The following is a 52,812-nucleotide window of genomic DNA, read 5'->3' on the forward strand; positions in this document are numbered from 1 at the left end:
AAGACACTATCGGCCTGCCTCTGCTAACGGAATCGCATGCGGCCGTGCTGCGCTGCTATCTAGCTGTCAGTGACCTCGCGGCCTATGCATTGCATCAGGACTGGTTGAGTACCGAACACCTAGTGGAGTCTGCTCGCATATGGCTAGTTCGAAACGCGTGTGCGGCGACATGGCTGGAACGCGTCAAGATTGTCGCGGAGGCGCGCGATATTGCATGGGCAGTTGTTGCGCTCGAGCTAACCAACAGTGAAGAGCCCCTCGCAGACCGGTTATTCACAGCGGACCTAGCTGTCAACTTTGCCTCGCCGGTCGTAGCTGCCGTATGGAGAAGATGTAACGGCGAAGGTGCGACCTGAGGGACTGCAAATCGGGCGAGACGTGTTAGTGACGCGTAGCATCGAACCCACGTGAGAACAGCGCAGAAACCGGGATTTCCTCCTCTATCTCTGGCCACAGCAAATGCCTACGGTCCATCGAAATCGCAAAATGTTCACGCTCTGCCGCCGTCGCTGACTGCAAAGCTGGGAATCGGCCCAACGGGAACCGAACCGCACGTCCATCTGAGAGGTCGAGAAACAAACTCCTGCTGTCAAAGTGCACGTCAATCACAGCGCAAGCCATGGCAGTCTCCATCCAGTGAGCGATTAAAAGATAGACCGTCGTGCAGTACTGTACAAGAAAAATACGAGACAACCATCCTTGGGAACTCCCCGAATCCGGGCTTTACTTTTGACAGGAGATTTGCCGGCCGACCCCAACGCCGTTTTCCTGGCCGTTTAATCCGGACCAACGAGGGTGCCGTGAAAAAGGTAGCGGGCGAGCCGGGTCCTGAAGACATTGCCGCCCGTGAAGTAATCTTCAAGTCGTATCGAATCGAAATTGACAAGCACCATCTTTCGCTTCGAAGGACAGAAATCGCCTCACAATGGATATGCTGGACTACGATAAATTCCCTGATGGCGCAAGCCGTAAAGAAGTTGCGCACAGGCGCCTTTCGGAACACCCGCCGCTATGGGGACAGGCCAAGAGGCTTATAGAAGCTCGATTTTTGAACCCCTATAACCTCCCGTTCTGTTTCATGATTGCGTGGCTTACGATAATCGCTATCATGATTCGTTTCGGCAGACCCTGAGTGTGGAACGCCGATTCTGCGCCTCAGCCAAGCGTCAAGCTGCCTGGCCCCCTGAGCCATTTCAAGCCCGATTCGCATTCACAGACGATAGACGCGTTCGGCGTTGTCATGAAACAATGCGCGCCGTTCATTCTCGGAAAAGTCCTTCGTGATGAGCTTGAAAGCGTTGAAGACATCGTCATAGCTGCTGAAGAGTTTGTCCACGGGAAAATTGCTCGCGAACATGCACCGCTCTGCCCCAAACGCCTCAATCGCGTGTAAGACGAACGGACGAATGCTGTCGACGGTCCACTTCCAGTCACCCATCCCAAGCCCGGATATCTTGCACGAAATGTTGGGCGCCGAAGCCAGAAGCTTCATGCTCTTCTTCCACGCTTCAATTTCATCCGGGAGTCGGTCCACCGGCATGCCCGTGTGATTCAGAACGATAGCCGTATCGGGAAATGCACGAGCGAGCGCAGTCGCCTCCTCCATCTGCGTGTAATACAACTGCAGGTCGAATGACAAGTCGTACCGCTTCAGCAAAGCGTATCCGCTGCGCCATTGTCTGTCGCTCATGAGGTTCGGGCTATCAATGAAAGTCTTCACCGGGTCGCGGTGAAAATTCAGGCACTGACGAATTCCGCGCACGTTCGGAAACTCGAGATGTGCTTCAAGAATCGATTGCAGATTCGGAGATGAAAGGTCTGCAAACGCCACAATGCCATGTGGGTAACCGTGCTTATCCGCGACGCTTTGCAACCAGCGTGTCTCTGCGACGGGATTATTGTGGTCATACTCGACCTGGAGATGCACCGTCTTGACCACATTCTGGTTCTTGATATCGGCGAGAAAGTTGTCAATCAGATAGTCCGTGCGAATAGCTGAATAGTCACCGAATACTCGCTCAAGCATTGGCCCTTGCAGCCACGGATAGTCGCCCGTTTTCAGGTCGTACAGGTGATGGTGAGGGTCGATGATTGGAAAATTTTCCACGATGTCTCCTGAGGGCCTTGAGTTCGCTGATGAGATGGCGTGCGTTGTCGCACGCCCCCCCGTTATTTTCTCGTCTAGAAGCTACCGGCTGAGGGCGGATACACACGCTTCACTGTCGCTTGCGCGCCTGGCTCGTCGATGCTCTCTTTGGTGACAAGTGGCTCCTTGAGCGCAAGTTCCTGCGTAGTCGGCTTCTTGTTCAGCGCGTTGCTCACTTGCGTCGTGGCGTCAATCCCCTGCCCAACGGCCTCCTGGAGGAAGATACCCTGGATAGAACCGTCGCGAAGCAGCTTGATTGTCGTCGGGCTTCCGTCGGCTGTCACGACTGCAATCTTGCCGGTCAGTCCGCGTGTTTGCAGCGCTTTTGCGGCCCCTGTGGCTGCCTCGTCATACATGCCGTAAATTGCCTTTACATCTGGGTGAGCAGTCAGGATGTCATTGGCCTGCGATACCGCCTCATTCACCGTCAGGCCGTGCGTTTCAAGTACCTGCACGAGTTCGCATCCATCCGCCGCGAACGACTCCTTCGCGCCCTTCATGTACTTCTGGGCGTTTTCGCGGTCCTGCGGCAATGACAGCATGGCGATTTTGTTGCCACCCCGCTCCTTGGCAAGCTTGCACACATATGAGCCTTCCGCCTTACCCGTCTCGTAGTTGTTCGCGGTGACCGCCGACGTGTAGTCTGTCTGCCCGGCCCCTGGTCCGATTCCGGCAAATGCGATGGGCACCGACTTTTCCTTCAGTAATCGCAGAACGGGAGGCGTGCTCGTCGAGCTAACTGGTCCCATGACAATTGCTGAAACGCCTTTGGTTAGCGCTGTGCGCACATTGTCCATCTGTTTCGCGGGGGAATTCTCGGAGGTATATTCGACGTAGTCCATCCCCAGTTCCTTTGCCCGCTGCTTAACCCCGTAGGCCACCCACTGCCAGTACGAAATATCGAGCGACGGTGCAATGTACGCGACCGTCTGCTTCGCCTGTGCGAATGCTGACTGCGATGTAACTGCCACGAGCACCAGCGCAGTGGATGCTATCACCGTCGCCAACGGCTTTTTGACGTTACGGAAATTGTTTGACACGAACTTAATCATCACTGTCTCCTTGATAAGTACTGTAAGGCCGGCTTATCGCCGTGCTTTGGTTATGCGGTCGACAAGTACCGCGATGAGAATGACGACACCCGTCACGGTGCCCTGCCAGAAGCTGTTCACGCCAATGAGATTCGCGCCGTTCTGGATTATCGTTATCATCAGCGCCCCCAGAAGCGCGCCGATTGCAGAGCCTGTGCCGCCAAAGAGGCTAGCTCCACCAATGACGACCGCTGCGATTGCCTGGAGCATGAGACTCGAACCTGCAGTCGCTTCGGCGTTACTGATATAAGAAATGCTCAAGATGCCGGCGAACGAGGCAAGCAATCCAGAGAGGACGTAGGCAGCAAGTCGGACACGATTCACCGGAATGCCGATAACGCGCGCTGACGAGCTACTGCTCCCAACCGCGTAGAGCCAGCGTCCCGCAACCATCTTCCGCAGACCAAATTCAATCGCGATGAGCAAGAGCCCACACCACAGCACGTAATTAACGACGCCTGGAATGAGCGTTCCTGAGTTAAGTAGCCAGTAGCTCGGGTCGGAGATTGGAAGTGAGTGACCGTCTGTAACGATGAACGAGAGGCTCCCCGCAATAGCGTAGGTACTCAGCGTCACTACAAAAGGTGCCAGGCCTACGAACGTCACCAAAGCCCCATTGATAGACCCGATGAGAACGCCGACAGCAAGTCCGGCAACGCTGCTGCCAATTGCTCCAAAACCATGTGACATCGCGAGGCCAGTGACCATGCCCGTCAATGAAAATACCGACCCGACCGACAGGTCGATGCCACCAGTGATAATGACGAGAAGAACACCAAAGGCCATAATGACGAGTGGCGCAGCTGCTTGAGATACGTTCGCGATATTTCCCGCAGAGAGCGCAGCCGGCACCACCATTCCCACAGCAAGTTCAATGACAATAATTGCGATAGCAATCGCAATTTCGGTACGGTAAGTCGACAGCACCCTCCGAAGTCCTTCGCCGGTGTGCTTCCTGGATTCGCTTTCGATTGAGTGAGTAACGGTTTTCATAATCGTCTCCTGGTTCAGATTCGTTTTCTCGCCTGCACGCATTGGCTCATGCGGCCATGCCTGTCGCATTGGCAAGGTTTGTTTCGTTCAGGTCGGCTCGTTGAAGCACACCGGTGGGACGACCGGAGAGGTCGAAAGCAAGCACGGTGTCGCACAATTCCACTAACTCGACATATTCAGTTGACCACCAAACTACAGCTGTGCCCTGAGCCGCGAGCTTTCTGATGAGCGCGTAAATCTCGCGTTTCGTCCGGATGTCGACACCACGTGTGGGTTCCTCAAGCACGAGTAGTTTTGGCTTGAGTGTCAGCCAGCGAGCCACCAGAAGCTTCTGCTGCGTGCCGCCACTCAACGTTGAGGGCAAGTCCCAGAGAGACCCAGCGCGAATCTTTAACGCGCGGAGCAGGCTCGCGCTTCGTTCGATTTCTTCGCTGCGTGCAACGGCTCTGCGTTCAACGATGCGGCGTGACGCCATGAGGTTGTCGACGATGGGCAACGTTGCGAGGATTCCCCTGTTCGCACGGTCGCCGGATATGTATCCGACGCCAGCGCGTGCCGCAGCAGACGGACTGCGATATTTAACGGGTGCACCTTTACGGACGATATTCCAAGGTGTTTTCTTTGCAATCCCCGTCAGTGCCTCGATGAGAGCGGAGGGGCCGGTCGGCGCTCCAGCAAGACCGATGATGGCACCGGGCCCGATGGGTAATTCAATGTCTTCGAAGCGAACAAGGATGGGCTCGCTAGTAAACGAACCGTCATGTGCTTCTTGCAGGCTATCTGTCTGTACCTGAATAATCTCTTCAGCCTGACTGTCTGTCCGCTGGTCGGGCTCAGCGCTTTGACCCATGAAGTCGACAATTTCACGGTCTGTTATATCGTCAAGCGCAACACGGTCTACAGCTGTTTTGCCATCGCGGATGATGGTGCACACATCCGCAATCTGCCGGATTTCGCGCATCCGGTGTGACACGAAGAGGACAGCGAGATTGGACTCAGTTTTCAACCGACGCAAGACGGCAAAGAGTCGGGCCGTTTCCGATGCGGTAAGGTTTGCCGTAGGTTCGTCGAGCAAAAGCAACCTTGCGCCTGAGCCAAGTGAGCGGGCAATTTCGACGAGCTGTCGTTCGTGCAGCGTCAAGTCACCTACCAGGCGTCCGACCGACGTCTTCGCGAAGTGTGGGTCAATCAGCGAAAGCGCCTCGACCGCGATTGCTTTTGAAGTTCGCTCACTGTAGGTGCGCATTGCGCGATGCAGGCGAGGCATCGCGATGTTTTCGGCGACCGAAAGGTGCGGCAGCAGTGCCAACTCCTGATTGACGACCGCAATCGCACCAGAGTCAACAGGCGACACTGATGAACCACCAAGTTCCTGGCCATTGAATTCCAGTGTGCCGCCATCGCGTTCGTGCTGGCCAGAAATTATCTTGATAAACGTGGATTTCCCTGCGCCATTACCACCAAGGAAAGCATGCACCTCGCCGGCTCTAATGGATAAATCGAATCCCTTCAAAACGCTCGTCGGTCCGAAGCTTTTAACAATTGAGCGTGCGTGCAGCAAAGCTTGCTGTTGTGCCATCGCCATCTCCATCGCAACAGAATTGTGGGCGAACATCCCCCCGCCATGCGCAGGAATATCTGCGGACAGTTGGTTGGAGCTGCCGACTACGTGTCGGCCTGGGCCCGGATAGACTTCTAGGTTGTGCGTTCCTGCGCGTGGACAGTCAGGACAATGTCGAACACGTGCGGGCGCCTCGTTGTCGGGCTACCGACAGGCAACGTTGCTATCGAGGGAAGGTCGCAAACCAGGATGGAAAAACGGATAATGCATTTGTCGTCTCCTGCGCGGTTGCTGCACCGCGCAATGTTTGAATGGGGCGACAGCTTGGCGCTGTTCAACCTGGCGGGCGCGAAGTTTTGGTATTGGGATTCGAATCTGCGCCGCTTGTTGTCAGAATGGCAGCGATGCGCTCATAGCGGCAATGCAGTTTTGCTCAACTGCGACTGAAAAAAATTCACTATGCGTATTCCACCGCTGAAGGCCATCATCGCCTTCGAATGCATTGCCCGAACAAAGAGCGTGAACCGCGCGGCCGACGAACTCGACCTGACCGCCTCCGCCGTCAGCCATCAGTTGAGCAATCTTGAATCGATGATAGGACAGCCCCTGTTTCAACGAACGGGGCGTGGGCTGGTCTTGACGCCAACTGGCGAGCGCTATTTGACTGACGTAACCGGCTCATTGGCCGACCTCAGCCGGGCGACTGAGCGTGCGTCGAGCCGCAAGGAAGTTGACATCCTGCGCGTGCATTCGAGTCCAAGCTTCGGCCTGATGTGGTTGCTACCAAGGCTTCCAGCTTTTCAGGAGGCGAACGGAGACATACAGCTCAATCTCGCATGCTCCTATGAGAACGTCTCCTTCTCCAACGGTTACTACGACGTTGATATCCGGCACGGATACGGCGAATGGACCAATCTGGAGGTCAAGACCGTGCGAGGCGAGTACATTGCCCCGCTTGCGTCTCCAAAGTATCTCGAAAGCCATCCCGTCAAAACCCCGGAAGACCTCCTCGCCCATCGCCTCATCTATTCTGAGACGCCGCTAGTTCAGTGGCGACAATGGTTTGGGCGATTCGGAGTTGCAGGAGCCCAGAAGACCTTCGACTTTTCGTTCGACCGCTCATACATGTCAATCGAAACGGCCGCCATGGGTCTTGGCATTGCTCTGGAAAGCCTCACGGTCGCGTCCACAAAGATAAGTGAAGGCTTGCTAGTGCCCGTTTTCGGCAGTAGTCAGGCTGTAGAAGTTGGCGCTCATCATCTGGTTTACCCGAGCCAGAACATCGAATTGCCGCGGGTTTCCAGGTTCCTTGCGTGGATTGAGCAGGAAATTGAGCGGGGCAGACCTGATTCATCAGGGAAACCCCCAGGCACCTGAAAATTTCTCAGCATCAGTTGAAGCAAACTGCGTTGATGGCCAGGTCGTAGGCAGAGAAACTTCGCCTACACCTAGTTCATCAACGGAGACACTGACATGCTGCTCGAGAATCAAGTCGTCATCATCACAGGCGCTGCGTCCGCACGCGGTATCGGAAAAGCGACCGCGAAGTCCATGGCCGCCCAAGGCGCGCGCATCGTTATTCTGGACCTCAAACAGGAGGACGCTGAGAGCGCGGCAAGCGACTTGGGCGAAGGCCATCTCGGCCTGGCTTGTGACGTCACCAATAAGGACGCCTGCGTTGCCGCAGCCAACGCGGTTGTTGAGAAATACGGTCGCATCGACACGCTGGTGAACAACGCCGGTATTACCCAGCCCATCAAGACCCTGGAAATTGCTCGAGAAAACTTCGACGCTGTCATCGGGGTCAGTTTGCTCGGCACGCTCTACATGTCACAAGCGGTTATCCCGCAAATGAAGAAGCAGCAAGCCGGTAGCATCGTTTGCATGTCTTCAGTTTCGGCACAGCGTGGTGGCGGAATCTTCGGTGGACCTCACTACAGCGCAGCAAAAGCAGGCGTACTGGGGCTTGCCAAAGCGATGGCGCGCGAGCTCGGACCTGACCATATTCGCGTCAATTCAATCACACCGGGTCTAATTCAGACTGACATCACCGGCGGCAAGCTCACCCCTGAGATGCGCGCCGACATCATCAAGGGCATTCCGCTCGGCCGTCTTGGCGAAGCTAACGATATTGCCAACGCTTGCCTGTTCCTCGCCAGCGGCCTCTCGACCTATCTGACGGGCATAACGCTTGATGTCAACGGTGGGATGCTGATTCATTGACCTTGCGCTCCCGCGTTTGCGTGTGCCTCAACACAACGCCAACGCAAACGGCACACTCGGAGTAGCCGAGGCGCCGCGCCACTCAAAAGGCACCCGAGGTTGACGCTGGACTCACCACTCCGTGCTGAGTCCAGCTGACAGGAGACAACACATGAAATCCAAACTTGCCGCGCCGGCATTCGGCGCCGAGTTATCTGCATCTAGCATCGAGACCTTCGAAGCGAGGACCTACGCTAAAGTCGCTCGTCGCATTATTCCGTTCCTGATGTTGTGCTATCTCGGCGCATACCTTGACCGCGTCAACGTAGGATTTGCCAAGCTGCAAATGCTTAGCGACCTGCGTTTTTCCGAAACGGTATACGGAATCGGCGCAGGAATCTTCTTCCTGGGATATTTCCTTTTTGAAGTGCCGAGTAACCTCCTGCTGCATAAAGTCGGAGCACGCAGTTGGCTCGCACGAATCATGCTCACATGGGCAGTCATCTCGGCCTGCTTTGTTTTCGTCAAGTCACCGACGACGTTCTACGTCCTACGCTTCCTGCTTGGTGTTGCAGAAGCCGGCTTTGCGCCGGGCGTGATTCTCTATTTGACATACTGGTTTCCTGCCGCCCGGCGGGCGAAAGCACTGTCGATGTTCTTCATGGCGATTCCGCTAGCGGGGATTCTCGGCGGTCCGCTATCGGGTGGCATTATGCATACGTTCCAGGGCCTGCATGGCCTCGAGGGGTGGAAGTGGCTTTTCATGCTCGAAGCACTTCCCTCGCTGGTCCTTGGCTTCGCAATCATCCTCTATCTCGATAACGGAATCGCGAGCGCAAAGTGGCTTAACGATGACGAGAAAACGCTGCTTAAGCGTAATGTTGAGAAGGACCGCACACAAACCACTGAGCACATCTCAATTCGCGCGTTCATCGGCGACCGCCGCCTGTGGTTGATGGCTGGGATTTACTTTTGTGTGGTACTTGGACAATACGGGCTTACGTTCTGGCTGCCTACTATCATCCGTCGCGCTGGGGTAGCAGACCCGCTCTGGATTGGCGTCTTTACCGCAATTCCCTACACCTGCGCAATCATCGCCCTGCCATTGCTCGGCGCTAGCGCCGACAAACACCGCGAGCGCCGCCTGCATCTCGCAATACCCATGCTCGTGTCAGCTGCTGGCTTTGCCACCTTGCCAATGCTGGGGAGCGTCGGTGCGTCGATTGTCTGCGTAAGCGTCGCCGCCGCGGGCATCCTCGCCTCCTCGTCGCTCTTCTGGGCACTGCCGACGGCAGTTCTGGGCGGAATGTCAGCAGCGGCAGGAATCGCTGCGGTCAACTGTGTTGCAAATCTCGCCGGCTTTTTCTCGCCTGCCATCGTGGGCTGGCTGAATGACCTCACCGGCAAGTCGACTGCGGGCCTCATCTTTATCTCGACCGCCGTCGTGGTTGGAGCGGTGCTGGTTTTCTTTGTTCCGGCCAAAACCGTCAATCGTTGAATCTAACTCTTTCATGGAGATATCCAAATGAGTACTCCCATCACCGAGGATGTGACGCTCGCCGAGCGTGCCTATCGCATCCGGCGCAACGCCCTGCTCATGGGCGAAGTGCAAGGCCAGGGCTACATTGGGCAAGCCCTCGACATCGCGGATGTATTGGCCGTTTCCTACTTCGGCGCGATGAATTACCAACCCGCCGACCCTGATTGGGAAGACCGTGACCGCTTTCTGCTTTCGAATGGTCACTATGCCATTGCGCTGTATGCCGCGCTCTTCGAAGCGGGCATTCTGCCGCAGGAAGAACTCGAGACGTACGGAAGCGATGATAGCCGCCTGCCGATGTCTGGCATGGCAAGCTACACGCCCGGGATGGAGATGTCAGGCGGCTCCCTCGGCCAAGGTCTCGCTATCGCTGTGGGTCGGTGCCTCGGCTTAAAGCGCAAGGGGTCGAAGTCGTTCGTCTACACGCTTTTTTCTGATGGCGAACTCGACGAAGGCTCGGTCTGGGAGGGGCTCATGTCGGCCGCTCACTGGAAGCTCGACAACATGATTGCAATGATTGACGTGAACAACCAGCAGGCCGATGGCCCGTCCACGCAAATCATGGCCTTCGAGCCGCTCGTCCCTAAACTCGAAGCGTTTGGATGGTATGTGCAGCGCGTGCAAGGCAACGACATCGACGCGGTAAAGCAGGCATTCGATAACGCCCGAAATCTGAAGGAAGCAAAGCCGCGAATCATCGTCTGCGACACGAAGATGGGATGCGGTGTTCCGTTCCTGGAAGAACGTGAGAAGAATCACTTCATTCGCGTTGACGCGCATGAGTGGCAACTCGCACTCGAAGCACTTGATGAGACTTTCGCAGGGAGAAAAGCATGAACTCGGTCGTCGACAAGAAGCCCCGCCTCAAAACCTCAGCAATGATTGCGTCCATCGCGAGCGAAGGACAGCTTACCCGGTCCGCGCCGTTTGGCCACGCGCTCGCTGAACTGGCTCGTACAAAAACTGACGTCATCGGCATGACCGCGGACCTCGGCAAGTACACCGACCTTCACATCTTCGCAAAGCAGTACCCGGAGCGCTTCTACCAGATGGGCATGGCGGAGCAACTTTTGATGGGCGCGGCTGCAGGCTTCGCCCACGAAGGTGCGCAGCCCTTCGTGACGACATATGCAGTGTTTGCAACGCGCCGGGCATACGACTTCATTCACCAGACCATCGCTGAAGACGACCTTGATGTCAAAATCGTTTGTGCCCTGCCTGGCTTGACGACCGGCTATGGTCCGAGTCACCAGGCCGCAGAAGACCTTGCGCTGATGCGCGCAATGCCGAACATGACCGTCATCGACCCATGCGATGCGCTTGACATCGAACAGATGGTGCCCGCCATTGCTGCACATAAGGGTCCGGTCTACGCGCGCCTGCTGCGCGGGAATGTACCGGCAGTACTCGATGAGTATGACTACAAGTTCGAACTAGGCAAGGCAAAAGTTCTCCGCGACGGCGCAGATGTGCTGATTATCTCGTCTGGCATCATGACAATGCGTGCGCTTGAAACAGCGAAGGCCCTCGAGGCCGATAAAGTCGACGTGGCCGTGCTTCATGTCCCGACCATCAAGCCGCTAGATACCGAGACAATCATCCGTGAGGCGAAGCGTACGGGGCGTATGGTCGTGGTTGCAGAAAACCACACTGTTATCGGTGGACTGGGCGAGGCAGTCGCGACAACGCTGCTGTGCGCGGGTGTGTCATGCACCTACAAGCAGATTGCGCTGCCCGACGCATTCCTCGATGCGGGTGCGTTGCCCACGCTGCATGACCGCTATGGCATCTCTACAAATGCGATGGCTAGCAACATCAAAAAGTGGCTGGCATAGCTGAACACAGCTTGAAAACGTATTGTTGCGGTCCGGACCAGGCCGCCTGAAGCGAAGCGTCGTTTCGCAAATACGCGAGCTTCTGGCGGCCTCCGCGGCAATACTGCGACCCGTCGGCATGGAAAACGCCGCCTTCGTCCGCTCATGGCGTATAAGTTCGTTCGCTAAAAGATTTCTTTGGCTTCTTCTTCGAATGAGAGGCCCTCTTTGACATCGAACCATCGTTTCGGACGGAGGTCTTTTTGTTTCGAAAACAGCGGACCTACAGTTCGCGAAAAAGGAGCCCATTCATATTCGAGAACCAATCTCTCCGCCACCGATTTCAGTTTTTGTCTGAGGAAGCGCACTTGCCTGTTGATTTCCACGGAGTCTTAACCCACCGTTTTCATCTAAATCTGACCCACCCCGAGACAGCGTAGTACATCTATTCCGGTGTGGATAACTCTTCGTTACCAGACGGTTTTGCTGCTCTCTTTCTCGTTGCCTTTGCCTTGGCAGAACTGGTCCTGAAGCGCCACGATTCATTGCCTGTCTCGACGATATGGCAGTGATGCGTAACCCGGTCCAGCAGTGCTGTCGTCATCTTTGCATCCCCGAACACGTTCGCCCACTCGCCGAAGCTGAGATTGGTCGTGATCGCGACGCTTGTGTGCTCCTCATCTTGACGAATCACATTCGCGCGGTGCCCGAAACGCCGGCAGGCGCCAGCCGAAATAAAGCGAAGCGAGCCGAATCCCGACGCAAATGAATGTGGCGAACCACGGCGTCCACCATTGCGTCCAGTGCGCGTAGGAGAACAGAACCTGTGTGCCTGCGCCGGCGAGCGCGGCTGATGCGTAAATCTCGCGATCCAGGATCGCAGGCACCCGCGAAAGCAGGACGTCGCGCATGACGCCGCCGCCGACCGCACTCACGATGCCCAACACGATAGCGACTTCCGCGCTGTGCCCGAAGCTCAGGGCCTTTTGCGCACCTGCCACGGCGAACAGGCCAAGCCCGATTGCATCAAAGAAAAGGACAGGCTGTCGCAGACGGCGGACCGGTGCATACCCGAGAATCGCGACCGCCGATGCGATCAACGATGCCGCCAGATAGCGCCAGTCCGAGAGACCCACCGGCGGAATTACGCCAATGCAAACGTCGCGCACGATCCCGCCGCCGCACGCCACCATGAAAGCGATGGATACGATGCCAAACAAGTCGAGCCGTCTTTGGCGCGCTGCGACGGCTCCGCTGATGGCGAATACGAACGTCCCGATCAGGTCGAGAACGACATAAATCGCGTGCAAATTCACGCCGATACGTCTCGCGGCTCGAGCCACTCGCCCGCTGCGCAAAGCATGGCCTCCAGGCCCGTGCGCAGCGTAGGGTCAAGCACCGGAGCAAACTTTGGCGAATGGTTGCTCGGAATCTCGTTGAGCTTTTTCTCCTTCAACGCCTTGCTGAACGTGTCCGGATCGGTTCCGCCGACAAACCAGAACGTGTAGGGCACGGCCCATTCCCGGCCAAAAACACTGAAGTCCTCGCTTGCCGCTGCCGGGGCAGTTTCGTAGGCGCGCTCGCCAAAGTGGGATTCGAATGCTTTGCCCACGCGTTCGCTCGTCTCCAGGTCGTTGATCGTGAGCGGGTAGCTTGAGAGGGTCGTGAACTCTGGCTCGCGTGGCGCATTGGAGGCCGCACATTCCGCGCAGCAGATGCGACGGACCGCACCTAGCATGTACTCGCGCACGTCTTCGTCAAATGTGCGCATATTGAGCTTGAGCGTCGCATCGTCAGGGATTATGTTCTCTTTTGTTCCCGCTTGCAGCGCGCCAATCGTCAGTACGGCGCTGTCGCGTGGCGAGATTTCGCGCGATACGATGGTCTGTAGACGAAGCGTTGTCGACGCCGCCATGATGACCGGGTCGATCGAGGTCTGCGGCTGCGAACCGTGCGAGCCGCGCCCGAATAGCTTCACCTTCAGACTGTCGCCCGCCGAAAGAATGGTGCCGCTTCGATGACCGATCGTGCCAGCCTCACCAACCATGACGTGCTGGCCGAAAATCACATCAGGCTTCGGGAACCGCTGAGCCATACCGTCGTCAAGCATGCTGCGGGCGCCACGCGCTACTTCCTCGCCTGGTTGAAAAACCGCCATCAGCGTGCCGCGCCATGCGTCCCGATGCGCAGCCATCAAGTGCGTCACACCCATGAGCCAGGTTACATGCATGTCGTGGCCGCACGAATGCGCGACGCCCACGTCGACGCCCTCTTCGTCCTTCGATCTCACCGTGCTGGCATACGGCAGTCCGGTCGCTTCCATCATTGGCAGCGCATCCATGTCGGCGCGTAGCATCACGGTTGGACCCTCGCCGTTGCGCAACACGGCCACGACTCCCGTCCCGCCGACGTTGCGAGTAACGTCATACCCGAGCTTTTCCACATAGTCCGCGGCGATGCCTGCGGTGCGCACTTCCTGCATCGACAGTTCGGGATGCTGGTGCAGATCCTTATAGATTGCCTCGAGTTCGGGTAAAAGACTTTCGATGGTATCCGTCGTCGTTTCCATCAATTTCGGCATGATCGATCCCCTTGAGACATTACATGGCGGTGATTGATGTGACTTCCCCAAAAGCCCGGCATCACTGAAGCTTCGGTTGACCGCGTAGCACCAGGAGCGCAGCCAGGAATTCAACAACCAGTGTATCCCTGATGCGCATGCGACCAGGCGAAACATAGAATCTGGCGTCAGCCGGCCGTCCGCCCAGACGCTTCCCATTACTTTTCCTATCAAAGCCAATTCCAGTCAGGCTTTGCTTGCCCGTTTCCATTGCAGATACGAGTTCACTGTCTTCTCCCCCGACTGGACGGGGCCCGCAGTACTGAGGTTGAGCAAGCCGCCGTTGATGCGGACTACGCGTGGTTGCGTCTGCCCAGTCCAGTCAGGAAACAGCGAGATGAACATCGAGTGCGTCAAGGTCTGCTTCTCTTCGTCCACCTTGAAAGGTCCGGTGTAGGCGATATCCGGCACGAGCGAAGGCCAGACGAACAATGTGGCCAATCGCCGCCGGCCCCGCCAGGCCAACGCGCGGCGCCCACATGCGAAGGAAGACCCGTCGCGATACGCTCGCTCCACGAGCGTCACGCAGGTACATTGCGATCGCCTCTCCAACCTCGGATGGCAGTGGGACATGCTCCACCATTTGCCCCTTGCCATGAACGACGAGCTCCCCCGAACGCCAGTGGATGTCGCCCAGCTCAAGCGCCACGACCATCCAGCCGACTCCGCCGCTGGCTCAGCAGGAAGTCGCATTCGGACTCAGGAAGAAAGGTGGCCCCAGCAGAAAGGAGAGGTGTAACAACATGTAAATTGCGAGGAGTTTTATTAAACCAATTAACTTCCAGACGGAAGATTTATGGTTACCTCTACACAATCCGACTCGCACAAACCCCTATGAACACAGGGCGGAAGGCAGCCGGAGTCGAACCGACCAGGGAGTGTCTGACACCCCCTACTGGGTTTGAAGCCCAGCCACATCACCGGATGCGAATGCCTTCCTACGCGGGACACAGCAATACAACAAAGCCGACCTCACAGCACATCGAGCAAACGGCTATCGGCACGTACAAAGCGCCTTTCGCGCTGGAAGCGAGTATAGCCAACGCGATCGAAGAACTCCAAAATCTGGATGGCGCGTTTGCGGCCGAGGCCGCTTGCATCGCGAAACGCCGATGCCCCTAGCGCACCGCCCTGCTCCTGTGTCAATGATGCAACGAGGCGCGCCAGATCGCGCACCGCATCGGGATGATAGAAGAGGTCCCGCACAACCTGATACACATCGCCTTGACGCGCAAGCTTGCGCAAGAGATGCCGCACCTGGTCTTCAGGTGTTTGCGTGGCGTTTGCCAGATCGCGTACCCACGGCGGGTCAAAGCGGCCTTGCGCAATCAACGGCAGCAGCTGCTCGGCGAGTGCCTCTTCGCTCGCATTGAGCAATACCGTATGCTCCGGCAGATGCAGCCACGGACCACTGCGCTTCACCACGCCTTCGGTCACCAGCGAATCAGTTAGCGCACGCCAAAGCACCTCTTCGACGAGCGGCGCCGCCATCCGGCGCAATCGTGCGATGTCCGGCCCTTGCTCATCTGGCATGCGTGCGTGAAAACTCTCCAAGGCATTCAGGACCTGTTCGTGCAGGTGCTGCCAATGATCCCGTAGCACAATCAACGCATCGTCCGCAGTCCTACCGTGCAACGGGATCGTCAGCACCGACTCCGGCAAGCTCAGCTGCGCAGCAGGCAGCCCCGTTAGATGCATCAGTGTCGAGCGCGGCATGCCGCGCGGCGCCTGTTCGAGCAACGGCTCAATCGAGTGCTCGTCGAGCCACCTGCGCAGCGCGTCGAGCCACGCACGCCGTTCAGGAGTACGGCGCTTGCGGGCCGGTCCGAAAGGATCGAGCACGCGGCCACCGCCTACCGTGCGAGTGGCCTGCGCGTTGCGGACAATGAAGCGATCCCCAGGCAACGCGCAAACCGGTGCATCGAACACCAGTTGCACACGCGCCGACTCGCCAGCAGTGAGCGTATCGCCATCCAGCAACGCCACATGGACCACGCGATGCATCGTGCCGAGATGCACATGCAGCGGCGTCCAATGATGCAAGGTCAGACCGGCATCGGCCAGCAACGTCAGTTCGACATCGAGCCGCTCTGAAGGCTCGGCAAGCCGAGCATCGACGATCCAGTCGCCGCGCGCAATCTCATCCTTGTCGATGCCAGCGAGATTCAGCGCGCAGCGCTGCCCCGCGTGTCCCGTTTCGGCGACGCGGTTTTGCGCATGGATGCTGCGCACGCGCACCGGCATCGCAGCGGGCGCAAGCATCAGCGTCTCGGCGGTCGTCACCCGGCCAGCGAATACGGTGCCGGTCACTATCGTGCCTTGTCCAGCGAGCGTAAACACGCGATCAATGGCGAGGCGAAACAGCCCGTCGTCGCGGCGCGTATGCCAGTTCATCGCTGCGTCGCGCAGATAAGCGTTCAGTTGCGCGACACCGGGATCACCCGGTTGAGTTGCGTTGGTTTCAAAGAGGGGCACGTTTGCCAGCGGCGTCGATGCAAGCCATGTGCTGATTTCGTCGCGCACCTGAACGAGCCTCGCCGCATCGACGCGATCGGCCTTGGTGAGCGCCACCGCGCCATGCGTCACGCCGAGCAGTTGCAAAATGGCCAGATGTTCGCGCGTTTGCGGCATGATGCCGTCGTCGGCGGCGATCACCAGCAACGCGAAGTCGATGCCGCAGGCTCCGGCGGCCATCGTATGCACGAGCTTTTCGTGCCCAGGGACATCGATCAGGCCAAGCACATCGCCGTTTGCAAGTGGCGTATAGGCGTAACCGAGTTCGATCGAAATGCCACGTGCCTTCTCTTCCTTGAGCCGGTCGGTATCGACGCCAGTCAGCGCACGCACCAGGGTGGTCTTGCCATGATCGATATGACCGGCAGTGCCGACGATCATGCCCGCCTCTCCCATCCGGCAAGCGACTCTATAACCGCCGCCGGCACGCGCAACAGCCCACGCAAATCGTTGTTTGATACGTCGGTCACACCACCTGTCTCCTGTTGACCGCACTTAGCGCTTTGGCGCGATTCCATGCATGATAGTTGCTGCTTACCCATCCGAAGGCACTTCCGGCCACAGGAGTGGGTTGGCGCTACTGCGTTGATAGCCTGCTTCGTTCATCAACAGGTCGAGCGTGAGGCTCGCGAGATCATCGGCGAGCGGTTCGAACTCGTAGTCCTTCTCCTGATAGCCAATCTTGCGATACGTATGGCATTCATCGCACGACTCGGCCTTGAGTGCTTCGCTGCCTCCGTCGATGCCGTGATACGCGATGCCTTTAGTCGAATCGCAATTCGAGCATTTGACGCGGACCATATGCCATTCCGTGGTGCACAGACCGCACTGCAGGAAGCGATACCCCTGATACTGGCCGCCGACGCGCACGATACTGGCAACTGGCAGGCTACCGCAAACGGGGCAGACGCCAGGCGTGTCGAGATACGGAATATCGCGTGGATCGAGCCTGCTTGCCAGATCGGTCCACACCACCTGCAGCGCCGCCATGATAAACGGCGCAGTGGCGGGACTGATCTCGTTGTAGCGCTGGGCGAGCACCGCATCCGCCTGCGCGTCGAGTTCGGTGGGCGTGTTCAGGCGCAACTTGTCGAGCACCTTGCCGAGCGCGGGCGTGACGGCGCCGCCGGCTTCGATCTTGTCCAGCAGGCGGTAGAGGATGTCACGCCAGGCGGGGTCACGGTCGGCTGAGAGGGACGACAGGAGCGGCATGGAGTGTTGTTGAGCCTGGGCGAGGGCGTCGTTCGATGGTTGCCTGGACTCAAAGGTGGCTTGCAGGTGATGCTGCGCATCGGCTACGGAGGCCATTAGCCTGATGTATCCGCCGATTGGGTTTGAGTCGGCGAGTTTGCGCATTCTCGCTGCGCGCTCGGCGAATGTTGTGGCCCGTTCGGGCAGGCGGATGCGAGGGATCGCTGAGTGGTCCAGTGATTCGATCTCTGACGCGGGTAGGAGTTTGCTTTGGACCATGGTTTGTTTGGGGCTTTTTTACTGCGTAGGCGGTTTCGGATCTTCCTGCTGTCTTGTTGCTGTCTTGCTGTTTGCTTGCCGGTTGCCTGCTGTTTGCTTGCTTTGGGTCGCTTGCCCGTTTAGGGTGTTAGTTCGGGTTCTTTTGGCCAAGAAAATCAGCGCAACCAGCAGCCCATCACAAAACAGAAACAAAAGCACGATAAGGACCCCAAACCAAAGCCACCTGCAAGGTAAAAACCCAAATCACTTAACACTCTCCCGAAACCACTTAGGATGATGCTTTCTGGCCCATCCAAAAGTAACGGTCCCCCGCACCATAGCCCCAACGGACCCCTTGATCCAGATAGCCGCATAAATATGCACAACAATCCCAACAATAAGAACAAACGCAGCGGCAGCATGCACAACAGCCGCCAACCGGATCATCTCAATCGGAAAGTAAAAGGAAAAATACCGCCGCCAGATCACCACCCCGCTACAAAGCAAAAGCAGCAAACACATCACCATCGTAAAGAATAGCAGCTTCTGCCCAGCGTTATACCGCCCGATCTCCGGCAAGTTCTCCTCGCGATTAGCGAGCACATCATCAATCTGCCGCAGCCACTGCACATCATCGCGATCCAGATAGTTGTGATGCCAGAACCGCACCGCAAGAATGAAAAACGACACGAACATCACCACACCCACAAATGGATGCAAGATGCGCGTCCACTGTCCGCCGCCAAACAGCGCTGTCATCCAGAACATCGACGGATGAAACAGCGCCAGTCCCGACAACGCCAGCAGCACAAACGTAATCGCCGTGATCCAGTGGTTCGTGCGCTCGTTCGCCGTATATCGCACGATCAGGTTCGGGTCATCTTGCTTCATCTCGATGCTCCTCGCGTTCGCTCCGGATGCGCTGCGCCTCTTCCTGCGCGGCCAGTTCGTCGTCTTCCGTCACCTCGTTCGGGCCGATCCGCGTGTAATGGAAGAAGCCCGATAGCGCCGCCAGCGCAATGCCCGCCACGGCTAGCGGCTTTGCAATCCCTTTCCACAACCGCACCATCGGACTGATGCGCGGATTGTCCGGCAAGCCGTGATACAGCGACGGCTGATCCGCATGGTGCAACACGTACATCACGTGCGTGCCGCCCACGCCGGGCGGATCGTACAGCCCCGCATGCTCGAAGCCGCGCTCCTTCAGATCCACAATGCGCTCTGCCGCGTGCTGCTTCATGTCCTCTTTGGTGCCGAACACAATCGCGCCGGTCGGGCAGGTCTTCACGCAGGCAGGCTCCTGCCCCACCGCCACACGGTCCGAACACAGCGTGCATTTGTAAACCCGATGGTCCTTCTTCGAAAGACGCGGGATGTTAAATGGGCAACCTGTCACGCAGTAACCGCACCCAATGCAGTTCTCCTCATGAAAATCGACGATGCCGTTCGTGTACTGCACGATCGCACCCGGCGAAGGACACGCCTTCAGGCAACCCGGATCCTCACAGTGCATGCAGCCATCCTTGCGGATCAGCCATTCCAGGTTGCCGTTCGGATTCTCGTACTCGGAAAAACGCATCACCGTCCAGGAATGCTCGGTGAGATCCATCGGGTTATCGTAGACGCCGTGGTTGATCCCGACCTCGTCGCGCAGATCGTTCCACTCCATGCAGGCCGTCTGACACGCCTTGCAACCAATGCACTTGCTGACGTCGATCAGCTTCGCGACGGTGCCAGTTACCGGCTCCCGTACTCCTGGGGGCGGCGTAGTGGTGGCCGACAGGCGCTTGATATCTAACGATTGCAATGCCATTGAGCCCCCTATGCCTTTTCGACCTTCACCAAGAACGACTTGAATTCCGGTGTCTGCGTATTGCCATCGCCCACCACAGGCGTCAGCGTATTGCTTAGATAACCCGGTTTCGTCTGCCCCTTGAAACCCCAATGCAGCGGAACCCCGACCGTCTGCACCTTCTTGCCGTCAATCATCAACGGCTTGATGCGCTTGGTCACTACCGCCACCGCGTACAGATAGCCGCGGTTGGACGACACCTTCACGCGGTCACCCGCTACCACGCCTACCTCTTTGGCCAGATCCTCACCAATCTCGACAAACTGCTGCGGCTGAATGATCGAATTCAGCCGCGCATGCTTGGTCCAGAAGTGGAAGTGCTCGGTCAGCCGGTACGTCGTTGCCGTATGCGGGAACTCCGGCGCCTTGCCGAACGCGGCACGGTCGTCAGGGAACACGCGCGCAGCCGGATTGCTGGTTGCCAGCGGGTTGTTGGGATGCAACGGGTTATAGCCAAGCGGATTCTCGAACGGCTCGTAGTGCTCAGGGAACGGCCCTTCGTTCATCTGATCGCGGGCGAAGAAACGCGCCACGCCCTCCGGGTTCATGATGAACGGCCCCATGCCGGCTTGTGGCGGCTCGTCGATCTTGTAGTCGGGAACGTCGGCTCCGGTCCAGGCCGAACCGTTCCACGCGATCAGCTCGCGGGTCGGATCGAATGGCTTGCCACTCAAGTCGCACGAGGCCCGGTTGTACAGAATGCGCCGGTTGGCGGGCCATGCCCACGCCCAGTTCAACGTCTGACCAATGCCGGTGGGGTCGGAATTGTCGCGCCGTCCCATCTGGTTGCCGTCCTCGGTCCATGCGCCGCAGAAAATCCAGCAGCCGCTCGCAGTCGAGCCGTCGTCTTTCAACTGCGCAAAACCGGATAGTTGCTCACCCTTCTTCACCAGCACCTTGGCGGGGTCTTTCGCGTCCGTCTGATCCGCGAGAGCACGGCCGCTGTACTCCATGGCGAGCTCTTCAGGCGTCGGACTTTCCGGATTCGCATAGGGCCAGTCCAGCTTGACGATCGGGTCTGGGTACTTGCCGCCCTGCGTCTCGTAGGCCTTGCGCATACGCAAGAACAGACCCGACATGATCTCCAGGTCGCTCTTTGCTTCATCCGGGCCCTGCGCACCCTGCCAGTGCCACTGCAGTACCCGGCTCGAACTGACCAGCGAGCCACGTTCCTCGGCAAAACAGGTGGTCGGCAAGCGAAACACTTCAGTCTGGATTTTCGACGCGTCGACGTCGTTGTAGTCGCCGTGATTTTTCCAGAACTCCGCGGTTTCGATGGCAAGCGGGTCCATCACCACGAGCCACTTCAGCTTGCTGAGCGCCGAGCTGGTCTTCGCCTTGTTTGGCGAGGACGCGAGCACGTTAAAGCCCTGCGCGATGTACCCGGTCATCTTGCCCTGGTCCATTAGCTCGATGGCCTGCAGCAAGTCGTAAGGCTTATCAAGCTTGGGCAGATAGTCGTAGCCCCAGTTGTTGTCGGCCGTCGCCGCATCGCCCCACCATGACTTCATGAAACTCACGAAGAATGCGCCGTAGTTCTTCCAGTAACTAAGCTGGTTCGCGCGCAGTTGCTGGGTGGCGCGCGTCTTGATGTAGCCCGCGTAGTCCTGCTCGTCCTCCGAGGGCAGCGTCATGTAGCCCGGTAGCAGGTTCGACATCAGCCCAAGGTCAGTCAGCCCCTGGATGTTCGAGTGCCCGCGCAGCGCGTTCACACCGCCGCCCGCGATACCGATGTTGCCCAGCAGCAGTTGCACCATCGCGCCGGTGCGAATGATCTGCGCGCCGATCGAGTGGTGCGTCCAGCCGAGCGCATAGAGGATCGTCCCGGCGCGACCAGGTACCGCCGTCGAGGCGAGCATTTCGCACACCTTCAGGAAGTTCGCCTGCTGCGTACCGCAGGTTTTCTCGACCATCTCCGGCGTGTAGCGCGAGTAATGCTGCTTCAGCAGGTTGTACACGCAGCGCGGATTCTGAAGCGTTGGATCGACCTTCACGAAGCCGTCGTCGCCGAGTTCGTAGTCCCACGAGGCTTTGTCCGGATACTCGTGCTTGTTGGCGTCGTAGCCGGAGTAAATGCCGTCCTTGAAGGCAAAATCCTGACGTACGATGAACGGAAAGTCCGTGTAGTTCTTCACGTACTCGTGCTGGATCTTGTCGTGCGTCAACAGGTAGTTGATCACCCCGCCGAGGAATACGATGTCCGTGCCGGTACGGATCGGCGTGTAAAAGTCCGCCACCGATGCCGTACGCGTAAATCGCGGATCGACCACGATCAGGCGCGCCTTGCGGTTCGCCTTCGCCTCCGCGACCCATTTGAAACCGCACGGGTGTGCCTCGGCAGCATTGCCGCCCATCACGAGGATCACGTCCGCATTCTTGATGTCGACCCAATGGTTCGTCATCGCACCACGGCCATACGTCGGGGCAAGACCTGCCACCGTCGGGCCGTGTCAGACACGCGCCTGGTTGTCGAATGCGAGCATCCCCATACTGCGCACAGCCTTGTGCGTCAGATAACCGACCTCGTTGCTACCCGCCGATGCAGCAAGCATACCGGTGGTCAGCCAACGATTGACCTTCTTGCCGTCCGCGGTGGTTTCGACGAAGTTGGCGTCGCGATCTTCCTTCATCAGCTTCGCGATGCGGTCAAGCGCGTCGTCCCACGAGATCCGCTGCCACTGCTCCGTGCCCGCCGCGCGATACTCGGGATACTTCAGGCGGCTTGGACTGTGAATGAAGTCGATCAGGCTCGCGCCTTTCGGGCACAGGGTGCCGCGATTGACCGGATGATCCGGGTCGCCTTCAATGTGGATGATGCTGGCTGTGGCGTTCTTTGCTCCGTCGCCCAGACCGTACATGAGAATCCCGCAACCCACCGAGCAGTACGGGCAGGTGTTGCGTGTTTCAGTAGTGCGCGTCAGTTTGTATTGTCGGACTTCGGCAAGTGCGGAGTCCGGCGCGAAGCCCATCAGTGCAAGGCTCGAACCGGCCAGCGTGGATGCCGTTACCTTCAGGAACTGACGCCGGGACATTTGCAGCATGTTCGCCCTCAGCTCGTCGTGGGGTGTGCTCAAAAGTATAAGACCCTTTCGAGCATCGCGTTATTGAGGCTTACCTTGAAGGCTCGCCTCGAACGCTTGCCTTGGCTTGCATCGAACCCGCTCCATTTGATTGGCAATCACCTGGCCGGCTTGCCTGGCCGGCTTGCCTTGCTATAGTGACAGGCATACGGCTTGCGGCAGCCCCGTCGTATCGGGCCCTGCCGCAACGGCACACGCGCACCCCGATGGCGCCGCGACTCTGTCAAGAGACATCATGGACATCGACACGCTATCCACGGACAAACTGCAAACCGCGGCGCGCCAGCAAGCCTCATGGGCGGTCGGGGCTTTCAGGCAGTTTGGCGACGACCGCTGCGCGGCGATGGCCGCGAGCATCGCGTTTTACGCGGCGTTCTCGCTCGCCCCGACGCTCGTCATGGTGATCGCGGTAGCAGGCTGGTTCTTCGGCGCCCAAGCGGCGCGCGGCGAGCTGTTCTCGCATATTCACGGCATGCTCGGTGACGACGCTGCCGCAGGCGTTCAAACGATCGTTGAAAACGCACGTCACAGTGGCAGCGCCGGAGGCATCGCGGCCATCATTTCATTCGCCCTCCTTGCGATCGGCGCCTCCGCCACCTTCTCTTCGCTGAACAGCGCGCTCAATATTGTCTGGCCATTGACCGGTCCGCGTTCATCGAGCGTGATCGCCCTCGTACGGGTACGGCTGATCTCGTTCGGACTCGTGCTCGGCGTAGCGTTCCTGCTGATCGTCTCGCTCGTACTCGACACTGCCATCACGTTCGTTGGTCAGTGGATATGGGGCGACTCCCCGTACGTGGTGATCGGCAACCTGCTACAACTCGGAGTCGGCCTGCTCGTGTTGGCGTTCGCCTTCGCCGCCTTGCTCAAGTTTCTGCCGGACGCAGTCGTGCGATGGCGTGATGCGCTGGTTGGCGGCGCCGTCGCTGCGGTGCTGTTCTCGGCGGGCAAGAAGCTCTTCGCGCTTTACCTCGCCCATGCGGGCATGGCCAACTCGTTTGGCGCGGCAGGTTCGCTTGCGGTGCTGCTGATGTGGCTGTACTTCTCGGCCGTGGTGTTATTGCTGGGCGCGGAATTCTCGGCCGCCCGCGGTCGGCTGCACGATCCGCGCGGCGCATGGGGGCAACTGGAAGAAGCGCCACCGGGCAGCCGGGCGAAGATGGCGTCGGTGCTGGCGGCTTCAACGATGCACGGACAGGCGGCCAGCAACCTCGTGCATCCGGTGAAGGATTTAACGACCACCGATGCGCCGTCACCGGGAGCAGGCTCGACGGCGTTGAGCGCTATGGCATCGCCGGCAGGCGCCCAGCAACCACGCGCGGCCTTCGCCACGCAACGCGGCGAACGGCCGACACGCACCTTGGGTGTCGGCGTCGACACAGCGGCGAAGCTTGGCCGCAAGGTCATCCAGGCCGAGGGACAGGCCACTCGCGCAGCCGCCAGCACCTTGATCGTGGCAGGCCGCAAGGCCGTCGCAGCCGACCGCTACGTCAAGCGGCATGCGTGGGGTTCCGTGCTCGTGGCCGCCGGCACGGCTCTGCTGGTGACCGCTGTTGCAGGCCGCCTGCGCAGCAAGGACGCCCCCGACGTCCAACCGCTCGCCGACGAAAGTTGAACGCGCGCTTGCGTGGCCTCACCAGTAAAAAAGGATAAGAAAGGGGCGTTCACATTCAGGTGAATCTGTCTAGCACGCAGGTCAACTCTTTGTGGCCGCCGCTTTTAAATGGGCGCTGCGGGAAAGGCCCACAAGGTAGACAACAACCTTACAATATACCTCCAAAGCAGACCCTGAATTATGGTCCTGCACCACATGACTATAAACAAAACAACAATATTGAGCTTTTCGGCATTCAATGTTGCCAAAAGAGCAACTATGCCTAATGAGCTTGATACATAAGACTTTTCGGCCGGTGTTACTTTTAGGAGACACTCAATTTTTTTCAGTTCTTACCTACAGACAGCCTGCGTTATTCTCCATTTCGCAACAACGAATCTAATCATCGCGTGGAGAAATGGATGAAAAAAATCGCTCTGACCAGCCTCTCGCTGGCACTTCTGGGTGCTGCGGGCGCAGCTCATGCTCAAAGCAGCGTCACCCTGTACGGCGTGATCGACGACTCGATCATGTACGTGCATAACGACGGCGGCAAAAACCTTTGGCAGATGCAGCAAGGTAACCTGTCCGGTAGCCGCTGGGGCATGAAGGGCACGGAAGACCTGGGCGGCGGCCTTAAGGCGATCTTCCAGTTGGAAGGCGGCTTTGATCCGAATAGCGGCAAGGCAGGTCAAGGTGGCCTCCTGTTCGGTCGTCAGGCGTTCGCCGGTTTGAGCGCAGACCAATACGGTACGGTCACGCTGGGTCGTCAATACGACCCGGTGGTCGACATGGTCCAGGGTCTGACGGGCGACAACTACAGCGAATTCTTCACGACTCCGGGCGACGTTGACAACAACGACAACAGCTCGCGTACGAACAGCGCGGTCAAGTATGTGTCGCCGGTCTGGGGCGGATTCCAGTTCGAAGGCATGTACGCACTGGGCGGCGTGGCAGGCTCGACCGGTTCGGGTCAAACGTGGTCGGGAGCAGCAACGTACGGCACCGGCCCGTTCAACATCGCTGCGGGCTACATCCGCATGGACAACGCGTCGACGCCTGCAGGCCGCGGCCAAACCGCAACGGCAGCACCGGGCTGGGCCACAGGTGCGACGTCGGGCGGCACGTTCGACTCCGTCATCAACAATGCGTACGCATCGGCGAAATCGATCGGCATCGCTTCGGTTGCTGGTCAGTACGTGACGGGCCCGTTCACGGCCAACATCCGTTACAGCAATGCGCAATACAAGCCTGACGCCTACTCGGGCTTCGGTTCGACTGAGCGCTTCAACGTAGCCGCCGGCTTCCTCGGCTATAACGTTACGCCGGCAGCACAGCTGGGTCTGGGTTATACCTACACGCACGGCGCTGGCGACACGTCGGCGACGTACAACCAGGTTTCGTTGGGCGCGGACTACAACCTGTCCAAGCGTACGGACGTGTATCTGATGGGTGTATATCAGCACGCGAACGGCACGCAGCGCACCAGCGCGACGACGACGCAAACTGCAGTGGCCAGCGCGGCCGACTACGGTTTCTCGTCTGACTCGAGCTCGCAGGAAATCGCTGCCCTCGGTATCCGTCACAAGTTCTAATCGACTTGACGGACAGCTGAAGCAGGACGCTGTCGAAAGCCAGCCACAGGCGTTAAGCCGGTGGCTGGCTTTTTTTATGGCTCGAAGGAAGGAAAGAATTCTGCGGACGGTGGTTGCTGCCGGCGCGCCTCTGGCAGCCAGGCGTCCTAGCGCTGCGTCTTGCTCTTCTCAGCTTGCGCGAGCGTCTGCGCAGGTTGCGCGGTAACAGGCTCATCTGCGGCCACTGGCGCACGATGCAGCACCAGTTCGCGCTCACGGCGCTGTAACGGCACGTTGGGCGACGCCTCCCAGTCCGGATCGGGAATCTCGGAGAACACCTGCCGCAGGCGCTCGCCCCAGGTCCGGTGAATCATCTCGAAGTACGCGTTGTCATGATCGATCGAGACGAAACGCGTCACCTTCAGCGAATCCTTTTCGTAGACCAGCAGATCGAGCGGCAAGCCCACCGAAAGGTTCGAGCGCAGCGTCGAATCCATGGAGATCAGCGCGCACTTGGCGGCTTCATCGAGCGGCGTGGCGGGCGTCAGCACGCGGTCGATGATCGGCTTGCCGTATTTCGACTCGCCGATCTGAAAATACGGGTTCACGCTCGACGATTCGATGAAATTGCCCGCCGAGTAGATCATGAACAGATGCGGACGGCCGTTGTTAGCCTTGCCCTTGGCGGCAATCTGGCCGCCCAGAATGAAACTGCAATTGAAGTCGACGCCGAATTCCTGCAAGGCCTCGGCTTCGCGCTGGTGCACGTCGCGCACGGCCTTGCCGATCACGCGCGCCGCGTCTGCCATGGTAGGAGCGGTCCAAAGCGTGGGACGCTCCGGGTCGGTCGGCTCGCTCAACTCCTGCAATACCGCCTGCGTGAGCGACAGATTGCCTGCGCCAAGCAGCGCCAGCATGCGTTCGCCAGGTAGCTCGAACACAGTCATTTTGCGCGCGGTGCTGATGTGATCAACGCCCGCGTTGGTGCGCGTATCGGACAGAAACACGAGTCCCTCGTCCACGCACATCGCCACACAGTAAGTCATAAAGAATATCCGGAATACCTGCAAACGCCGCTATTGTAATGCGGCGCCGCCGTGGACCTGTGGGATGCGTGTGAATTGAGTGACGCGCGGCACAAGTGGCACGTCTACTGTGGCAGCTGCGCACTGACCTTCACTGTTACGTTCAACTTCTCCTCCAGCCCGCCGATGCGCCGGCCACGCACCGGCGCCGCCGCTTCGTAATCGCGCGCCGCGGCCAGCCGGCAATAGATTTCGCTGGCGAAAGCCGCATGCGTGACGTCCACGGAGACCCAGCCGGAGTCGAGCCAGACGTCGACCCATGCGTGACTCGCGCCATGCGGCACGTCGCCGGGTTCGATATAGCCGCTTACGTAGCGCGCCGGGATACCGCGCGCGCGACAGCACGCCAGCATCAGATGCGCGTGGTCCTGGCAGACCCCATTGCCGAGCTCGAGCGCCTGGGCGGCTGTGCTGGTGACCTCGGTGATACCGGGCCGGTATTTGACCCGCTGCACGATCTCCTCTGAGAGCTTGATAAGGCCCGCTGGGGTGGCGAGCGACTCCACCGACCTGGACAGATCACGCACGGCCCCATCGGCCTCGGTCAGGCGCGTGGCGCAGGTGTAATGCTCGAGCGGCACCAGGCCGATCGCGTCGCGCAACTGCCCGTCGACCAGCGGAATCGTGTCGACCTCGCCTGCCACATGAAGGCGGATCTCGTCGTGCGGCTTGTTGAGCACGAGCGTATGCAGCACGTTGCCGTAGGCATCGAAGGTGGCGTCGAGCTTGCCAGGGGCGTCGATGGTCCAGCGCCGCACCACTTGCGCGGCGCCACTTGCCGGCGTCAAACGCAGTTGCTGGATCGAATAATGGACCGTCGCTTCGTAGCGATAGGAAGTGTCGTGGCGGATGGTCAGGTACATAAGGAAACTCCGTCAGGCGACTGGCAGCATCAGATACGTGCGCGCAACCAGATTGCCGAGTTCGAACACGCGGGCGAGGAACTGCGTCAGATAGGCGTGCAGGCCAGCTTCGAAAATCTGCCGGATATCGGAGTACTCCAGTTCGGCGCTGAGCTTGCCTGCGAAACGCTCGCACTGGTTGGAGCCCGTGGTGCGCAGCATCGCCAGATTCTGGCAGACGCCCTCCAGCGACGCGAGCAAGGAGCGCGGCATCTGCCGGTTCAGGATCATCAACTCCACCACGCGGGCTGGCGTCACAACGTCACGATAGACCTTGCGATAAATCTCCAGCGCCGACACCGAACTGAGAATCGAGGTCCAGTAATAGAAGTCTTCGAGCTGACGCGCGGCGTCACGCGAATTCGGCTCGACATCAGCAAAGCGCACGTCAAGAATCCGCGCGGTGTTGTCGGCGCGTTCGAGATAGGTGCCAAGGCGGTTGAAGAAGAATGCGTCGTCCTGTAGCGCGGTGCCGAGCATCACGCCGCGCGAGAGGTGCGAACGGAACTTGACCCATTCGAACAGTTCGTCCGGGTTCGCGGTCAACTTCCCGGCCGCGGTGCGTTCGTTGAATCCGAGCCAGGTGTCGTTGATGGTCTCCCACCATTCGGTGGTCAACGTGCCGCGCACCGCGCGGGCGTTTTCACGTGCAGCCTGCAGGCACGAATGGATGCTCGAAGGATTGGTCGAGTCGGTCACCATGAAGTCCAGCACATGTTCGCGGGTGGGCTCGTCGTAACGCTTTGCGAAGGCCGTCTCGAGTTCGGAGATACGTAGCACCGAACGCTGCGCGCGCGCCTCCTGCTCAGGCGTCTGCGGTAAAAGCAGCGCCTTCAGGTTGATGTCCAGCATGCGCGCCGTGTTCTCGGCGCGCTCCATGTAACGGGCCATCCAGAAGAGGTGGTCGGCAGTGCGACTTAGCATGACGGCTTTCCATGGTTGATGGCGCCAGCCCCTCAGAAAAACGCCGGGCCGTCCCAGGTTTTTCTGCCCCCGTGGGGGGACTGGCGCGAAGCGACAGGTTCGGGATGCTCCCCTCACCCGCGCTGGTTATCCGCTTGCGCCGGCAAACACAGCCGCCGGCTTTCCTCGTTGCAGACGCGGCCGTTTGGCAGTGGCCGCTGCCCTCAGTCGACCATCCACGTATCTTTGGTACCGCCTCCCTGCGATGAATTGACCACCAGCGAGCCTTCCTGCAGCGCGACCCGGGTCAATCCACCCGCGCACATCGTCACAGTCTTGCCGGACAGCACAAACGGGCGCAAATCGATATGGCGCGGCGCAATGCCCGCCTCAACGAACGTGGGACAGGCGGACAGCGCCAGCGTGGGCTGCGCGATATAACCCGCCGGCCGCGCGATCAGACGAGCGCGGAAGTCTTCGATTTCAGCCGCCGTGGAAGCGGGTCCAACCAGCATCCCGTAACCGCCCGCTCCATGCACTTCCTTGACCACCAGTTCAGGTAGATGCGCGAGCGTGTAGGCCAGATCATCCGGCTTGCGGCACTGGAAAGTCGGCACGTTATTGAGGATCGGCTTCTCGCCGAGGTAGAACTCGATCATCTCCGGCACGTACGGATAGATCGATTTGTCGTCGGCGATACCGGTGCCCATTGCATTGGCGAGTGCCACGCGGCCGGCCCGATACGCAGTCAGCAGCCCTGGGACGCCGAGCGCCGAGTCGGCGCGGAACGCGAGCGGATCGAGGAAATCGTCGTCCACCCGACGGTAAATCACGTCGACGCGCTTGGGCCCCTGGGTAGTGCGCATGAACACATAGTTATCGTCGACGAAGAGGTCTTTGCCTTCTACCAGTTCCACGCCCATCTGCTGCGCGAGGAAGGTGTGCTCGAAATACGCCGAGTTGTACATGCCGGGCGTGAGCACCACCACGACCGGATCGTCGACGCCTTCCGGCGCGACCGAACGCAGCGTGTCCAGCAGCAGATCGGGATAGTGCGCAACCGGCGCGATGCGGTTTTGCACGAACAGTTCGGGGAACAGCCGCATCATCATCTTGCGGTTTTCCAGCATATAGGAGACGCCGGACGGGACTCGCAGATTGTCTTCGAGCACGTAGAACGCACCGTCGTCGCCGGCCCGCACCACGTCGACGCCAGCAATATGCGCGTAAACACCGAGCGGCACGTTGACGCCTTGCATCTCCGGCCGGTACTGCGCGTTGGTGTAGACCTGTTCGGCCGGCACGATGCCCGCGCGCACGATATTGCGGTCGTGATAGACGTCGTGGATAAACAGGTTGAGCGCCTGGACCCGCTGACGCAGGCCTGCTTCGAGGCCTTGCCATTCGCCGCGCGGAATGATCCGCGGGATCAGATCGAACGGGATCAGCCGCTCGGTGCCGGACAGATCACCGTTGACTGCAAAGGTGATCCCCACCCGGCGAAACAGGATATCGGCCTCGGCCCGCTTGCGGGCGATGGCCTCGTTGCCCTGTTTAGCCAGCCAACGTTCGAAGCGCGCGTAATGAGGCCGCACGACTTCATCGTGATGACGCATCTCGTCATAGCATCGCATGTCACGCCCCGCTCTTTTTGTCGGATAGAAGGCGAATGCGCTGCGCATTCGGTGTTCAGCAACGATCAAGCAAACGCTATGCCATTGGCTTTCCGCACGCAAAGCTCGCTGGATGCACACGAACAGCGCATCTGCCCGGCATGACTTTCGCACCATCGTACTGCGACGGCTCGCAATGCGCTACTCCGGTGCATCGCGCGCCTCGCAACGGGGTGCGTGGCCCCGCCGCGATCCAGGCGATGCAAAGCGGTGCGGCAATAAAAAATCCCCGGGGTTTTCACCCACGGGGATTTTTGCGCTTCTGGAACTTCGAGCAGTGCGTACTGGCGCGGCGTCTGCTGCGTTGGAAACGGCAGCGTGCCGGGCGCAATTACGAAGCTGCTGCGTCCTTCAGCTTCTTCAGCGGACGTGCCTTGATGCGCACGCTAGCCGGCTTGGCCGGGAACCAACGCTCTTCACCCGTGAACGGGTCTTTGCCGAAGCGACGCTTCTTCGCCGGAACAGCGGTCACGACGATTTTCAGAAGACCCGACAGCGTGAATTCGCCAGCGCCCTTCTTGTGGACTGCGCCGAGGATCGTGTCTTCGAGCGCGGCCAGCACGGCCTTGGCAGCCTTCGGTTCAACAGCAGCACGTTCTGCGACGTGAGCAGCCAGCGAGGCCTTCGTGAAGGTGTCCTTGATCGGCGACGGAGCGCCGGACGCCTTCACGGCGACCTTCTTAGCTGCGACTTTCTTCGCAGGAACTTTCTTCGCAGCAACCTTCTTGGTCGGTACCGTAGCAGCCTTCTTGGCCACCTTTTTTGCGGAAGTCGGCATGTTTCTCCTACCTGTTGTTGGTCAGTGAATGCACGAAACGTTCGCGGTATGCGCACGCTTCAAGGCCGGATTCTACAAGCGGTATAGCGTTTTGCGCGACTCTTTTGTGTATAACCGTTACGGTTTGTTGCGTGGCGGTGACTCTGCAATACATTTTGACTCTTGTTTCAAGGGGTAAACGTGATCTTTCAGATCTGGGGAGATGTCGTCGTTTGCTACTTGCTGGTTTGGAGTTTTGCGGTTTTCGTGAGTTGTTGATGGGCTTTTTGCCTTGCAGGCGGCTGTGTTGGGTTGCTTTATCAAGGGGCCTTTGCTTCGTTTTCTGATTTTCCGTTGGCGTTGGTCCTTCCGCTGTTGGCTCTCGTTTTTGGCCGTTTTCTGATTTCTTGTCGGTCTGTTTGCGTTGGGCCGTCCTTGCTGTTTGCCCTGTTTTTTTGGGCTTTCCCTTCGTGGATTTCCCTCTGTTTGCGTTGCGCTCCCTTTGCTGGTTGGCTAGGTTTTTTGGCCTTTCCTTGCATTCTTATTGGTCTATTAGCGATGCCCCTCTGCGGGGCGGCACTTACTTTCTTTGCGGCCGCAAAGAAAGTAAGCAAAGAAAGCGGCTCACACCGCCAGCCCGTAGGTGTCCACCACTTACGCAGTTCGGGAGTGGTCCGAGACGAGAGGGTCTCTCGTACAGCCCCTCCTCGTGACAAAGCACTCATCCACCCCACTCCGCACTACGTGCGTCGCGGATCGGTTTGCAAGGGAATGCCGGCGCCTGACTTCTCGAGCAGGCCGACGATGTGCCAACACTCTCAGGAACGAGTGCGCCGTCGTGATTAGACGCCCGTGGAATTTATGGCTGAAGTTCGGTTGCGGTCCGCACTCCGGCTGCGGATGCGCTTCGATTGCAGCGGCGGTTCGGTTGCAGCTGCCGTTCGGTTGCGGCTGCCATCCGATCGCAGTTGGGCTTTAGTTATGCCCGACGGCGGGGCGCGCAGCGCGACGCTGGAGCGGATGAGTGCTGTGTCACTGAGTGGGAAAGTGCGAGGGCGGGTCTCGTCTCGGACCAATGCCGGATCACCGGCGAGGTGGACACCTACGGGCTGGCGGTGTGAGCCGCTTTCTTTGCTTACTTTCTTTGCGGCCGCAAAGAAAGTGAGTGCTGCCCCGCACAGGGGCATCGCTAATAAACCAATAAGAACTCAAGGAAAGGCCAAAAACCCAGGGCAACCAGCAAAGACAGGGCAACCCAAACAGACTGATAACAAAACAAGGAGGGGCCCAAAACCAAGGCAAACAGAAAAAGAGCCAACCCCGACAGCCAATCAGAAAACAACAAAACGCACCCACCAAGAGGCGGCCAAAACAACAGCCGCCTGCAAGGCAAAAACCTGATTATTCAACAGCAGAGGCAGAAGCAGCAGCAAGCTCATCAGCCTCATGCCCAGCCCCTACCGCGCGAGCGGTACTAAGATGATGCTCACGTGACAACCGGTTCATCAACGGCAACAACAACACGGCAACCAGCGCGCCAAGCGCAGCAAGCCACCCTAACCCCATGAACAGCTTCGTATAGAGCGGCAACGACTGTAGCGGATCAAGATCCCCCGCCGGCATCTGCGCAAAATTCGCCACCACGCTGCCGAGATACCCCGACACGCCCGACGCAACAAAATACGCGCCCATCAAAAAGCCGCTCATCCGCGCCGGCACGTAACGCGCAATCATCGCCAGTCCAAGGCCGCTCACCAGCAACTCGCCAAGCGAATACAACCCGTAGCCGCCCACCATGAACCACGACGACACCCGTCCGTCCACCGCATAACGACCGCTCACCGCGTAGACGAAGAATCCCGCTGCCACCACGACAAAACCAACTGCGTACTTCGCCGCGACCGAGATGTCTTTGCCACTTCGCGCCGACTTCGTATACAGCACGGCAAGGATCGGGCTCAGCAGCATGATCCAGATCGGATTGAGCGCCTGAAACTGCGCCGCGCTCCACGTGAACAGCGACACCCCGAACAGCGAAAACTGCGGATCAACGTTGCGCACCGCAAACAGCGTGAGCGAAGTCGACATCTGCTGGTAGAAGATGAAAAACAGAATCGCCTGCAACGTCAGCACCAACGCCGCGATAAGACCCGCGCGCTCCGAGTGCTCGCACTTCATCAGCATGTAGCCGAAGATGCCCAGAATCGCAATGCCAGCTGCGTACACGCAAGCCACCGCGACCGCCTTGTGCTGCAGTACGAACATCGTCGCCAGACCCAAGACGACACCGCCGACCAGCACCGCCGCCACCCGCTTCCAGCGAATCGGCTCGGAATCCGGCGCGGACCCCACATGCTCCAGCGTGCGGAACATGATGAAGTAGTTCACCACGGCGAGCAGCATGCCCGCACAACAGACCGCAAACGCTGCGTGCCAGCCCCAGTGATCCTTGATCCAGGGCGTCGCGAGCATCGATATCGTCGAGCCGATATTCACCGCCATGTAGTAAATGGTGAATGCACTGTCGATCCGCGCATCATCGCCTTCGTAAATCCGCCGGACGAGATTCGCTGCGTTCGCCTTGAACAGGCCATTGCCCACCACGATCACGCCAAGCGAAGCGTACATGTAGTTGAGCTGGTCGTTCGGCATGGCAAGCATCAGATAGCCGCAACACAGCACGAGCGCGCCGAACACCATCGTGCGGCGACTTCCCAGAATCTTGTCGCCAATCCAGCCGCCTACCGACGGTGCGGCATAAACCAGCGCGGTGAAGGCGCCCCAGGTGAGCGTGGCGTGGCTGTCGGTAAAGCCGAGCTTGTCGATCATGAACAGCACCAACAGCGCGGCCATCCCGTAGTAGCCGAAACGCTCCCACATCTCGATCAGGAAGACCGTCGAAAACGATCGAGTCTGGGATACGGTTGAATTCATCATCTACCTCGTGTTCTTTATGATTGCTTCGGCGCGCCGATCAAGCGGCGTGTCGCTGGAAACTGGGGGTGGAAAGCGTCGGCTCGTCACCTTTCGATAGAGCAGTCCGCTAATCCGGAACGGGCCCTATGATAAGGCGCGGTAAGCACAATGGCCCCGCTGGGCACGTAGCGCTAGCGAGTGACATCAAGCGGCGGCCCGGCTGAGCGGGCGCTGGAAGAGGCGTGGCGATACGGATCACTATTCATCTCACGTTGGCGGCGGTTCGGGTAAAACGCGCCGCATCGATATCCGGGCGCAGGATCACTGCGCGCGGGATTGCGCACTGCAAGCAGACCGAAAGGTTCGGCCGCCCGCAAGCGAGCGCGATTCTCCTGAGCATCGCCAGCTTCGTCACTCAGGGAATTCACTGAGGCGTACCACCCTCTGTAATGACAATCGTGCATTTTGCCGAGGCTTGCCGCGCGATATCATCCATGAATCCGCGATGCATGTATTAATCGTGCGTCCGGCGCATCAAAATGTTCGAATCCGCGAAAGCCGCTCTATTCAGCGTTTGCGGTGTTTTCAAACCCGTCCGCCCGACAGGAAATTTCGAAACGAATCCTGCTTCTGGCAACATAGCGCGTTGTTTCAAGAAAAATGCCGCTCCGGCATAAGCTCGCAATCTTGATATTCTGCAAGACTATCAAACTTTGTTTACCAACATCAAACATTTTTGACGGGCTGATTCGTCCTGCTATGGTCACGAAAACTGAAAACAAAAATCCGGCACTGGAGTTGGGCAGCAAGATTCGCGCGCTTCGGCAACGTCTGAAGCGCACGCTCGACGAAACGGCCACAGCGGCGCGCATTTCCAAACCTTTTCTGTCACAGCTCGAGCGCGGCCTCGCCACGCCCTCGCTAACCTCGCTCGCAGGCATCGCCAACGCGCTGGGCGTGACCGTGCAGTACTTCGTCGATACACCCAGCGAGGAACGCTCGGTGAGCCGTGGCAATCAACTGAAGTTTTTTGGTTTCGCGGATTCGGCCAATCTGTTCGCCCGGTTGACCAATCTGACGGGCGGGCGTCAGCTTGAAGCCATTCTTGTCAAAATGCCGCCGGGGCAGAAACGCTCCGAGGTCAATACGCATGCGGGCGAAGAGTTTCTCTATGTGATCAGCGGCAAGGTGTCGTTGACCCTGGAGGGAAAAACGTTCGCGCTGCAGGCAGGTGACAGTGCGCACTACGAATCGACGGTGCCGCACAGTTGGGCAAATACTGCTCGTGGCGAGTCGCTGGTGGTGTGGGTCGGCACGCCCAGACTGTTCTAGCCGGCGCAGGCACTCGGCAGTGCCTGGCGTCAGGATGGAGAAAGCCTGCATGCCCCTTACTCAGGATGACTATGGACTAGCGACTTCCGCCGGAGACCGGGCTCAGGCCTGAACTCCGATTCAGAAAAACACTGACAGCACGACCGCCAGCCAGACGGCGGTCACGCCGCCGAGAAACAGGCGCCGCGCGACCCGGATGCCATCATCGCTGCTCTCCACGTCGACCGGACGGGTGGCGGTCCACGGTACGAGCGCCAGGCAGGCAAAGCCCGCCACTGCCAACGCAACGACGAGCCCGTCCAGAAACCGCCAGGGCACCGCCTCGTGAATCCCCCAATACCCGAGATAGACGATGCCGATCGAGAACGTCGTCGCCGAAGCGGAACTCAATGCAACCACCGACCCCGTTGGACTCGGCATCATGCTCTCCTGTCGACCAGAGTTAGCGCTTTAGCGCTTACTCTGGTCCCATGCACAGCGGTCGACCAGAGTTGGCGCTATAGCGCTTATGTCGATCCGGAGTTAGTGCTTCAGCACTTACTCCGGTCCCACGCAGAGCGCCCCGATCCCATGCACTTAGTTGCGGTCGTGCGGCTCGCGCCGCATGGCGAATGGGACAATTCTACTGCACGGCATAAGCCGCCCGTCCCCCAATGCCCCGGCCACAGCGGCCTGCTAACCGCGTCCTATGCCGAGCGCGCCTCGCGTAACTCATACGCCTTCAGGTGGTTATATGCGACGCGTAGCAACGAGAACCCCACGTCCCGTTGCTGTGCGGGACCGCCCCTTTGCAGCAGATCGCCCAGGACATGGTCGGCTTCCGTGCGTGAATGGTTTTCCACGTCGCGCAGCATCGACGCTGTCAGCGGTGAGGGCGTGAACAACATCTTGTTGGCGCGCGCGTCAAATTCCGCTCCCAGCGTAAAGCCGTTGTGCTGTGCCACGGCACGGCATTCGCCAAGCATGGCCTCGATGGCGCGCCTGCCGTCCGGCGCCCCCAGAATATCGCCAATCGATGCGCGAAACAGGCACGTGCAGGCCGCCAACGTGGCAAGGAACACCCACTTCTCCCACATGGTCAGCAGGGTCACGTCGCTTGCCGCGACATCGAAGCCGGCTACCTTCATCACGTCGGCGATCGCCTGCACGCGCGCAGACACGCCGCCTTCCAGTTCACCAAACGTCAAGCCCGCCGAGTCGTTCAAATGAACAATTTCGCGCTCGGCGTTCAACGTCGCGGCAATCAGGCATACGCCGCCCAGGACGCGCGCCGCGCCGAACTTTTGCGTGAGCACCTCAATATGCCGCATGCCGTTGAGCAAAGGCATGATCACGGTATTGAGACCGACTGCGGGCGCGAACGAGTCGATTGCATCGTCCAGGTTGTAGGCTTTGCAACTCAGTATCACCAGATCGAAGGGCTCGGCAATCGCCTCGGCCTGCACGGTCTTCACATCGCGCAACGTCAGGTCGCCCCGCCCGCTCTTGATCACAAGGCCCGCGCGGCGCAGTTCTTCAGCCCGTCCCGCCCGCACCAGGAACGTAACATCACGTCCCGCAGCGGCCAGCCGGCCGCCAAAGTAGCCCCCTACCGCACCCGCACCTACGACTAGAATTCGCATCATTGTCTCTGGAGTTGATCCGTTATCCGGTTGACGGCCACGATGTGCAGCGGCAACCTTTCGGCTGCACAACAGTACACCCTGACGATCTGTGCCGACGCGCGGCAAGCCACGCGTCGCTCGCGTCAATGTAGCAAAAAATTCCTGTTTGCATGAGCGTGCCGTGCAGCGCACTGCCGCGCGCCAAGCTTCTCGCGGCGCCAACTCTCGTGCTTATAGCGGGGCGGTCAACCCAGCTTTGAAGTGGGCGCCGTGCTGTCCGCGGGCACATCCCAACCGCCGCCGAGCGAACGGTACAACGCCACCGCTGCGAGCGCGTGCTCGCGCCTGGCCTGATTCAGCGACTCCGAATCGCGCAAATACGCTTCCTGCGCGGCGAGCACATCGAGAAAGCTCGACGCGCCGTCCTTGTACAGTTCGGTAGACAGGTGCAACGCTTGATCCGAGGCGTCCAGTGCGCCGCCCAGGCGATCCACCTGCACCGCGTCGTTCACCAGATCGCTACGGGTGTCCTCCACCTCCTTTAATGCCTGCAGCATGGTTTGCTGCAAGCCGAGTTGCGCCTCACGCATCTTGCTTTCGTTCTCGTCGATATTCGCCGTGATCCGCCCGGCGTTGAAGATCGGACTCGTCGCGCTCAATGCGGCGCTAAAAAGGTTGTCCGTCAAGGTCGGCAAGCCCAGATAAGACGATGCCAGCAGGCCGTCCGCGAGATTCAGCTTGAACTGCGGGTAGCGCTGCGCCTTCGCGGCCCCCACTTGTGCCGCGCGCTCTTCGACGCCGGCGTATGCCGTACGCACGTCGGGCCGCCGTAGCAGCGCATCGGACGGCAAAACCTGCGGCACGCTCTGCGCCGGCACCGGAATCGCGCGCGTATCGGCGAGCAGAGGAGTGCCGAAGCTTTCCGGCGTGCGCCCCGAATAAACGGCGATCAGGCTCATCTGATGCTGAATCGTCGACTGCACCCGCGGAATCTGTGCCTGCAGATCCTGCAACTGGTTTTGCGCGCGGGCAACATCGAGCTGCGTCGAAAGCCCGTAGTGCAGACGCTCCTGAGTAAGTTTCAGCGCCCGGCTTCTGATCTGTTCGTTGTCGTTGAGTATCTGCAACTCTGACTGCGCCCAACGCAGATCGATGTACGCCGCCGCCGTGTTGGCAGCGAGCGCCAGCCGCAATTCGTTCAGCGCCCCCTCGCGGCCCGACTCCTGGGCCTGCGCAGCCAGTACCGCCAGGCGCTCGCCACCGAACACGTCCGGCGTCCAGCTCGCCGCCACGCCAAACCCGGCCTGGCGGACATAACCCAGCGGCGGGGGAGCATTGAGCCGCTCGTCGCTGGCAATCGCGGTGGCGTCCAGTTCAGGCAGCAGATTCGAGCGCTGCTGTGTCGTAATGGCTTGAGCCTGCTTGACACGCTCCACCGCAGCCTGGACATCCAGATTGCTGTTTAGCACGGACGCAACCAATTGATGCATGACCGGGTCGCCGAACTGTGCCCACCAGGCGTTGGCATCCGCGGTGTCTTGCGGCGCGGCTATGCTCCATGCGTCGGGCGCCACCGTTTGCACCGTGCGCGTCAGGTCTGCGTGAGTTTCCGGCTGCACCGCACAGGCGGCAAGGCTCAGCAGCACAGCGCTCGCAAGAGCCTTGGGAACGATTGTTTTCATCTTGTGGTCCTCAATGGGCGTCAGGCGGCGGCGCGGCGGTGAGACCAAACGGGCGCGAAAACGCCACGCTCACCAGACCCACCACAAAGCAAAGTGCAACCGCAAGGAAAGCATCGGAAAAGGTCAGTACCAGGGCTTCACGCATCAACAGCGAGTGAAGCAGACCCAGACCGGCATTGGCGGCATTGAGCGCATCGCCGCCTGCCGCCCCAAGTCGGGCGCTCTGTTGATGCAGCAGCGCTTCGACCACCGGCCGCCCAGCGGTCACATGTTCGTCGAGCCGTTCGTAATGCAGATTCAGGCGGTCATTGAGCATGGTGCTGCTAACGGCGATGCCGATCGCGCCGCCCAGATTGCGCATCAGGTTGAAGAGCCCACTCGCCGAGCGCAGCCGCGACGGCGGCAGCGAACCGAGCGCCATCGTCACGATGGGCGGCACGCAGAATTGCTGGCCAATACCGCGCAACGCCTGCGGTAACAGCAATTCCCGCCAGCCCCATTGACTGGTGAGCGGCACGTACAGATAACAGCCGAGGCCAAAGCATACGAGCCCGAACACCATCAACCAGCGCATGTCGATCACACGTGCGAGCGTCGAGTACGCGGCCAGCGCCATCAACTGGAAACAGCCCACCGAGAGCAGCGCCAAGCCGATCTGCAGCGAATCGAAGCCACGAACACGCGCGAGGAACACGGGCGTCAGATACACCGTGCAGAACAGCCCGATCCCGGTGATAAACGACAGCAAACTGCCGATGCCGAAATTGCGGATCGCAAGCGCGCGCAAATCGACAATCGGCTCGTTGGCGGTAAACGCGTGAACCAGAAACAGGAAGCCGCAGATCGCCGAGATCCATGTGCACAGCACAATGACGTCGTCGCCAAACCAGTTCTTGCGCGGGCCTTCTTCCAGCACATACTCGAGGCAGCCGAGGAAGCCCGACATCAGCAGCATTCCCAGGTAATCGCCCTTCTTCAGCAACGACAGATCGACTTCATCGATATGGACGAACTTGGGCACCATCACCGTGACGAAAATGCCGGGCACGAGATTCAGGTAGAACAGCCAGTGCCATGACCATTGCGACGTGATCCAGCCGCCGATCACCGGACCGATGGTCGGCGCCAACGATGCCAGCGCACCAATCGTGGTCGACGCGATCAGGCGCTGCTTGCCCGGAAACAGCACGAACGCGGTGGTAAACACGGTCGGAATCATCGCGGCGCCGAGCGCGCCTTGCAGGCCGCGAAACACGATCATCGAATTGATGTCCCACGCCATACCGCACATCATGCTGGTGATCGTGAAGCCGAGCGCGGAGAAGGCGAACAGCCAGCGCGTCGAGAAAACGCGCGTGAGCCAGCCGGACATCGGAATCACCAGAATTTCAGCGATCAGATACGAGGTCTGAACCCATGAGAGTTCATCCTGGCTGGCCGACAAGCCGCCGCCAATGTCCCGCAAGGAAGAGGCGACGATCTGGATATCCAGCGTCGCCATGAAGAAGCCGAGACACATCAGCGCGAACGCAAAGGCGCGGGTGCGGATGGGCTGGTCGGCGGGATTTGACGTTGGATGCGTCATGGTGCTCCTGGCTGCGCTCATGTAGCACTCGCCCGCGGATTACGAATGCGCCGGCGTGCTGCCGGTGTCGACATGCACCTTCACCGTCGCCGACAACCCGGGCCTCAGCACACCTTGCATGTCCTTTGGGACATCGAGCCGAACCCGTACCGGCACCCGCTGGACGATCTTCGTGAAGTTGCCGGTGGCGTTTTCGGCCGGCAGGACGCTGAACGTGGCGCCGGTGGCGGGCGCGAGACTGTCCACCACGCCATGCAGCAAACGATTCGACGCGTCGAGCGCGACGTCGACTGGATCGCCGACCTGCATCTTCTTCAACTGGTCTTCCTTGAAGTTCGCATCGACCCACAAGCCAGTCGAGGGCACGATCGTCAGCAGCGAAGTGCCGATATCGGCGAGCAGCCCGACCCGCGCGGTCCGGTTGCCGACGTAGCCATCCACCGGTGAACGGATCGTGGTGTATTCGACATTCAACTCCGCCACTCGCTGCGCGGCTTGTGCCGTCGCCACGCCAGCCTGCGCCGCGCCGATCTGCGCATCGAGCACCGTGATCTCACGCTGGGCAGCCAACAGGCCGGCGGCGCTGCGATCCACCGCGGCGTGGGCTTTCACGAAATCCGCGTCGGCGCGCTCTACCAGCTGATTTGACACCGCCTCGTCTTTGACCAGTTCACGGTAACGAGTCTGATCCTCAGCACTGCGGGTCAATTCGGCACCCGAGGCCTTCACTTCGGCCGCCTGCTGGCTGATCGTCGCCAGTTGCAGCGACTTTTTGGCCTGCAATTCCGTGACGGCCGCCTCAGCACTGCGCACGTCGGCACTCGCCTGGGCAAGGCGCGCATCGTAATCGCGCGCGTCGAGCCGGATCAGCACCTGGCCTGCCTGCACGTACTGGTTGTCCCGCACCAGCACGTCGGTGACAAAGCCATTCACTTTCGGCGCCATCACTGTCACGTCACCGCCGACGTAAGCGTCGTCCGTGGTCTCGAAGAAACGCCCGACGATGAACCAGTAGGACACCGCCGTCGCCAGCACTACCAGCACGACGATCACGGCGAGGCGCATCCACGGAATGCGGCGGGCGGGTTGCGCCAGACCGGCGGCACTAGGCGGTGCAAGAGACGAGGGAGTAGTGGACATGATTTTGTGTGCGTATGCACAAAATGGCGTTAAAAAAGGGCGTGCTGCGCACGCCTACTAATACCGAATACATCTAGGTTCCGACCGGATCCTTCATGATGTCCAGCAACTCACGCCGCAGCGACGCCGAACGATCCACGCCAAAGCGACGCTCGAACTCTTCCTGCGCGGCCTTCCAATGCGCCCGAGCCGCGGCGAGTCTCGCCTCGCCGGCCGGCGTCAGGCTAAACGCCAGTTCCCTGCCCTGCGCCGGCATGCTGCGACTGCTTACCAGTCCATCGCGCTGCAACGGTTGAACCGTGCGCACCAGCGTGGTCCGCTTGAGCATCGTCGTGTTAGCCAGTTGCTTCATGGTCATTGGCGCGTTGTCCCTGATCCGACGCAGAATCGAGAACTGCGTGATAGTCAGCCCCACCCGCGCGAGATGCCGGTCATACAGTTGCGACACGTAACGCGCCGCCTGACGAATCGCAAAGCAATCGTCGTCGGGCAACGTGTCAATACTGTCGAGCGATTCGTTTAAGTGCATACACACTCTGACTGGTACAAGACGAGCCGCGATTTCGCTGCATCGTCTCCGTTGATCGGTTTTTGTTTCTCGGCAAGCAGTTGAACCGCTGCTGCCTGCGGACTTTATCCGGTTTACTCTGCAGTCAAACCAAACAGCTCTTTGCGCAATGCCTTGGCCCTTGAGTGGCCGAACTTCCCTTCGAACTCGGCCTGCGCGTTGCGCCAGGCAGCGGCTGCTTGCGTGAAGGTGCGCTTGCCGCCTTCGGACAAGCTGAAAAGATAGGTACGGCCATCGTGCTCCGATGCCTCGCTCACCACCAGACCATCGCGTTGCAGTGGCTTGAGTGCGCGTACCAGCGTCGTGCGCTCCATCACCATCGCGTCCGCCATCTCGACCATCGTGGCCGGCGCCGTGGCGCGGGCGAGCTTCGCCATGATCGTGAATTGCGCAGCCGTCAGCCCTACCTCGCCCAGATGGCGCTCGTAGATCTGTGTCACATAGCGTGCAGCCTGCCGCAGCGCGAAGCAGTTGCACTCGTCGTAGGAAGGTCCATTCATGGATTGCAGTCTATATGTGCGTACGCACAGAGTCAAGGCACGAGTGAATTGAAATGTCATTGAAATGCACTTGTAATTTTTCAAGATACGACATTACAATTGCTTACAGTCCGGATCGGGGCCGGACGGCGAACAACATACGGCGAGCTCAGGTGCCCGCAGCTGGCGCGTGCCACCTGCCGCAACCGAACTATTTCTGACGCGCGAGGGACCACCACGTCATGTCAACGATTACTACCAGCACGATGTCCGCCACCTCGACCACTACGTCGATTCAGGATGCCGCGCAATCGCTCATCAGCGGTTCGACCCAGTCCAACACTGACGTCAACGCGCTCGTCTCGGCATTGGTGAACGCCAAAGTGGCCGGCAAGACCGCGTTGCTCACGAGCCGCGCCACGCGCGACAACAACCAGTTGACTGCAATCGGCACGCTGAAATCGGTGCTGTCGTTGATGCAAAGCGCCATGACGCCGCTAGCTAACGGCAAAGCCTTCTCCAGTTTCACCGCGACGGCCAGCGGCAAGGGCCTCACGGCGAGCACCGGCAACGGCGCGGTGGCGGGCAGCTATGTGGTCGGAGTCGACAACATCGCCACCTCGCAGTCGATTACTTCGGATGCTTTCGCGGCGAAAAGCGCACTGGGCTCGGGGTCACTGACCTTGTCGCTGGGCGGCAAGAGCACCACCGTCACGATCGATCGCAGCCGCAGCACGCTCGCTGATATCGCCTCCGCCATCAACTCCGCATCCGGCAATCCGGGTATTTCAGCGACGGTCGTCAACAGCGTGGATGGCGCGCATCTGCTGCTGCATTCCACTTCGACCGGACTCGCCAATGGCATCAACGTGACGGTCAACTCAGACGACACGGATCTCAACAAGCTGAACGTCAAGACCAGCATCTCGACCGACTCGGCCACCACCACCGTCGATGAAGCCTTTCACTGGAAGCAGAGCGTCGCCGGACAAGACGCACAGCTGAACATTTCCGGCATGCAGGTTACGAGCCCCACTAATTCGGTCTCGACGACCATTGACGGCCTGACGCTGAACCTGTCTGCGGATTCTGAAGGCACGACACAAACGCTGAGCGTCGCACCGGATGTCACCGACCAGAAAGCCGCGATTGGCTCATTCGTGACGGCGTACAACAATTTCGTCACGACGGCCGCGTTGTTTACGGGCTTCGACTCCACCAAAAAGGCGGGCGCCCAAGGCGGCGTACTGCTGGGCGATTCGGCGCTCAATGCCATCCACAATGCGCTGACTGGCGCGCTGAGCGCAGCGTCGAGCCACGGCGGCAACCAGAGCAGCGGCGCGGCTAGCCTCGCGGGAATCGGCATTACGTTTCAGAAGGACGGCACGCTCAAGATCGACGACGCCACGCTGACTAACGCGTTGACGAATAACGCACCAGCAACTGCGGCGCTCTTTAGCGGGAAGAACGGTTTGGCGGCGTCGATGAACGCCTCCATCACGTCGTTTCTGCAAACCGGAGGAACGCTGGATGCGCACACCAATGCTCTCAATGCGGACCTGAAAGCCGTGAGCAGCCAGCAAACGCAGCTCACGGATTACACGGACAAGCTCACCAAGTCGTACAACCAGCAGTTCACCGCGCTCAATACGCTAATGACCCAGATGAGCCAGAACGGCGACTACCTGACCGCACTGTTCGGCGGGAAAAACAGCGCCGGGGCGCTGGCCAACAATAAGTAGTCGGTCACGACGCCGTCGGAGCGGCCACTCCATCTTTTGCGTCGAAGGACGTTCTCATGCGCGCGACAACACCGCCTGCAGGAATGCACGCGTACGCGGCTGCGTCGGCGCCGTAAAGATTTCCGATGGCGGACCGGCCTCGACGATCACACCGCCGTCCATCACCACCACTACATCCGCAACTTCCTTGGCGAAGCCCATTTCGTGGGTGACGACCACCATCGTCATGCCTTCGCTCGCGAGCAATTTCATCACCTGCAACACTTCGCCGACCAGTTCTGGGTCGAGCGCCGAGGTGGGTTCGTCGAACAGCATCACGCGCGGCTGCATGGCCAGCGCGCGCGCAATCGCGACGCGCTGCTTCTGGCCGCCAGAAAGGCTCGCGGGCATCGCATGCGCCTTGTGTGCAAGGCCCACTTTTTCGAGCAGCGCCAATGCCGCCGCCTCGGCATCCGCCTTACTGGCGCTCCGCAGCATGCGCGGCCCTACCGTGATGTTATGCAGGACCGACAGATGCGGAAACAGATTGAACGACTGGAATACCATGCCCACTTCAGTGCGAAGCGCATTGAGCGAGCGTTCTTTGAGCATCACACCGTGATCCACCAGACGGTGCCCGCAGATATCGACGGTGCCGCCCTCCGCTTGCTCCAGACCATTGCAGCAGCGCAGGAACGTGCTCTTGCCCGATCCGCTCGGCCCGATCGCCACCACCACTTGCTGAGGCTGAATGTCGAAGTCGATGCCATTGAGAACCACGTGCGACCCAAACGACTTGGTCAGCCCGCGAATCTGCACGATGGGTTGAGATACCGGTTGAGATTCGGATTGATTGAGCGTGTTCATTGCACCATGCCTCCTGCACGCAACCGACGTTCGACGCGGTGCAACGCGTAATTGGTCGCCTGCGTCAGCACGAGATACACCAGCGCGATAACCAGGTACACCTCGAGCGAACGGTAAGACACGCTGATGATTTTTTGACCTTCGTGCATCAGGTCGTCGATAGTCAGCAATGAAACCAGCGCTGAGTTCTTGATCAGCGCGATGAATTCGTTGCCGAGCGGCGGAATCATCCGCACGATCGCCTGCGGCAGAATGATGGCCCGCATCGCCTGCCCTGAGGACATGCCAATCGAGCGCGCCGCTTCCATCTGTCCACGGTCGACAGATTGAATCGCGCCGCGCACGATCTCCGAGACGTAGGCTGCCGAATACAGCCCCAGCCCAAGCACGCCGCACACGAAGGCCGGCAACAGGATGCCGAACTGCGGCAAGCCGAAGAACAGCAGGAACAGTTGCACGAGCAACGGCGTGCCACGGAAAAACGTCAGGTACGCGGTGCAAAAACCATACACGACGCGGCGCTGCGGCGTCAGCCGACCAATCCCGATCAGCAGGCCGAGCACGCAACTTAGCGCGAGCGCGGCCGCCGTCACTTCCACCGTGACAAGCGCGCCGTGCAAGATGTCGGTCCAGCCGGCCAGCACCGGCGAAAAGTCGAGTTCCATCTGCGTGACTCAGCCGGTCATTGCGCTGAAGCGCCGAACCATTTGTGAACGATCGCCGCATAGGTGCCGTCGGCCTTGATCTTTTCCAGCGCCGTATTGAGCGCCGTCTTCAACTCCGGCTCGTCCTTGCGCACGGCAATGCCGTATTGCTCCGTCGTGAGTTGCTGAGCGATCACACGAAAACCGCCGCGCGTTTTAGCCAGCTGATACGCCGCCGGCTTGCCGGTCACCGCCGCGTCAGCACGGCCGATGCCCACCAGGTCGAACATCTCCTGATTCTTCTCGACTTCGACGCGCTGCACTTGCGGATAGTTGTCGCGCAGGAAGTTGACCGATTTCGTCCCCACCTGCACCGAGACCTTCTTGCCGTTGAGGTCGGTCAGCGTCTTGATCGGCGAATCTGTTTTCACGAGCGCGACGAGGCCGCCAGCGTAATAAGGCTCGGTGAAATCGACCACCTTGGCGCGTTCATCGGTGATGTAGATCGCGGAGATGGCAACATCGAAACGATGGGCGATCAGACCGGGAATCAGCCCCTTGAAGTCGATATCGGTCCACTGAACCGTCTTGCCCATTGCCTTGGCGAGCGCGTTCATCATGTCGATATCGAAGCCGGTACGCGCACCGTTCTCGGTGAATTCCATCGGCGGGAAGGTGGCGTCGGTGGCGACTTGCAGCACGTTCGAAGCTTGCGCCGAAGCCGCCCCGGAGAAGCCGGCCAGCGAGGTGGCTAGCGTGAGGCAAGCGACAGAGAACAGGCGTTGCAGTTTCATGGCGGAGCTCCTTGGAGGATCGAGTCGGGATCGTGTGGATCAGTAGAGGATCAAGGTCGGGCAGATCATTCGGTTTGCAGATGTTCGGAAATGGCGCGGGCGGTGCGCAGCGTCGCGTCGATAAATTGCGTTTCGCGACCGGCGGCGCGGCTGGACGGCGCCATCAGCGTGATCGACGCGCTGCAGCCCGACGCGCGTCCGCCACGGTGAAAGATCGGCGCGCTAACGCCCCATACGCCGGGGTCGACTTCGCTGTCGCTCGTGGCGTAACCCTGCGCGCGGATTGTCGAAAGTTCGGCTTCGAGGGCGGCACGGGCGGCGTCATCGGCGTTGAAAGTGCTGCCCAGCACTTCAGTGAGGGCCTTGTCGTTCATAAAAGCCAGCAGCGATTTCGCCGATGCGCCGGCTTTCAGTGGAACCGCACGGCCCTTTTCGAAGGAGCAGCGCAACGAGTGCTGACTCTCTACCATTTCCAGGCACATCACCTGGTTCTTTACGGCGACGACCAGACCAATGCTTTCCTGTGACGCACGTGCGAGTTGCTGCATCTCGCTGCGGCTCGCTTCGACGAGCAGCGAATTGACGTCGAAGCCCAGCGCAAGCTGCAAGCTGATCGGGCCCGGCGCATAGTGCCCCGCGTTTTCCGCGACGAAACCCCAGCGCTTGAGCAGGCCGATCTGCCGGTAGAGGGTGCTTTGCGCGAGTCCGGTAATGGACTGCAGGTCCTTGACCGACAAGGCCTTGCCATGACTCGCGAGCGCTGCGAGCACGAGCAGCACACGTTCCGCACCGGTGACATTCTGTTGCCCGTTCACGGCGACCACACCACGAATAACGATGCGCTCAGGATGCCAGAACGTTCTCAGATTTCAAAAATCCATTTCCCATTGGGTGGGAATGGATCGAGGGGGTTTTCCCCGTAAAGACCTCACAACGCCAGCACACTCACCCCCACCTCAACCCGATGTGCACCGCCGCCCAGAATCATTCCGCGCAATAGCGACACATCGCTGTAATCGCGGCCAATCGCTAGCGTCACATGGTCCATATCGGCGAGCACATCATTCGTCGGATCAAGATCGATCCAGCCACTGCCCGGGCAATACACCGATACCCAGGCATGCGAAGCATCCGCGCCGATCAACCTCGGCTGTCCCGGCGGCGGATCATTGCGCAGATAGCCGCTGACATAGCGTGCGGGTAGGCCAAGCGAGCGCAGGCACCCAATCATTACCTGAGCGAAGTCCTGACACACGCCGCTCTTCAACTCGAATGCACGTTCGGCCGGCGTGTCGAACATCGTCGCTGATGGCTTGTAGTCGAAGTCATCGTGAATGCGGTGCATCAGGTCAATCGCGCCGGCCGCTATCGGCATGCCGGGCGTGAAACTCGGCAATGCGTAAGCGCGCAACGCGGGTCGCAGCGCCACGTTGGGCGACGCAAAACAGAACTCGGCCTCTGGCCGAAATTGGCCGCCCACCCGAAAACGTAACGGATCGGCCACGTCTTCCCACTCTGGCGTCGTATCCGGATCGAGCCGGGTCCAGCGCGGCGTCAGTTGCACAGTCGTTTCGCTGACCAGTTGCAGGCGTTCGTGCGGTGCATCGAGCGTGAAATAAAGCACGTCATTGCCAAACGCGTCGATCCGGCTATGCAGGTAGGACGGCTGGGGCTCGATCGTCTCCTCGTGCGAGATCACCCGCTGCCACGAACAGACCAGCGGCCGGATCGTCGCCAGATGCTGCGCGGTTTCGACGAACGTCGAATAGCGGTACGTGGTGCGGTGCGAGACCGACAGAATGGTCTGAGCGGTCTTCAAGATGACACCTGCGAAGCAACGGTATTGGCGTGACTGAAATAGCGTGCGCTGATCTCATTGGCTGCCGCGCCGACAAACGCGCCCAGTTCGTCGCATACCTGAATAACCGCCGTATACGCGCCGTTTTCGTCGGTTTCGCACAAATTCTCGAGCGAAGGAAGCGTGTCCGGCGGCGGCATCAGTTCGACAAACGACCGGTGCCGCGTGCCACTTGCTGCAATCGAGATCTCGTCCAGTTTGCCGCACAGGCGTTCATAAATGCCGTACAGCCCGCGCGGATTGGTGGGTTCGATCACCAGCAGATCGAGCAGCGCCGGCACTTCGAGGCGTCCCGGGTACAGCGAGCGATAGGTCAGCGTACTGTCGAACAGTTGCAGCAGCAGATCAAAACCGGCCGGCGTCGCCAGTTGACCCTTGTCGGCGACCACGCGCAGGAACGACGTCATCGCCGACACCCGCTCGATGTGTCGGCCCGCAAACAGCAGCCGCCACGCTTCATCACGTGTCATGCGGTCACCCTGCGCGCCACTGATGGCAGAAAGCTGGGTAGCCAGATGCTCCAGGGCATCCATCAGCGTGACACGATCGTAGCGGTCATAACGCGTGCTGCCGTGAGCGGATGTACCACTGGCCCCGTTAGAAGCGACTGCGCCGTTCGCACCCGCCGTCGATACCAGCGGCGGCATCAACTTCTGCAACGCATCGCGGAAGTCATTGCGGGCCGCGAGAATCGTGCGCCAGTGATCGTTCGACAGCCTGCCGCGAATCTCGCCGCTCGAGCGCGCCTGGGCGGCGAGCACCTGGCCAATGCTGGACCCACCGGTCGCTTCATGCAGATTCGCCACCAGCGAGCGCTCGAAAGATTGCAGCGAATCGTCTTCACGCACATCGCCGGATTGCACCAGCCCACAGTACAGCGCCAGTTCGACGAGTGTTTCGAACATCGCGTTGGCATCGCTGCTCTCCAGCGAGCCGAGAATCAAACGCAACAACCGCACATTATTCTCAGCACGTTCGCTATATCGGCCTGCCCAAAAGAGGTTTTCGGCGGCGCGACTCGACACCGTGCGATGCTTGCGCGCGAGATCGCCGGGTTGCATCGGCGAAGGCAACAGCGTGAAAGTGGAAATGGGCTGGCTCGACAACACCCACGTATCGACGCTGCTACCGCCGAATTGCATCGACACGGTGGCCTGCCGCTCTGCTGCGAGGCGCGTGAAGCCGCCGGGCATCACGTGCCAGCCGCCGTTGAAATCCGCAATCGCATACACCCGCAGTACCGACGGGCGACGGCCCAGCGTGCCATCTTCGTAACGCGGCGCGCACGAATACGGCAGCGGCATCTGGATGGTGAAGTTATCGGGCAACGCTTCGATTCGCTCCTGCCACGCGTCGAGCGGCTGGATGCCCTGTTCGAGACCGGGCGCGCCATCGCGCTCCACCGCCGGCCAGGTGGGCACGATGAACGCTTCATCCAGGCGGTCAAAGACGTGCTCACGGGCCGCTTCCTCGCCGCACCACCACGTCGGCACACTCGGCAGTAAGAGGTCCTCGTTGAGCAACGCCTCGGCAATACCCGGCAGGAATCCATGCAAGGCGGGCGATTCGACAAAGCCCGAGCCGGGCACGTTCGAGACAATCACGTTGCCTGCCCGCATGACCTGCAACAGACCCGGCACGCCAATTGAGGAATCCGCGCGTAGTTCGACCGGGTCGCAAAACGCGTCGTCGAGGCGCCGCAGCACCACGTGCACGCGTTCCAGACCGGCCAGCGTCTTTAGATACAGCATGTCGTCGCGCACGGTCAGGTCTTTGCCCTCGACCAACGTGACGCCCAGGTAGCGCGCCAGAAACACATGCTCGAAATAGGTTTCGCTGAAAGGCCCTGGCGTGAGCAGCGCGATATGTGGCGAGTGGTCATCCGCATCCTCACGCATCGCGGCGCGCGCCGACTGCACCAGCGTGGCGATCAGTTGCGAATAGGTTGGCGCAAGACGGCTCACGTGCAGCGCGCGGAACGCCTCGGCGAACTGGCTGGAGACGATCAAGCGATTCTCCAGCGCGTAACCGAGCCCGGACGGCGCCTCCGTGCGATGCGACATCACGGTCCAGCCGCCGTTGGGCGCACGCGCCAGATCCACCGCGACCACCTGTAAATACTGCCCCCCCGGCGGCGAAAAACCCTTCACCGGACGCAGATAACCGGGATGGCCGAACACCAGCGCCGGCGGCAATTGCCCGCGCTGCAGCAGGGTCTGCGGGCCGTACACGTCGGCGACGATCGCGTTGAGCAGCTGCGCGCGCTGCATTACACCGCGCTCGATCTCGGCCCATTCGGACTCATCGATCAGCAGAGGCAGCAGGTCGAGCGCCCACGGCCGCGGCTCGCCGTTATCCGCATAGACGTTGTAGCTGATGTCGTTATCGCGGATCTGCTGCGCGATCGAGGCCGTGTTCTGGTCGAGACGGGCAATCCCGTCTTCGCCCAGGCGCTCGAAAAACTGCCGCCACGGTTCGCGCAACGACCCGGACGAATCAAGCAACTCGTCCCAGTGTCCATCGCGGACCGGCAGCACCCGCAATAGCGACAGCGCATCCGCATGCGTCGCGGTCGGCTCGAAGGGAAAAGTCGATTGAAAGGCCAAGGTCGTACCAGGTTAATTGTTCTTCGGGGTCACCAGTAGCGCAAATCCAACGTGAACGGGAATTCCAGACCGCGTTGCGGCGCATCCACCACGAGCGGTCCAGGCGTGTGACCCATCGTGAAGAAGCGCGAACGTCGCCGGCTTTCTGCCTCGTAAGCGTTGACCGGGAAGGTCTCGTAGCTGCGACCGCCCGGATGTGCGACATGATACTGGCATCCGCCGATCGAACGCCCAGTCCATGTATCGACAAGGTCAAAAGTCAGCGGCGCATCGACGCCAATGGTCGGATGCAGCGCCGACGGCTGTGACCATGCGCGGAACCGTACCCCCGCCACGTGCTCGCTGACGCGACCGGTCGGCTGTAGCGGCACCGGCCTACCATTGACGGTCACCACGTGACGGTTGTCGTTGAGCCCCAGCGCCCGCACTTCGAGCCGCTCCACCGACGAATCGACATAGCGCACGGTGCCACCAGGCGAGCCCTCCTCGCCCATCACGTGCCACGGTTCGAGGGCGCTGCGCAGGGTCAGCGTGACACCGTTCGCCGTGGTTTCACCCACTAGCGGGAAGCGGAACTCGAAATGCGGCGCGAACCACGAACGGTCGAACGCATAACCGGCTTCGGCGAGATCGGCTAGCACGTCGTCGAAGTCCATCTGTACGAAGGTGCCGAGCATGAAACGGTCGTGCAGTTCGGTGCCCCAGCGCGTGAGACGCGTGGTGTACGGCGTCTTCCAGAAGCGCGCCACCAGCGCACGCAACAGCAGTTGCTGAGAAAGACTCATGCGGGCGTGCGGCGGCATTTCAAAGCCACGCAGTTCCAGCAGGCCAAGCCGTCCGGTGGGGCCATCGGGCGAATACAGCTTGTCGACACAGAACTCGGCGCGGTGCGTATTGCCGGTGACGTCGATCAGGATATTGCGCAGCGACCGGTCGATCATCCACGCCGGCAACTGCCCGCCTTCGCGGCCGCCGAGCAGGTCGATCTGCCGTTGCAGTTCGCGGAACGCGACTTCGAGCTCGTACACCTGGTCGTTACGCGCCTCGTCCACGCGCGGCGCCTGGCTGGTCGGCCCGATGAACAGCCCCGAGAACAGGTACGACAGCGACGGATGGTTGATCCAGTACGCCACCAGACTCGCCAGCAGATCCGGTCGACGCAGGAACGGGCTGTCGGCGGGCGTCGCGCCGCCCAGCACGAAGTGATTGCCGCCGCCGGTGCCGGTATGGCGGCCATCGGTCATGAACTTCTCGGTGCTCAGATACGTTTCGTGCGCCGACTGGTACAGATACTCGGTGTGATCGACCAGTTGATCCCAACTCGACGCCGGGTGGATGTTCACTTCAATCACGCCCGGGTCCGGCGTCACCTGCAGCATCTTGAGACGCTGATCGCGCGGCGGCGGGTAGCCCTCGATGATGACCTTCATGTCCAGTTCGGTCGCCGTCGCTTCCACTGCAGCCAGCAGGTCGAGGTAATCGTCCAGTTCGGTCAGCGGCGGCATGAACACGTGCAGCATCTTGTGGCCGCTGCCGAACGTCTCGGTCTCGACCTTCGGACCCGCGGCCCGAGCCGGATCGCGCGCCTCCACGCAAAGCGCGGTGCGGGTAATCCAGCTTGCCGATTCGCCGCGTCCGGGTACGCGCAGCGTGGACGGAGTTGCGC

The 52,812-nt window shown here is 59.9% G+C and carries 44 protein-coding genes, 1 tRNA gene and 1 pseudogene; 11 read left to right on the forward strand and 35 right to left on the reverse strand.

The features are described from left to right. Positions 1–356: hypothetical protein (locus WCA85_RS13560; protein WP_424064626.1), on the forward strand; the 356-nt coding region annotated here is incomplete at its 5' end. 25 nt (positions 357–381) lie between these two features. Here the strand turns inward: WCA85_RS13560 and WCA85_RS13565 are convergent. The 5 genes from WCA85_RS13565 to WCA85_RS13585 all read right to left on the reverse strand — a co-directional run bounded on the left by WCA85_RS13565 (position 382) and on the right by WCA85_RS13585 (position 5,809). Then, a complete protein-coding gene (locus WCA85_RS13565; protein ID WP_424064701.1) occupies positions 382–633 on the reverse strand; it encodes a DUF2442 domain-containing protein in 252 nt (83 codons plus the stop codon). A 577-nt stretch (positions 634–1,210) separates the two neighbouring features. Beyond that, complete coding sequence (locus tag WCA85_RS13570) at positions 1,211–2,107, reverse strand: amidohydrolase family protein (RefSeq protein WP_424064628.1); 897 nt, start codon at positions 2,105–2,107, stop codon at positions 1,211–1,213. 74 nt (positions 2,108–2,181) lie between these two features. After that, positions 2,182–3,198: a substrate-binding domain-containing protein gene (locus tag WCA85_RS13575; protein ID WP_424064629.1), complete on the reverse strand. Its 1,017-nt coding sequence runs from the start codon at positions 3,196–3,198 to the stop codon at positions 2,182–2,184. Between the two features lie 33 nt (positions 3,199–3,231). Further along, positions 3,232–4,230 (reverse strand): ABC transporter permease, encoded by a 999-nt coding sequence (locus WCA85_RS13580; protein ID WP_424064631.1) that lies wholly within the window; start codon positions 4,228–4,230, stop codon positions 3,232–3,234. 46 nt (positions 4,231–4,276) lie between these two features. Further along, the gene (locus WCA85_RS13585) at positions 4,277–5,809 is read right to left on the reverse strand and encodes a sugar ABC transporter ATP-binding protein (RefSeq protein ID WP_424064632.1); all 1,533 of its coding nucleotides are present in this window, start codon (positions 5,807–5,809) and stop codon (positions 4,277–4,279) included. A 231-nt stretch (positions 5,810–6,040) separates the two neighbouring features. Here WCA85_RS13585 and WCA85_RS13590 point away from each other — a divergent pair, with 231 nt between their 5' ends. The 6 genes from WCA85_RS13590 to WCA85_RS13615 all read left to right on the forward strand — a co-directional run bounded on the left by WCA85_RS13590 (position 6,041) and on the right by WCA85_RS13615 (position 11,368). After that, positions 6,041–6,238 (forward strand): hypothetical protein, encoded by a 198-nt coding sequence (locus WCA85_RS13590; protein ID WP_424064634.1) that lies wholly within the window; start codon positions 6,041–6,043, stop codon positions 6,236–6,238. A 12-nt stretch (positions 6,239–6,250) separates the two neighbouring features. Then, the gene (locus tag WCA85_RS13595) at positions 6,251–7,168 is read left to right on the forward strand and encodes a LysR substrate-binding domain-containing protein (RefSeq protein WP_424064636.1); all 918 of its coding nucleotides are present in this window, start codon (positions 6,251–6,253) and stop codon (positions 7,166–7,168) included. 96 nt (positions 7,169–7,264) lie between these two features. Further along, positions 7,265–8,014 carry an SDR family NAD(P)-dependent oxidoreductase gene (locus WCA85_RS13600; RefSeq protein ID WP_424064638.1) on the forward strand — a complete coding sequence of 250 codons (750 nt, stop codon included), beginning with the start codon at positions 7,265–7,267 and terminating at the stop codon, positions 8,012–8,014. Positions 8,015–8,165: 151 nt separating this feature from the next. Continuing rightward, positions 8,166–9,491 (forward strand): MFS transporter, encoded by a 1,326-nt coding sequence (locus WCA85_RS13605; protein WP_424064703.1) that lies wholly within the window; start codon positions 8,166–8,168, stop codon positions 9,489–9,491. A 27-nt stretch (positions 9,492–9,518) separates the two neighbouring features. Then, a complete protein-coding gene (locus tag WCA85_RS13610; protein WP_424064640.1) occupies positions 9,519–10,370 on the forward strand; it encodes a transketolase in 852 nt (283 codons plus the stop codon). Continuing rightward, on the forward strand, positions 10,367–11,368 hold the full coding sequence (locus WCA85_RS13615) for a transketolase family protein (RefSeq protein ID WP_424064641.1): 1,002 nt from the start codon (positions 10,367–10,369) through the stop codon (positions 11,366–11,368). Before WCA85_RS13610 ends, WCA85_RS13615 begins: the two co-directional genes overlap by 4 nt. Before the next feature lie 424 nt (positions 11,369–11,792). Here the strand turns inward: WCA85_RS13615 and WCA85_RS13620 are convergent. The 10 genes and pseudogenes from WCA85_RS13620 to fdnG form a co-directional block, all read right to left on the reverse strand. Continuing rightward, positions 11,793–12,023, reverse strand: a pseudogene (locus tag WCA85_RS13620) (ATP-binding protein); the annotation flags it as partial. A 1-nt stretch (position 12,024) separates the two neighbouring features. Continuing rightward, on the reverse strand, positions 12,025–12,663 hold the full coding sequence (locus WCA85_RS13625; protein WP_424064643.1) for a trimeric intracellular cation channel family protein: 639 nt from the start codon (positions 12,661–12,663) through the stop codon (positions 12,025–12,027). After that, entirely contained in the window at positions 12,660–13,928 is a 1,269-nt protein-coding gene (locus WCA85_RS13630) for a M20 family metallopeptidase (protein WP_424064645.1), read from the reverse strand. Before WCA85_RS13630 ends, WCA85_RS13625 begins: the two co-directional genes overlap by 4 nt. Before the next feature lie 225 nt (positions 13,929–14,153). Then, positions 14,154–14,408, reverse strand: a complete 255-nt coding sequence (locus WCA85_RS13635; protein WP_424064647.1) for a lipocalin-like domain-containing protein — start codon at positions 14,406–14,408, stop codon at positions 14,154–14,156. 405 nt (positions 14,409–14,813) lie between these two features. Then, positions 14,814–14,906 (reverse strand) — tRNA-Sec (locus WCA85_RS13640). Between the two features lie 33 nt (positions 14,907–14,939). Continuing rightward, positions 14,940–16,862: a selenocysteine-specific translation elongation factor gene (gene selB, locus WCA85_RS13645; protein WP_424064649.1), complete on the reverse strand. Its 1,923-nt coding sequence runs from the start codon at positions 16,860–16,862 to the stop codon at positions 14,940–14,942. A gap of 153 nt (positions 16,863–17,015) precedes the next feature. Then, positions 17,016–17,951: a formate dehydrogenase accessory protein FdhE gene (gene fdhE / locus WCA85_RS13650; RefSeq protein WP_424064651.1), complete on the reverse strand. Its 936-nt coding sequence runs from the start codon at positions 17,949–17,951 to the stop codon at positions 17,016–17,018. Positions 17,952–18,194: 243 nt separating this feature from the next. Then, the gene (locus WCA85_RS13655; protein WP_424064653.1) at positions 18,195–18,821 is read right to left on the reverse strand and encodes a formate dehydrogenase subunit gamma; all 627 of its coding nucleotides are present in this window, start codon (positions 18,819–18,821) and stop codon (positions 18,195–18,197) included. Then, positions 18,808–19,743: a formate dehydrogenase subunit beta gene (gene fdxH, locus WCA85_RS13660; protein ID WP_424064655.1), complete on the reverse strand. Its 936-nt coding sequence runs from the start codon at positions 19,741–19,743 to the stop codon at positions 18,808–18,810. The genes WCA85_RS13655 and fdxH overlap by 14 nt, the downstream gene beginning before the upstream one ends. Before the next feature lie 8 nt (positions 19,744–19,751). Further along, on the reverse strand, positions 19,752–22,823 hold the full coding sequence (gene fdnG, locus WCA85_RS13665) for a formate dehydrogenase-N subunit alpha (protein WP_424064656.1): 3,072 nt from the start codon (positions 22,821–22,823) through the stop codon (positions 19,752–19,754). A gap of 274 nt (positions 22,824–23,097) precedes the next feature. Between fdnG and WCA85_RS13670 the strand changes: the two genes are divergently transcribed. Continuing rightward, positions 23,098–24,477: a YhjD/YihY/BrkB family envelope integrity protein gene (locus WCA85_RS13670; RefSeq protein ID WP_424064658.1), complete on the forward strand. Its 1,380-nt coding sequence runs from the start codon at positions 23,098–23,100 to the stop codon at positions 24,475–24,477. Positions 24,478–24,878: 401 nt separating this feature from the next. Further along, complete coding sequence (locus WCA85_RS13675; RefSeq protein WP_424064660.1) at positions 24,879–26,051, forward strand: porin; 1,173 nt, start codon at positions 24,879–24,881, stop codon at positions 26,049–26,051. A gap of 146 nt (positions 26,052–26,197) precedes the next feature. Here WCA85_RS13675 and WCA85_RS13680 read toward each other — a convergent pair whose 3' ends face one another. The 6 genes from WCA85_RS13680 to WCA85_RS13705 form a co-directional block, all read right to left on the reverse strand. After that, complete coding sequence (locus tag WCA85_RS13680; RefSeq protein ID WP_424064662.1) at positions 26,198–27,076, reverse strand: peptidase; 879 nt, start codon at positions 27,074–27,076, stop codon at positions 26,198–26,200. Between the two features lie 104 nt (positions 27,077–27,180). Beyond that, on the reverse strand, positions 27,181–27,978 hold the full coding sequence (locus tag WCA85_RS13685; RefSeq protein ID WP_424064664.1) for a transglutaminase family protein: 798 nt from the start codon (positions 27,976–27,978) through the stop codon (positions 27,181–27,183). 12 nt (positions 27,979–27,990) lie between these two features. Continuing rightward, positions 27,991–28,941 carry an alpha-E domain-containing protein gene (locus WCA85_RS13690; protein ID WP_424064665.1) on the reverse strand — a complete coding sequence of 317 codons (951 nt, stop codon included), beginning with the start codon at positions 28,939–28,941 and terminating at the stop codon, positions 27,991–27,993. Between the two features lie 203 nt (positions 28,942–29,144). Then, the gene (locus tag WCA85_RS13695) at positions 29,145–30,554 is read right to left on the reverse strand and encodes a circularly permuted type 2 ATP-grasp protein (protein WP_424064666.1); all 1,410 of its coding nucleotides are present in this window, start codon (positions 30,552–30,554) and stop codon (positions 29,145–29,147) included. Between the two features lie 370 nt (positions 30,555–30,924). Further along, the gene (locus WCA85_RS13700) at positions 30,925–31,371 is read right to left on the reverse strand and encodes an HU family DNA-binding protein (protein ID WP_424064668.1); all 447 of its coding nucleotides are present in this window, start codon (positions 31,369–31,371) and stop codon (positions 30,925–30,927) included. A gap of 1,380 nt (positions 31,372–32,751) precedes the next feature. Then, the gene (locus tag WCA85_RS13705) at positions 32,752–34,284 is read right to left on the reverse strand and encodes a peptide MFS transporter (protein ID WP_424064670.1); all 1,533 of its coding nucleotides are present in this window, start codon (positions 34,282–34,284) and stop codon (positions 32,752–32,754) included. Positions 34,285–35,025: 741 nt separating this feature from the next. Here WCA85_RS13705 and WCA85_RS13710 point away from each other — a divergent pair. Next, complete coding sequence (locus WCA85_RS13710) at positions 35,026–35,598, forward strand: helix-turn-helix domain-containing protein (protein ID WP_424064672.1); 573 nt, start codon at positions 35,026–35,028, stop codon at positions 35,596–35,598. 120 nt (positions 35,599–35,718) lie between these two features. On the opposite strand, the gene WCA85_RS13715 is transcribed toward WCA85_RS13710, so the two are convergent. The 7 genes from WCA85_RS13715 to WCA85_RS13745 all read right to left on the reverse strand — a co-directional run bounded on the left by WCA85_RS13715 (position 35,719) and on the right by WCA85_RS13745 (position 42,677). Then, complete coding sequence (locus tag WCA85_RS13715) at positions 35,719–36,018, reverse strand: hypothetical protein (protein ID WP_424064674.1); 300 nt, start codon at positions 36,016–36,018, stop codon at positions 35,719–35,721. A gap of 266 nt (positions 36,019–36,284) precedes the next feature. Next, the gene (gene panE, locus WCA85_RS13720) at positions 36,285–37,220 is read right to left on the reverse strand and encodes a 2-dehydropantoate 2-reductase (RefSeq protein WP_424064676.1); all 936 of its coding nucleotides are present in this window, start codon (positions 37,218–37,220) and stop codon (positions 36,285–36,287) included. Between the two features lie 227 nt (positions 37,221–37,447). After that, positions 37,448–38,884 carry an efflux transporter outer membrane subunit gene (locus tag WCA85_RS13725; protein WP_424064677.1) on the reverse strand — a complete coding sequence of 479 codons (1,437 nt, stop codon included), beginning with the start codon at positions 38,882–38,884 and terminating at the stop codon, positions 37,448–37,450. A gap of 10 nt (positions 38,885–38,894) precedes the next feature. Then, on the reverse strand, positions 38,895–40,469 hold the full coding sequence (locus WCA85_RS13730) for a DHA2 family efflux MFS transporter permease subunit (protein WP_424064679.1): 1,575 nt from the start codon (positions 40,467–40,469) through the stop codon (positions 38,895–38,897). 39 nt (positions 40,470–40,508) lie between these two features. Next, the gene (locus tag WCA85_RS13735) at positions 40,509–41,609 is read right to left on the reverse strand and encodes an HlyD family secretion protein (RefSeq protein ID WP_424064681.1); all 1,101 of its coding nucleotides are present in this window, start codon (positions 41,607–41,609) and stop codon (positions 40,509–40,511) included. Between the two features lie 73 nt (positions 41,610–41,682). Then, positions 41,683–42,138 carry a MarR family winged helix-turn-helix transcriptional regulator gene (locus WCA85_RS13740; RefSeq protein WP_424064683.1) on the reverse strand — a complete coding sequence of 152 codons (456 nt, stop codon included), beginning with the start codon at positions 42,136–42,138 and terminating at the stop codon, positions 41,683–41,685. A 113-nt stretch (positions 42,139–42,251) separates the two neighbouring features. Beyond that, the gene (locus WCA85_RS13745; RefSeq protein ID WP_424064685.1) at positions 42,252–42,677 is read right to left on the reverse strand and encodes a MarR family winged helix-turn-helix transcriptional regulator; all 426 of its coding nucleotides are present in this window, start codon (positions 42,675–42,677) and stop codon (positions 42,252–42,254) included. Between the two features lie 221 nt (positions 42,678–42,898). Between WCA85_RS13745 and fliD the strand changes: the two genes are divergently transcribed. Next, entirely contained in the window at positions 42,899–44,398 is a 1,500-nt protein-coding gene (fliD, locus tag WCA85_RS13750) for a flagellar filament capping protein FliD (RefSeq protein WP_424064687.1), read from the forward strand. A gap of 54 nt (positions 44,399–44,452) precedes the next feature. On the opposite strand, the gene WCA85_RS13755 is transcribed toward fliD, so the two are convergent. From WCA85_RS13755 to WCA85_RS13785, 7 genes are all read right to left on the reverse strand, one after another. After that, complete coding sequence (locus WCA85_RS13755; protein ID WP_424064688.1) at positions 44,453–45,244, reverse strand: amino acid ABC transporter ATP-binding protein; 792 nt, start codon at positions 45,242–45,244, stop codon at positions 44,453–44,455. Further along, positions 45,241–45,909 carry an amino acid ABC transporter permease gene (locus tag WCA85_RS13760; protein WP_424064690.1) on the reverse strand — a complete coding sequence of 223 codons (669 nt, stop codon included), beginning with the start codon at positions 45,907–45,909 and terminating at the stop codon, positions 45,241–45,243. The genes WCA85_RS13755 and WCA85_RS13760 overlap by 4 nt, the downstream gene beginning before the upstream one ends. Positions 45,910–45,926: 17 nt before the next feature. Continuing rightward, on the reverse strand, positions 45,927–46,682 hold the full coding sequence (locus WCA85_RS13765) for a transporter substrate-binding domain-containing protein (protein WP_424064691.1): 756 nt from the start codon (positions 46,680–46,682) through the stop codon (positions 45,927–45,929). 65 nt (positions 46,683–46,747) lie between these two features. Further along, complete coding sequence (locus WCA85_RS13770; protein ID WP_424064693.1) at positions 46,748–47,497, reverse strand: IclR family transcriptional regulator; 750 nt, start codon at positions 47,495–47,497, stop codon at positions 46,748–46,750. 113 nt (positions 47,498–47,610) lie between these two features. Continuing rightward, a complete protein-coding gene (locus WCA85_RS13775) occupies positions 47,611–48,501 on the reverse strand; it encodes a transglutaminase family protein (protein WP_424064695.1) in 891 nt (296 codons plus the stop codon). Continuing rightward, positions 48,498–51,146: a circularly permuted type 2 ATP-grasp protein gene (locus tag WCA85_RS13780; RefSeq protein WP_424064697.1), complete on the reverse strand. Its 2,649-nt coding sequence runs from the start codon at positions 51,144–51,146 to the stop codon at positions 48,498–48,500. The genes WCA85_RS13775 and WCA85_RS13780 overlap by 4 nt, the downstream gene beginning before the upstream one ends. Positions 51,147–51,175: 29 nt before the next feature. Next, positions 51,176–52,812: transglutaminase family protein (locus WCA85_RS13785; protein WP_424064699.1), on the reverse strand; the 1,637-nt coding region annotated here is incomplete at its 5' end.

Source organism: Paraburkholderia sp. (assembly GCF_049581445.1).
In the GTDB taxonomy this organism is placed as follows: Bacteria; Pseudomonadota; Gammaproteobacteria; order Burkholderiales; family Burkholderiaceae; genus Paraburkholderia.

Coding starts and splice junctions, on each gene's coding strand:
- WCA85_RS13565 (WP_424064701.1), bottom strand. CDS start 633: ATGGAGACTGCCATGGCTTGCGCTGTGATTGACGTGCACTTTGACAGC.
- WCA85_RS13575 (WP_424064629.1), bottom strand. CDS start 3,198: ATGATTAAGTTCGTGTCAAACAATTTCCGTAACGTCAAAAAGCCGTTG.
- WCA85_RS13580 (WP_424064631.1), bottom strand. CDS start 4,230: ATGAAAACCGTTACTCACTCAATCGAAAGCGAATCCAGGAAGCACACC.
- WCA85_RS13585 (WP_424064632.1), bottom strand. CDS start 5,809: ATGGCACAACAGCAAGCTTTGCTGCACGCACGCTCAATTGTTAAAAGC.
- WCA85_RS13590 (WP_424064634.1), top strand. CDS start 6,041: ATGGAAAAACGGATAATGCATTTGTCGTCTCCTGCGCGGTTGCTGCAC.
- WCA85_RS13595 (WP_424064636.1), top strand. CDS start 6,251: ATGCGTATTCCACCGCTGAAGGCCATCATCGCCTTCGAATGCATTGCC.
- WCA85_RS13600 (WP_424064638.1), top strand. CDS start 7,265: ATGCTGCTCGAGAATCAAGTCGTCATCATCACAGGCGCTGCGTCCGCA.
- WCA85_RS13605 (WP_424064703.1), top strand. CDS start 8,166: ATGAAATCCAAACTTGCCGCGCCGGCATTCGGCGCCGAGTTATCTGCA.
- WCA85_RS13610 (WP_424064640.1), top strand. CDS start 9,519: ATGAGTACTCCCATCACCGAGGATGTGACGCTCGCCGAGCGTGCCTAT.
- WCA85_RS13615 (WP_424064641.1), top strand. CDS start 10,367: ATGAACTCGGTCGTCGACAAGAAGCCCCGCCTCAAAACCTCAGCAATG.
- WCA85_RS13630 (WP_424064645.1), bottom strand. CDS start 13,928: ATGCCGAAATTGATGGAAACGACGACGGATACCATCGAAAGTCTTTTA.
- selB (WP_424064649.1), bottom strand. CDS start 16,862: ATGATCGTCGGCACTGCCGGTCATATCGATCATGGCAAGACCACCCTG.
- fdhE (WP_424064651.1), bottom strand. CDS start 17,951: ATGGTCCAAAGCAAACTCCTACCCGCGTCAGAGATCGAATCACTGGAC.
- WCA85_RS13655 (WP_424064653.1), bottom strand. CDS start 18,821: ATGAAGCAAGATGACCCGAACCTGATCGTGCGATATACGGCGAACGAG.
- fdxH (WP_424064655.1), bottom strand. CDS start 19,743: ATGGCATTGCAATCGTTAGATATCAAGCGCCTGTCGGCCACCACTACG.
- WCA85_RS13670 (WP_424064658.1), top strand. CDS start 23,098: ATGGACATCGACACGCTATCCACGGACAAACTGCAAACCGCGGCGCGC.
- WCA85_RS13675 (WP_424064660.1), top strand. CDS start 24,879: ATGAAAAAAATCGCTCTGACCAGCCTCTCGCTGGCACTTCTGGGTGCT.
- WCA85_RS13680 (WP_424064662.1), bottom strand. CDS start 27,076: ATGACTTACTGTGTGGCGATGTGCGTGGACGAGGGACTCGTGTTTCTG.
- WCA85_RS13685 (WP_424064664.1), bottom strand. CDS start 27,978: ATGTACCTGACCATCCGCCACGACACTTCCTATCGCTACGAAGCGACG.
- WCA85_RS13690 (WP_424064665.1), bottom strand. CDS start 28,941: ATGCTAAGTCGCACTGCCGACCACCTCTTCTGGATGGCCCGTTACATG.
- WCA85_RS13695 (WP_424064666.1), bottom strand. CDS start 30,554: ATGCGATGCTATGACGAGATGCGTCATCACGATGAAGTCGTGCGGCCT.
- WCA85_RS13700 (WP_424064668.1), bottom strand. CDS start 31,371: ATGCCGACTTCCGCAAAAAAGGTGGCCAAGAAGGCTGCTACGGTACCG.
- WCA85_RS13705 (WP_424064670.1), bottom strand. CDS start 34,284: ATGAATTCAACCGTATCCCAGACTCGATCGTTTTCGACGGTCTTCCTG.
- WCA85_RS13710 (WP_424064672.1), top strand. CDS start 35,026: ATGGTCACGAAAACTGAAAACAAAAATCCGGCACTGGAGTTGGGCAGC.
- WCA85_RS13715 (WP_424064674.1), bottom strand. CDS start 36,018: ATGCCGAGTCCAACGGGGTCGGTGGTTGCATTGAGTTCCGCTTCGGCG.
- panE (WP_424064676.1), bottom strand. CDS start 37,220: ATGCGAATTCTAGTCGTAGGTGCGGGTGCGGTAGGGGGCTACTTTGGC.
- WCA85_RS13725 (WP_424064677.1), bottom strand. CDS start 38,884: ATGAAAACAATCGTTCCCAAGGCTCTTGCGAGCGCTGTGCTGCTGAGC.
- WCA85_RS13730 (WP_424064679.1), bottom strand. CDS start 40,469: ATGACGCATCCAACGTCAAATCCCGCCGACCAGCCCATCCGCACCCGC.
- WCA85_RS13735 (WP_424064681.1), bottom strand. CDS start 41,609: ATGTCCACTACTCCCTCGTCTCTTGCACCGCCTAGTGCCGCCGGTCTG.
- WCA85_RS13740 (WP_424064683.1), bottom strand. CDS start 42,138: ATGCACTTAAACGAATCGCTCGACAGTATTGACACGTTGCCCGACGAC.
- WCA85_RS13745 (WP_424064685.1), bottom strand. CDS start 42,677: ATGAATGGACCTTCCTACGACGAGTGCAACTGCTTCGCGCTGCGGCAG.
- fliD (WP_424064687.1), top strand. CDS start 42,899: ATGTCAACGATTACTACCAGCACGATGTCCGCCACCTCGACCACTACG.
- WCA85_RS13755 (WP_424064688.1), bottom strand. CDS start 45,244: ATGAACACGCTCAATCAATCCGAATCTCAACCGGTATCTCAACCCATC.
- WCA85_RS13760 (WP_424064690.1), bottom strand. CDS start 45,909: ATGGAACTCGACTTTTCGCCGGTGCTGGCCGGCTGGACCGACATCTTG.
- WCA85_RS13765 (WP_424064691.1), bottom strand. CDS start 46,682: ATGAAACTGCAACGCCTGTTCTCTGTCGCTTGCCTCACGCTAGCCACC.